Genomic DNA, 43,654 nt, shown 5'->3' with positions numbered 1-43,654 from the left:
CTCAGTCGGTAGAGCGACGGACTGTTAATCCGCAGGTCCCTGGTTCGAGCCCAGGTTGGAGAGCCAAATTCTAAAAAGCCCACTCATTACGAAGTGGGCTTTTTTTTATGCCTTAAAAATTTTCTCAATGTAAATTATGTCTTTAGCAATTACCCTCACCTTCTTTTATAAGGTCGTTTTAGCAGCTCATATAAATAAGGCTTTAAACAATCTGAATAATCGCTCCTTTAAGGCCACCCCTAAAAATACGCTTTAGATCAAACATGTTTATTTTTAATGCATTCAATGCAAATTTATGAGTTTTTTACAATTGTGACTTGACCTTACTGCATTTGCCCCATAGAATGCCACTCAGATTCTCCAATAGCTCAGTCGGTAGAGCGACGGACTGTTAATCCGCAGGTCCCTGGTTCGAGCCCAGGTTGGAGAGCCAAATACCTAAAAGCCCACGCATGATGACGTGGGCTTTTTTCATATATGTAGTTATTTCTGTGTTTGATCTAAATCAGTTTATTTTCTTTATTATTGGCTGTATGGCAACTTTAGCGCTTGCCTGCTTAGTTTTCCCTCGCCTCTTTCGTCGTAAACAGAAATTTTTCCCTCGTCGTGTCATCACTGCTTTTGAAAGTAAAATGTTTCATCGACTGAATGAAGCATTTCCTGATTATCATGTTTTGGCACAAGTGGCTTTTAGTGCATTAATTACCAATCAAAATTATAAAATTCGCAATCGGTTTAATCGCAAAGTGACCGACTTTGTCATCCTCGACCAAGCCTACAATGTCTTGGTGATTATTGAGCTGGATGATCCGAGTCATATCGGAAAGGAAATGGAAGATGCAGAGCGTGATGCAATGCTTGAGGAAGCGGGTTATCGCATATTACGCTACACCAATATCCCAAGCATTAGTACATTAAGACATGATGTAGATTAAAGAATTTTCATCTCATCTATAGCTGATTACTTAACTCTTCAGTACACCAAAGACCTTAAAGAATCGAATTTTACAGGTATTTTTACGTGCTGATATTTTTAGAATTTAGCTATACTTAATACGAAATTTAGACTCTGTGAAAATTATTCCGTACTTAAAATTAAAACCCTTGCGCTTTTTGTGTTGCCAATACCTCTGATACCGCCTGATCTGCTTCGGCAGCAATGTCTTCATCTGCTTTAGCTTTTTTGGCTGTTTCCTTTGCTTTAATTTTTTCAATCATTTCTGCTTGCTGTTGTTTATATTTTTCTTGGTTTTTCGCATCACTATTAACCGCTAGGAAAGCCATACTGACCAAGAAAACTGGAATGAGTAAACCTAATGACATCAGGATAATCATTTTTTTCGTATTCGGTTTTGACTTCACTTTAGACATAAATATTTTCAACCATTCACACAAAAACTCGCCGCCCAATATACGCAAGTCCCGCGCACTATTCCACTCCAATTCAAATCGACATAAATTCAACTCATACACACTTAAAAAACCTTAGAACAAGCTAAGGTTTTTTAAATAGATATGGTCATTTATTTAGTAGCAGGCATATGCTCTTTAATGAAATCTACAAGCATTTGATTACGCTGTACAATTGCTTGTGTATGCGTTGCACCTTCAACCAACTCAAAGGTCACATCTGTATTCAAATTCTTTTTTAAATTCTCAGCAAGCGCTTGTGTCACTTGGTATGGCACAGCTGCATCTAATTTCCCTTGAATAATTAAAACCGGTTTATCAAGATGTCTTGTTGCAGGCTGATTAACTGTTAAGAATTTAGAGATCGTTGGGTTCTCCAGAAAATTAGCCGTTAATCCTGGGTAGTCAGCCGCAGTTTTACCCGGATTACTGGCAATAAAGCTATTAATGTCATTTTCAAATTCAGCCATCAATGGCTCAAGACATAGGCCATTTTCTCCAGTACTCCCTTCTGCTCTTGCCACCCAAGGTTGAGAACGTTGTTCAAAAATTGCATTCGCATCAAATCTAGGCTCATAAGCTTTAATACCTACAGCAACATATGCTGCATAAGCTAACAACTCTGAATAAACTTTAGCAGCCGTTCCTTTTGCAACACCGCTATCGGGTATATTTTCAGCCGCTGCTAATTGCGCAATTGCCGGTGGTGCAATCTCAGAAATAATGTAACCTAAACTCGAAGCCGGTGCTCCTGCTACTGCACCTTTATAATGACGATCACCATTAGCAAATTCTGCTGTACCAAGTGAAGCATGCCCGCCTTGTGACTGACCGACAGACATCCAATCCCCTTGCATATTAACACCGAGGTGTTGCTGTAAAGCTTTCACTGCATATTGTGCAGACTTGGCTGCACTTTCAAGATTCAAGTAAGGATGGATACCCGCTGTACCTAAGCCCTCATAATCAGGTGCAACGATAACATAACCTTCTTTAAGCAAACTCTCCGCCATTGCTTTAAATCGCGGGTTAAGTGCATTTATACTTGGTGCACAGCTATCACCACTTCCCACCGTACCATGTTCCCAAACCACTACTCGCCATCCATCTGCCGGTTGAGGTACATTAGGGTAAAAAACCATTGCCGTTGCTTTTGCCGTTTTTCCCAATACGTTTGGCATGCGATAAGTCATAACACGCACTTTACTTGCATCAGAAATTGTATCTTTGTCATATGCAACATCCGAAACATAATGCTGCGTAAACCCGAATCCCGAGTGATCATCATTATCACCACAGGCTGATAAAAATAAAACTGATGAACATAAAACTGTAATCAAACTTTTCTTCAAATACTTTTGCATAATTGATTTCCTTTCTTGTTATTACGTTTTATCTCACACGAGATCTGTATAAATTAAGCACAAAAAAAAGCACCCGAATAGGATGCTTTGTTTCAAATTATATTTTTCAGATTAAAGGTTTAATGCCATAACAATACCGACAAATATCATGAGTCCGACCCAACGATTATGACGAAATGCCCAAAAGCAGCGCTGTGGATCACGATCATGAGTTTTACGCCATTGATAAATAAAATCTGCCGCAACACAAAGTAATGCGATCAATCCAAATGGAAAGAGTAAATTTTCTAAATACAGCGCCGTACCAATTAAAAGAATACTGCCCGCTTGTAATAAAGCGATAATCTCGATATCGAAACGACCAAATAGAATCGCTGTTGATTTCACCCCAATTTTTAAATCATATTCACGGTCGGTAATGGCATATTGCGTATCATAGGCAACCGTCCAGGCCAAATTACCAAAGTAAAGCAACCAGCACGTTAAATCCAACGGATGTCCAACCGCGGTATATGCCATTGGAATAGACCATGAAAATGCAGCACCCAAAAACACTTGTGGCAAGTGGGTATAGCGTTTCATAAACGGATAAATAAAGGCTAAAAATAAGGCGCCAAATGAACAATAAAAGGTTTCGATCGGCAGAAAAAACAGCATACTAGCACTGAGCGCGACCAAAAACAGAAATACATAAATTGCTTCTTTAGAACTGATAACCCCTGTTGCTAAAGGACGGTTTTTTGTTCTTTCTACAGCACCATCCACTTTACGATCAGCAAAATCATTAATTGCACAACCGGCAGCACGCATACAGATTGTTCCAATAATCATTGGAATTAAAATCCCCAACGCTGGCGCACCTTGATTCGCAATCCATAAGGCCCACATGGTCGGCCAAAACACCAACTCTGTACCAATAGGCTTATCAAAACGACATAAATAGTAATATGCTTCCAAGCGTTCACGCCAAGAAATTTGCTGCACCGTTGTCATGCCAATCCTTATCCCGAATCTGAGTTACGCTAGTTGTATAAACTGTTCAAAAGCAGGTAAAAACGTTTCCTGCACAATAAACTTACAACCATGCCAAGTATAGCAGCTCTGCCGTGTCCAACCATCTTCCAACCACAATACACGGCGCTCACACGCTGGGTTGGTACGTTGAAATAAGAACCAACCAATTGGTTTTTTACCAATATGCTTATAAATACGTGCGCGAGATTGCAAGCTCAAAATCGGAAATATACTTTTCGCCTTTACCCACGGCTCTGCCTCACAGCCAAATAAAAAGCTTTCTCGTACCCAAGAGGTATGATGATGGGGCATTTTCATCCACTTGGCATCGAGATATAAAAGGCGCTGAAAGTGTTCTTTTTGCGGTGTTACTTGAAATTCGCCACCGGCTAAATCTGTCAATTGCTGAGTTAAAGAACCTGACGCATACAGCCATTTTTTTAATTCTTCTGGAATGGTTTTTGGTTGACTGTGTGTGCTCTGCATGTCCCTCGCCTTATAAACTCAGCAATGATGTTGATGATCAGGTGTTAGGATTATACACATGGCAGATTAACTTTGACGGGCCAATTTGCATCAAGCCCATCATCAGATTCAGTTTTTTAGAATTATTCTGTTTATTTCAAAGCGACTTAATTCAACCAAAGCCTGAAAATTGCACATACTATAAAGTCATATCAACAAGCATCATATAATTGAATAGTTAAGCATTATCCGTTTTTGCAATCACTTCAAATTTACCTTGTGGTGTTTTAACCAGTACCAAACCTTCTGCACTGATATAAAAGCTTTGAGGATAATCAAAATCCAAAGCCAATTCTGGATTTTTCAATGCGACAAATTCAACTTGTTTATACCCCTCCACAGTACGTCCCACTTCAACATAAGTCACTTCAGAGAAGTTTAATTTAAATCCTTTGTTATGATCTTGGGGATCAATCCAAGGGAAAAAACCTGTATGTTTTTTTCGCTGCGCCATCTTAATTTACTGACCTATAAAATATGAGCTCAATCATACAAAAAAACCCGCACAAGGCGGTAATGCTGATCAGTTAAGGAATTTTAGGTTATTTTTTAACTCAAAATTCCTTATGTTTGAATTTAAATTGAGCTAAATTTACGTCTTATCGACCTTGTTTTTAACTTTTAAATCCTTAACTGACTGGCATTAGCACAAGGCGGGTCTTTTTTACAGTGTAATGCTGTTCAGAATTACAAGCTGTAGTACATATCAAATTCAACTGGGTGAGTCGTTGTATTTAAACGACGAACTTCTTCAGTTTTCACTTCGATATATGCATCAAGCATATCTTTAGTGAATACACCACCTTTAAGAAGGTAGTCATGATCCGCTTCAAGTGCTTCAAGCGCCATTTCTAGGCTATGAGCAACTGTTGGGATTTTTGCTTCTTCTTCAGGAGGAAGATCGTACAGGTTCTTGTCAGCAGCTTCACCTGGGTGAATTTTATTTTGAATACCGTCAAGACCGGCCATCAATAATGCTGCGAAACCTAAGTACGGGTTCATCATTGGATCAGGGAAACGTGCTTCGATACGTTTACCTTTAGGGCTAGAAACGTAAGGAATACGGATAGAAGCCGAACGGTTACGTGCTGAATAAGCAAGCATGATCGGTGCTTCGTAGTGTGGCACTAAACGTTTGTACGAGTTGGTAGATGGGTTTGTGATTGCGTTCAATGAACGAGCATGTTTGATGATACCACCGATGAAATACAATGCTGTTTCTGAAAGGCCTGCATACTCATCACCAGCGAACAAGTTCTTACCATCTTTAGAGATTGATACGTGAACGTGCATACCAGAACCATTATCACCTACCATTGGTTTTGGCATAAAAGTCGCAGTTTTAGCGTATTGGTGAGCGACGTTCCAAACTGCATATTTAAACTGTTGAACTTCGTCAGCTTTACGAACCATGGTATTAAAGCTTACACCGATTTCAAGCTGGCAAGATGCAACTTCGTGGTGATGAACTTCTACACGGCCTGGGCCCATGATGTCTTCGATTTTTGCACACATTTCTGCACGCATATCTTGTGAAGAATCAACTGGTGGTACTGGGAAATAACCGCCTTTAACACGTGGACGGTGACCAGAGTTACCTGCTTCGTAGTCTTTACCTGTAGACCAAGCAGCTTCCTCAGCGATTAATGTATGGCGCGCGCCAGACATATCGATGTCCCATTTCACTTCGTCAAATACAAAGAATTCTGGTTCCGGACCAAAGAAAGCAGTATCACCGATACCTGTTGATTTTAAGTACTCTTCTGCACGGCGAGCGATAGAGCGTGGGTCACGGTCATAACCTTGACCAGTTGATGGTTCAATTACGTCACAAGTTACAACAACTGTAGCTTCAGCAAAGAACGGGTCAAGGAAGCAAGTTTCAGCATCCGGGCGAAGGATCATGTCTGATGCTTCGATACCTTTCCAACCAGCAATTGACGAACCGTCAAACATTTTGCCGTCTTCAAATGTATCTTCGTCGATTGTATCTGCAGGGTAAGTTACGTGTTGCTCTTTACCCTTAGTATCCGTAAAACGAAAATCGACCCATTTTGCGCCACTTTCTTGGATGAGTTGAAGGACCTTGTTCGCCATGCTCATTTTGCTCCGATGATTTTTTTGTGCACACTGAAGTGCGTGTTAGTAGTTGGTAGTTATTAAGCAATTACCGTACCAACTTTTAAAAGCAAAGTTAAAATATTGAATTCCTTATCAGAATAGAAGATTTCAGCCCATTACTTTGTGACTATTATACTGCGTGTCACGGTAAATGCACCATATTCGAACACTGTTCATCATTTTTGTTTTAAAAGATTTTTCACAGGTGTACCAAAATGGTGCACTTAAATTTCATCTATAATGAGATACCCTAAATAAGAGGCTTTTTCTTTTACTGCCCAACTTCTACACTGTATTTTTTTAATATGAATGAATTTTTATAAAATATAATGATTTAGCTTTTTATCTCTTGGTCATATTCACCTTGATTATACATATAACACTCAAAACCATATTTTTATTATGGATTAACGACAGTATGTAACATAAGTAAAATTAACTTAAATGTCGATTATTTAGCCTTTAAACTCTCATTATCTATCTGCCCCATTTTGGTGATTTCGCTTCAAAATAGATCATTCTGTAAGATTAATCACAAAACTTACTTTTAAATAGCGACAAACATTGAGTAATTTTAATTTTTAAATGTTGCTATTTTCACCACTTAAACCACAAAGACTGTCATTGTTCAATTTAAATCCAGAATTTTAAAGCTAAAAATCTACATCTCTAAAAAATAACAGAATAAGCTTATGCAAAATTGTTCAGCAGAAAATGTTTATTGTTTGCTATGATTGCTTGAATTCTAAGTTTTCGGTATTTGCTGATGCAAATTTACGGAGCATTATTCAAATACTGAAAATTCATCAGAATTAATTCATTTTTTAAAAGCACAGTTAAGTGCAAAATTTCAAAGGTTAATACGCTCATGCTTTTGATGATCGACAACTATGACTCTTTTACCTACAACATCGTCCAGTATTTTGGCGAGTTAGATCAGGAAGTAAAAGTAGTACGTAATGATGCCGTGACATTGGAGGATATTGAGCGATGGCAACCGAAGTACTTAGTCATTGGTCCCGGCCCTTGTTCACCTTCTGAGGCAGGTATTTCAATCCCTGCCATTCAGCACTTCGCAGGTAAGATTCCATTACTTGGCGTATGTCTTGGGCATCAAGCGATTGGTCAAGCTTTTGGGGGCGATATTATTCGTGCCAAAAAAGTTATGCACGGTCGTTTATCGGACATGTATCACAGCGATACCGGCATATTTAGCAACCTTCCATCTCCATTCGCAGCGACGCGCTATCACTCTTTGGTGATTGATCAAGCGACATTGCCAGAATGCTTGGAAGTGACGTGCTGGACCAATGAAGAAGATGGTTCGATGGAAGAGATTATGGGGATTAAACATAAGACATTGCCGGTTGAAGGCGTGCAGTTCCACCCCGAATCAATTCTCAGTGAACATGGTCACCAAATCTTCAAGAACTTCTTAGAAATTTACGCTTAATCGAGTGCAAGAAAATTATGAATATTCAACAAGCTTTAAATAACATCACCAAAAATATTGAACTCACTCAACCTCAAATGGAAGAAGTGATGCGTACCATCATGAGTGGTGAAGCATCTGATGCCCAAATTGGCGCATTTATGATAGGCTTACGCTTAAAAGGTGAAAGTATTGATGAAATTACCGCTGCCGCGCGTGTCATGCGCGAGTTTGCGATTAAAATTGATGTCAGTGACCTCCCCCATTTAATTGATATTGTTGGTACAGGCGGTGACGGTCAAAACCTCTTTAACGTCTCAACCGCTTCAAGTTTTGTCATTGCTGCCGCTGGTGCAACCATTGCCAAACATGGTGGTCGTGGTGTGTCATCGAAATCAGGTTCTTCTGATTTACTTGAACAAGCCGGCATTAACCTTGATCTCAACATGGAACAAACTGAACGTTGTATCCGCGAAATGGGGGTTGGCTTCTTATTTGCACCTAATCACCACAAAGCCATGAAATATGCGGCTGGTCCACGTAAAGAACTAGGTTTTCGTAGTATTTTCAACTTACTTGGCCCGCTTACGAATCCGGCTGGGGTAAAACGTTTTGTGATTGGGGTATTTTCGACTGAACTTTGCCGCCCAATTGCTGAAGTATTAAAACAACTCGGTGCTGAACATGCCATGGTGGTGCACTCTAAAGATGGTTTAGATGAAATCAGCCTAGCATCTAGCACCCATGTTGCCGAACTTAAAGATGGTGAAGTGACTGAGTGGGAAATTCAGCCTGAGGCAGTCGATATCGAGTCGCAAACTTTAACAGGTCTAGCGATTGATAGCGCTGCTGAAAGTTTGGCCTTAATTAAAGATGCTTTAGGCAAGAAAAAATCTGCCAAAGGTGAAAAAGCCGCGAACATGATTGCACTGAATGCAGGCGCAGGTATTTATGTCTCTGGTTTAACCAGTAACTATAAACAAGGGGTTGCCCTTGCACACGACATTATCTATGGTGGTCAAGCACTGGAGAAAATGGGTGTATTGTCAGAATTCACCAAAACTTTAAAAGAATACGAAGCTTAAGATTAGGATTTAGATCATGGTAGATATCGCAAATACAATTTTAGGTAAAATTGTAGATCGTAAACAGGAAGAGTTTGCTATTCGCCTTAAGCAACGTAGCTATAAAGATGTGGAAGAACTTGCTCAGGCTGCAACACCCGTACGTGGTTTTGCTCAATCGGTACAAAGTAAACGACCGGGTGTAATTGCCGAAATTAAAAAAGCCTCTCCATCGAAAGGTGTGATTCGTGAAAACTTCAACCCTGCGGAAATTGCACAGCAATACCAAGACGCTGGCGCAGCATGTTTATCAGTTTTAACCGATGTGGATTTTTTCCAAGGTGCGGATGAAAACATCCAAATTGCACGTTCAAATTGTGACTTACCTGCCCTGCGTAAAGATTTTCTGATTGATCCTTATGGCGTGATTGAAGCACGTGCATTACATGCGGATTGTATTTTGCTGATTGTGGCATGTTTATCAGATCAACAATTGGAAGAAATGTCGAAAACAGCATTTGAGCATAATTTAGATGTTTTAGTTGAAGTGCATGACGAAGACGAACTTGAGCGTGCGTTACGTCTATCAGACCGCTGCTTATTGGGTGTAAATAACCGTAATTTAAAAACCTTTGATGTGGATTTAAATACATCATTACGTTTGAAAAAACTACTTGAACCTTCTCGCTTACTGATCACTGAAAGTGGGATTGCCACACCTGCCGATGTCGCGATGATGCAAGAACATGACATTCATGCCTTCTTGGTTGGCGAAAGTTTTATGAAGCAGCCACGTCCTGATCAAGCTTTTAAAGAATTGTTTGGTGTACCTCAAACTATTTAATCCTTTAAAAAGCCCAATTAAAATAATTGGGCTTTTTATAATCACGAGATAGATTTTAAAATCCACCCAAGACTTTAAATAAAAAAGTTAATTATTTCGAATACTTATATCTAGTTTAAAAAATACATCTAAGCGCAACGACACCAAGCTTGCAAATAGTTTTATAGCATTTGACATTAATCCAATTCAGTTCAAATCCTTATCATTTCAAGCTATAATTGTCCTAAATTTTTGCATCTTTTCCGTTTATTCATTATGAGCAAACACGATTCTTCGCTTTCAAAAGACCAGTACAACCTACTGAAATCTTTTAAAAAGCAAATTACGAATCCACATTCCTCAAATATTGCCAAACAGCCAGAGCCAAAACCAAAGACTGTTGAGCAAGAGCAGGAAGACGACTTCGCATTATTCCAAAAGCAAATGCAAGGTGTTCAAAAAATGGATACCGGCAATATCGCCAAAATGGATAAAGCGAGCCGTAAAAAGCCAGATGCGCAGACTCTAGCGAAACGTGCCGCAGCCATTGGACCAATGGAAACTGATGATGCCTTGTTGTCTGATACTCAAGCCATGCTCAACCCTGTGGCTAGTCAAGCGACCTTGAGTTATCGCATTGCGACCTTACAGCACAAAGTATTTGAAGATTTAAAAGCCGGAAATTTACGTTGGTTTGAAGCGGTCGATCTACATGGTTGTACCGTGGAAGAAGCACGCTCTGCGGTTTTACAAATCATTCAAATGGCAAAAGATGCTAATCAGAACGTACTTAAAATTGTCCATGGCAAAGGCCCTGAAGCAATTTTAAAAACTTATGTCAACAGCTGGCTGCGTCAACATCGTGACGTACTGGCTTTTGTCAGCGCCCCTGAAAAACAAGGGGGAACTGGTGCAGTGCTTGTACTTTTAAAACGTGCGGAAAAGAACCCAAAGTTTAATCAATAATCGGATTTTTCTCCAAAAGAAGGCATTGTAATAGTTTTCTGCTACAATGCCGTCCTTGTTCAATCTCTCAGTGTAAGTGAACACTTCTTATGTCTATGCAGCAATCCTACGCAAATATCCTAACTGCCGTTGGCGAAGATCTGAATCGCCCAGGTCTTCAAGATACGCCGATGCGTGCTGCTAAAGCTTTTTCATATCTCACTTCGGGTTATAGTCAAACCCTTGAAGAAGTCACCAACAGTGCAGTTTTCCCATCAGATAACCGTGAGATGGTTTTAGTTAAAAATATTGAATTTTATTCTTTATGTGAACATCATCTCTTGCCATTTCATGGCCGTGTGCATATCGCTTATTTGCCTGAAGGCAATGTATTGGGTTTATCTAAATTTGCCCGTATTACCGAAATGTTTGCACGCCGCTTGCAAATTCAAGAAAATTTAACCCAGCAAATTGCTGAGGCAGTTGCAGAAGTCACTAGTGCTCGCGGTGTTGCTGTGGTTATTGATTCAGCCCATATGTGTATGATGATGCGCGGTGTTGGAAAGCAAGAATCGACCACTCGTACAGTATCTTTTACCGGTGACTTTAAAACCAATAAAGAAGAGCGCCGTGAATTCCTAAGTGCTGTCCCTGAAAGTTATTAATTTAATTTTTAGAAAAAATGCCTCAACAGATTGAGGCATTTTTATTTGTGCTGCAATGTACAGCAAAATATTTATTCTATATTTTAACGCTTCAATTTTCAGGATGATATATGTCTCAGATATTTTTAGCGGGTCAAGGTCTTACTCAGGCTGAAGTAAGTATTGATTACCCTCGCCCTGATCGATTAGTTCAAGGCAATCCAAAACGCGAAACCCAAAGCCTGTACGCTCATCCCAATATGGACTGTGGTATTTGGCAATGTGAAGTGGGTGCTTGGAATATTCAGTTTGCAGCGAATAAACAGGAATTTTTTACTATCATTGAGGGTTTGGTACGAATTCACGACCAAGCTGGAGATTATATTGAAGTTACGGCAGGCAATGCAGGTGTCATTCCACCCGGTTTTACTGGAACATTTGAAGTGGTTGAAGCTGTTAAAAAATACTATGTGGTGGTCGAAGTCTAATTTTATACAGCGATAAAACAGATAAAAAACTCCCTGCTACGGGAGTTTTTTATTGCTGAACTAAATTAAACGCTGGATAAATGTTTAGTCACTTGGATGCAATTTCGTCCATTATTCTTCGCAGCATAGAGTGCATGATCTGCGGCATCGAGGAAGCGCTGATAATCTGGATGTCCATCATATAGTACACAGCCAACACTCACCGTGAAATTAAACTGCTGCCCTTGAGCAGTACGAATCAGCCCTTTTTCAATATAGCTACGTACATTCTCTGCAATACTCATGGCACGAACTAAATCGGTATCGACCAATAACAGTAAAAATTCCTCTCCACCAATCCGGAAAGCATAATCACTGCCCTTACTATAACGTTGCAACGCCTCTGCGATAAATTTAAGAGCTGAATCCCCTGCCGCATGACCAAACTTATCATTAATATTTTTAAAATAGTCTGCATCAAAGGCCAATAGAGATAATGGTGCTTGATTTTGGCGCGCAAAGTTAATCTCACGCGACACAATGGTATTTAAATAACGACGATTGAGGAGCTGCGTCAGTGAATCATTGCCCGATTCAATATATTCAGCAACTTGGAATAATTGATCGACCAAATGTTGAATCTCACGGTTTAACTCACGAATCTGTTGGATGAGATCCTGAAGGTAATCTTTGTCCGTAATTATCATGGTTTGTTCAGTTAACGCATCGACTTGGTAAATTCGATCAATCACCAACTGAACTTGATCTGAACCAGAGAATGCATAAGCTGCCTTATGAATAAACCACAGCCCAAATTCCGATTTGGAAAACATCGGATGATAAAACTCAGAATTACCTGAAAAGATTTTAAACATTAGTTCATTTTCCCAGTCGAGTAATGAACCACGTTGTTTATCTTTATGCACCGCAACATCTTGCATGGCAGAAAACAGGCGATAATTATGTTTTATTTCTTGGCTTTTTTCTGTATTGAACTCATAGGAACGGCACATAATTTCCGTACTCAAGCCCATAATCTGCACAATATAACTGCACACCAACAGACTACTTTGTGTCAAATCCTGCTGTAAAAGTTCAAACATTTTACGTTGAATTTCACGTACACCGCGCATAATGAACCAAGACGGAATGCCTACTCTTGCATGAACCAAGCCCACTTTTTGTTGACGTTTTACAGACTGCTCAAACTGTAAATTTAACGCAACTTCAAATGTTTCAAGCAACCATTTACGTAAGGTATCAATTAATCTTTTTTGAATGATATCGTCTTTAAAAAAATGCGCAGCCTCAGGCTCTTTCAGCATTTGTTCATAAAAAATAGTGACCAAGGTTTCAACATGCGCTTGTATAAAACGCAACGCTGCGAGATGCTCAGTTTCATCATATTGATCACAAATATTCTTCCAAGTCTGGGTCAGACCTGTAATACATTCTTGATTCATCGGAAAATTTTACCGCAGCGATACATAGCTAGAATGATAACTCTCTTTAATCAAATTAATATATTTATTTAATTGATATTTCCATTTTTCACCAACTTTAAAATCAATAGAAATAAATATAGCTGAATTTAAATTGATCCCAATTCTTGGCATCTTGCTGTTGATATTCATAGCCTAGACGTAGCGCATTTTGCTGATTCAGTACATATTGCAGCTGACCATCAAACTTTAAATTCCATTGATGTGAATCCTCCCAATAAGGCAATTCCACCTGTACCAAACTATTGATTCGATCTGACCAGATATTCTGACAGCCCAATGTCGGTCCCACGCCTACACGCCATCCTTTATTCAAAGCTTGTCCAGCTTGTACCTGCATTTGCGATTGCACATAACATAGATGGGTACGTTGTTGATTAGCCCAGCTATAACCCGTTTGTGCTTTTAATTCAGCAACACCATGCTGCTCAGTCTCACTAAACTGCCCATCATCGACAGATTCTTGTTGCCAACCAAAGTTAAAACCCCAAGTCAGAGGTGTTTTAAATGGCGTAATTGGGTTATATGAATTGACCGATAAAAAGTCAAAATGATTTAGCTTAAATTCATCATCACGATATTGAACCGATCCATTCCAAAACATCAGTTGAGTGCCAATTCGAAAGCCACCTTGTGGATCAATCAGATCATGATAGGCTTCTCGATGACCAAGTTCGATATATTTTTCGCCTTGTACTTCGCCCACGGTCGCAGAAAAAGTTCGGGCATGATGCCCTTGTATTGGGTCAAGTCTAGGCTGTGTTGGCGCTACACGCTGTTTAGGTAGCTCAGATTGACTACGTAATGCCAATATTTGACGTAGTTTAGGCTGTGCCTCTTCTGCTGAAACTTTTCGCCCAATCAGTTGTAAATACAAATGATCATAGGCCATTTCAAGAATTTTGGCACGATCCACGTCATTAAATGTCGCAACTTCATGCAACATTTGCGTTGCATCCATTTCAGTAATTCGGCGTGCTTCTTTCGCCAAGCGATAGCCATGCTGTTGTGCCTGTGAAAGTAGCTGCGTTTCCAATGCAGGACGATAGACCGCTTCTTTGATTAAACCTTGTTTCTCAACCTCTTTGATCGTTTCCACAGGAATCGATGCCACTGAAAATTGTTGTTTTAAATTGGATGAAGGACGAACTAAATCAATTAAACCCAAGAGGCGGTAAGCACAGTTATCACTGACGAAATAATAAGGAAAGCTTACATTTTGCATTTCCCAGATATGTTTGACGAGAAAACTGGTTTCTTGCTCAGTTAATGTTAATTCATACTCCCACAAGTCACGGCTCTCAAAATCACCATATTCTTTAACCTTGCGGTAATACGGCATAAGTGAATATTCCCCGGGATATTGCCCCGTGAGACCTTTCCACGCATAGGACCAATTGTCCTCACCTGCCACTGTTGCCGCATAGTTAATTGCATAAGAAACCAAATTTAGTTCTTTTTGATCTTTGGGATCGAGACGCAATAAAGTATGCCCAAACATCGAACTTGGATTGCCCATAAAGTCCGTGGCATAAATTAATGTTGCTTTATATGGCTTAATTTTACCAAACCATTCATCCAGTTCAGGACATTCAACTTTCGGAAGCTGTTGATTGGAAATATTGAGTTGCTGCATGAGCCACTGACTACGCGCAGGAAAACGGCAACGGAATGCCTGATTCGACTCGCCTCGCTGAAACAATGCCTGAATGTCAGCATCCATTTCTGCTTGTAAATCTTGTTGACCATTTTCTGCTAGAAAATAGCCGCGATACGCCACTTCACTTTGTCCTTTATTATCCGCGTACATCAAGCGTTGCCAACTGATATGTTGTGCCAAATTTTGTGCATGTGCACGATCGATATATGTTTTTACAACCGATGAAGTTGTCACCGCTGAATTTATATGAACCGTATCGAATTGTGCAAAAGCGGCACTCGGGATAATAAAGGTACAAAATAAAGCAAGGAATTTCATTTCGTTATATTCAGATCCATCTCTATACAATTTTAGATAATAAAAAACCCTGCCGACTGACAGGGTTCTTTTCACAGCACTTAAACGTATGCTTTAAGTACTTCATCTTTCGCCATTACATTTTGTAATGAAGCAAGAACTTGAAGTGAAGATTGGTTTTCAGCTGAATAGATTTCAGCAAAATTTGCTTTAGATACCGCAAAGAAACGTGCTTTATCTGTAGATTGGATATTTAAAAGTTCTGCAAGTACGTTCAGGCTTTCACCTTGACCCACCGCCATATCACGTGCAAGAGATTCAGCATTTTCATTGGTAAATGTTACTGCTTGCGCTGTTACAGTACCTGTACCGCTACAACCTAGCGTACCAAAGGTAATACCCAATAATTGGTTCGTGAAAATACCGTTCGTTGTTGCCGCTAAAATTTTAGGAATTTTACCAGACTGACCTGCCCACACCTGTGAACCAACACCACAACCCACATCACGGTCAGCAAAAGCTGCTGTAGAACCGAGTGCAACAACAGCAACCAAAGCTAATTTTTTCAACATAGCATTTCTCCAGGAAGTTTTATTCCATTGTTTTTAATTCTTAAAACATATGTAACTATTATTACACTTCCGTAGAGTAACTTGATCTTTCAAATAAGGCAAAACCTTTTGGTTAAAAAATAACGCGTATTTATGGGTTGTTTTTTAGTTGCCATTTCCCACTTTCATCCCGTTGTCCAAGGATCTTAAGTACTAGAACCAAGCTCAACAATAACAGTAAATACCATGAACCCAATTTACCCCACCCCACCATATGCCAAGCATCGACTTGACTTGGATACAGCCAAATTTTGTAAAAGGTACTGATATTTTCAGCAACCCAAATAATAAAAGCCAGAAGCAATAATACCGGCAACATTGGCAACTGAATCACATGATTTTGCAACTGAAAACGCAACTGAGTTTTCCAAAAAATCACCACACTCCATGCAAATAACAGCAGACGAATATCTGGTATAAAAAACTTCGTCATAAAGTTAAAGTAAGACAAAACTGCAAGCGCCAGCATATTGGCAAAGCTTGGAAGCCTTGAAAAAGAAACTTGATATAAGCGCAATGAGCGCGCAAAAAAACTACCAACGGCAGAATACATAAAGCCTGCAAATAAAGGCACCGTTAATATTTTAAATACCGCCGGCTGCGGGTACTGCCACGAAGCAATCGCCGGATGAGTGAGAAAAATTTCCATTCCCATAGCAAGAAGATGAAATAGTGCAATAACTTTAGCTTCTGCCCAAGATTCCAATTTCAAATATAGCAAACAGATTTGAATGATCAGTGCATAAAACAACAAATAGTCATAGCGAAAGAAGCCGAAATATTCATCACTTCCCATGGATGCGGTTACAGCAAAAGCAATCAGCAGTAATATCCCAAATAAGGCAGCCGAAGCTGCCTTATAAGAGAACTCAAAACATGATTTTAAAATCGTGATCACGGTTGAATCCTAAACCTATTTTCCTACAACGTTTTACAAATACTTGGCACTGTACTCATGTACCGTATCAATAAAGGCTTTCGGATTAGCAGGATCAACCCACTGAGTAATACCATGCCCGAGGTTGGCGATATAACCCGTTTTTTCACCATTGGCGTAGGCATCATCCAGCATTGCACGTGTGGCTTTGGCAATGGCATCAGGTGAACCATACAATGTTGCAGGGTCTAAGTTACCTTGCAATGCAGCACGGCCATTCACCGTTTGGCGTGCAACATTTAAAGATGTGGTCCAATCTAAACCAAAGGCATCGGCACCTGTTGCAATCATTGGTTCAAGCCATTGACCACCACCTTTGGTAAATAAAATAACCGGAATCTTACGGCCATCTTTTTCACGCTGTAAGCCTGCGACAATTTTTTGCATATAGTTGAGCGAGAACTCAATATATTCACGATGCGCTAATGCGCCGCCCCAACTATCAAAAATTTGAACGGCTTGAGCACCCGCATCAATTTGCGCATTTAGGTATTCGGTCACCGCCACAGCCAAACGGTCTAATAAGGCATGCAAAACTTCAGGCTGTGCATACATCATTTGTTTGGTAAAACGGAAATCCTTACTTGAACCACCTTCAACCATATAGGTTGCCAAGGTCCACGGACTGCCCGAGAAACCAATCAACGGAACCTGACCACCGAGCGCCGAACGAATCGTACTCACGGCATTCATCACATAATCCAAATCTGACTTGGCATTGAATTTTGGTAAATTCGCTACATCTTGTTCAGTTCGAATCGTTTTATGAAATTTTGGCCCTTCGCCGACTTCAAAATACAGACCTAAACCCAATGCATCTGGAATCGTCAAAATATCTGAAAATAAAATTGCGGCATCCAACTCATAACGACGCAAAGGTTGCACGGTAACTTCACATGCAAGTTCTGTATTTTTACACAGTGATAGAAAATCACCGGCTTTCGCACGAGTGTCACGATACTCAGGTAAATAACGGCCGGCCTGACGCATCATCCAAACCGGAGTCGTATCTACCGGTTCACGTAATAAGGCACGCAAGAAACGATCATTTTTTAAGGTCGTCATTCACTTTCCCAACTCTATTCGACATTGGCATCATCATATCAAAAAGGTTGTAAATATAATAACTTCTCAATGATTTAAAAACCGATCATGTTTAATAACAAAAATGATATTTACACAAAACAACTACTGCATCTCCACTTTTTTTCTGTAATACTTAGGTAGTTTTTAATACAGTAAATGAATAATTAGGTTGAATTACATGTTCGTTCGCACCATGCTCGCCCTGAGCCTAAGTTGCATATTTGCTGGTACAGCTATTGCCGCATCTACTGCTGAACAACCATTAACACCAACAAAAGTGACTAATGTTGCTATTCAGGATCCGATTGATCCTCTCGCAACAGAAGCATCCGCTGCAACAATCCAGATTAGTGCTCAAGAACAAGAAGATCTTAATCAAGCATCTCAAACTTTAGACACGCTGCAAAAAACTGAAGACGTGAAAGCGGATATTGGTGCTGCACCAACGACTCCAACTACGACCACTACAACAGCACCTACTGGTAAAGTGACTTGGCGTCTTAGTGATCTGAACAGTGTTCAATGGTATGACAATATTGGTAAAGGCCAGTTTCCAATTTATGCACGTGCGCACGTGATGCTCAATAATGCACACGCTTCACCAGGTGCAATTGACGGTACTAGTGGTAAAAACACCTTAAAGGCCATTGCATCATTCCAACAAATGAATGCACTGAAACCGACAGGTACATTAACCAAAGAAACTTGGGATGCTTTAATTGCAAAACAAGGTTCTAAACCGGCTTTTATTGAATATACAGTGACTGAAGCAGACCTAAAAGGTCCGTATGCTGCGTCAATTCCACGTGACTATGCCCTACAATCAAAAATGAAAGGCTTGTACTACACACGTGTCAGTGAAATGTTGGCTGAAAAGTTCCATATGGATGAAGACTTTATGAAAAAGTTAAATCCAAATGCAACATTCAAAAAAGCTGGGGAAAAAATTATCGTTGCCAATATTCGCAATGAAGTCCCTGAAGATATTCATCTTATTGTTGCACACAAAGGCGCGAAACAACTTTACTTGTTCAACAGTCGTAACCAAATGATTGCTTCATTCCCTGCGACGATTGGTAGTGCGGATACTCCATCTCCAACTGGGACTTATAAAGTGACAGGTGTAGCGCCAAACCCTTGGTACAGCTATTCACCGTCGAACTTTATTCAAGGCAACAACAAAAAACCATTGTCTTTACCACCAGGCCCGAACGGCCCTGTCGGAAATATCTGGATCGGTTTAAGTAAAAAATCATTCGGTATTCATGGTACTCCAAACCCATCTGCGATCTCTAAAACAGCGTCTCACGGTTGTATCCGTTTAACCAACTGGGATGCGAACGACTTGGGTAAAAAAGTAAAATCTGGTGTGACGGTTAAATTCTTAGAATGATGATTTAATCTCATCTTTCGGAGGTGTTTTAGCTGATTACTAAAGCACCTTTTTTTATATCCAAAATAATCCATAATCCACTGTTTTTATTATCTTAATTCACATAATTATCACTTCATAATTAAACATAATTCTTGAACTACGCTATATGCATCTTGTCCAAATACCAGAACCAAGCAGGTGCCTAGAAGATTATTGGGTTTTCCATGATAAAGCCGCTGCTAAGAATGTTCACTGGGGAAATCATTGGTTACAACAACCAAAACTGTATGCGACTTTTTTTTAAAAGTATATTCCGATGGAACATCTTATCAATGGCCAGATTTTCGAAAACGCTATTGTGATTTAAGCTGAGCTAGAATTTTCAATTGAATCATTGCAAAAATGGAACGTTCCATTGCTTATTTTTTATTTTTAATATCATTTTAAAACATTAAAATAACTTCAAGTTAAAAAATAATACAGGAGCAACGCCATGAATGCTTTTTTACATCCAAGTGAAAATCGTGGTCACGTGAACATGGGGTGGCTTGAATCGAAACACAGCTTTTCATTTGGCAATTGGTATGATCCCAACTATATGGGAGTGAGCGCATTACGTGTCATTAATGAGGACCGTGTTGCTGCACATGAAGGTTTTGGTCAGCACCCACATGACAACATGGAAATTTTGACTTGTGTACTCAAAGGCACAGTGACCCATAAAGATAGTATGGGCAACCATGGTGGTATTTCTGCGGGTGAATGGCAGCTCATGAGCGCAGGAACCGGTATTCGCCATAGTGAGATGAACGAAGGCGATGAAGATGTGCATTTCCTACAAATTTGGATTATCCCGAATGAACGGGATGCGGAGCCAACCTATCAACAAATTAAATGTGATCCACGTGAACAACCGGATCAATGGCATTTAATTGTTGGGCCAAATGACAATGCACTGATGCATCTTCGTCAACAAGCAGAAGTGAAAACTGCTTTCATCCACAAAGGTCAATCTTTAACGGTTGAAGCAACACAGCATATTAACTATGTGCATGTCATGTCAGGCTCAGTGCAAATTGCGGAGCATCAAATTGAAGCAGGTGGTGCGATTGCCTTTTTAGAAACGAGCCGAATCGAAGCATTGGAAGATGCACAAGTGATTTGGTTTGACTTACCCGAAGTAAAATAAACTGAACATCAAAGCCTCACAGATGTGGTAATGCCAGTCAGTTAAGGATTTAAAAGTTAAAAATAAGGTCGATAAGATGTAAATTTAGCTCAATTTAAATTCAAACATAAGGAGTTTTGGGTCAAAAAATAACCTAAACTTCCTTAACCGATCAGCATTACACAGATGTGAGGGCTTTTTTATAGCTATCTAATTGGTGACGATTGAAATTCGACTGAACATTTGCTTCTTTGAGATGTTTTCTTTTTTTATATAAAGCTATGCCCAAATACCGTGAACTATTATTTATGGGATATGAAATATTCAAATAAATGCGAGTGAGGAAAATAATTATCCAGTTATTAATAATGGTGCGCTCAGCGCGCACTAGAAACCATCAGTAGACTATTGATAGTATTTAACTTTTTATACTTAAAGATTTTATTTACCGTATTAAATACCGTAAAAACTCTAATCAGATGTATGACATCAAATGCTTAATGATTTTATTTCCCACATACATGATTTAGATCTATCTCATTATTCTATCATATTCAATCTCTCACATATGAGATGTTATATCATTACGTTTTTGGATGCTCCTTTTTTCATGTATCATTAGTTAATTAACATTCAGGGTTCAGGGCATGTTTGAAAGTATTGATGATTTAAAGAAAAAATTAGATCAGCATCGTCCTCTTTCTCCTGCAATTGTAAAAAATTTACAAGAAGATCTTATTGTCCGTTGGACATATCACTCGAATGCAATTGAAGGCAATACACTTACATTGCTTGAAACAAAAGTTGTTTTAGAAGGCATAACCGTTGGTGGCAAAGCCTTACGCGAGCACTTCGAAGCGATCAATCATAGAAATGCGATTTACTATGTTGAAGATATTATTCGGAAAGAGGAGTCTTTTTCTGAATGGCAAATTCGTAATATCCATCAGCTTATCTTAAAGAATATTGATGATGATAATGCTGGACGTTATCGTCAGCAAAATGTCCTGATATCAGGTGCTACGTCTACCCCGCCTGATTACACGTTATTAAATGACAAGATGGCTCAACTCGTAGACTGGTATAATAGTGAAGCACATAAACTACATCCAATTGAACGTGCAGCCAAAGTACATGCTGATTTTGTTGGCATTCATCCATTCATTGACGGCAATGGTCTCACATCACGTCTTTTGATGAATCTTGAACTATTAAAAGCAGGCTATCCGCCTTGTGTGATTACAGTAGAAAATCGTTTGGCTTACTATGAGGCTCTTGATCAATGGATGGCATATGAAAAGACTGAAGCTTTTATTCAATTGGTTTCGGATGCAGTAATAGAAGGATTTAAACCCTATCAAGTTGTTCTAGATCTCTAAAATAAAAATTAGCTTATACGATAATATCAGACATATGGACAAGGAAAAGCCCTTGCCCATATTCAATTTAATTAATCTTTTAGTTCATATCAATGTCTAAAAATCATATTTCGCCATCATTTCTAGACGGCTATCTTCGCCTTCTCGATCATTAACAGTATTACGCTTACCATAGACATATTCCACACCCAAAGTCAGCGGTTTATAAGGTTTGTACATCATATTGATCCAGCCTTGTTGTAGCTTTTTATTGGCAGTGTCATTGTTCTTCTCATAAATTAGAGCACCATAACCCAAAGTACTTCTCAGCTTTTCATTAAAATGGTAGGTTGTACCCACTTGAAATGCATTATAATCAATTAGTTCAATATCATTTCCCTCTTGGATATAACGTCGATTATCTGAAGTTGCCAACAATATTTTATTATCTCCGGATACATGTGAGTAATTGGTATTTAATAATAAGGATGGGGTAAATTTATAACGCAGGCCCAACGCAGCCCCCCAACCCAACTCTGTTTTATCATCAATATCACGTAGACGTACTTCCTGCAGCAGCCCCCGCGCAGTGATTAAACCATCTCCTTCGGCAAAGTCATACTTCACCTTGCCTGCAAGTAACGGCAGACGATTCTCATCATTGCCTTTTTCCAGACTTAAGAAATACATGGTCTCTGCATTAATCGGCTGAGAGTAACGTACCATCGGATTACGGGTAGTCCCACCGCCTAAAGCGGTATTAAAGTCCAGCATTTCTGGTGCTGTCTCGGTTGATAAGAAGGTTGACGTCGTCTGACCAATCAGCCAGCGGTCATAACTTAAATAAACATGACGGAGACGCACCGTATCCTTATTCTCGCCGCCACGAAAATCGACTTCAATTTTACCTTTCAGTGACTTTTCATCTAAAGGCGTACTAAAATCCAAACCAATGCGAGTCGTGGTTAGCGTGCTATCAAAACGGTCTTCAGTTGCTCTTTTATCAGCTGCGTCCTCTAATGCAACAGTATGCGGGCTATTAAAAATCCCCTTTGCACCTTCAAATTGATACGCCATGTCGGCACGGATAAAGCCGTATAAGTTGACAGTTGCCCCTGATTTCGATTGCCAGTTTTTAAACGATGTTGACGGTTGAGTTACAGGTGCTTGGCTTTCTGGTTGTACAGCATTTGTTTGTTTTAAAAGTGCTTTTAACTCGGCCACTTCTGATTTTAACTGCTGTATTTCTGCTCGTGTCACCTGTTCAGCGTGTGTGCCTGTAGCATATAAACTTGCGAATAAAATAGCGTAACTTAGATGTTTAATTTTCATGTCTGTCCTTTTTAATTGATATCCATATTGCATTTCAATGTTGTTTTTAAATCCCACCTCCATACATCCCAATAAATTGATTTTTTAGGTTTTCGTTCAAATATTTCTTATTAATAAAATGAATTGCGTGTTTTGATTTAGACAAGGCAAATAGACATAAGCTTTCTTTGGGCTGTTTCAATACAGCAATGGCTTCATAATCCAGTGAAATAGCAAGTTTGCATAAATATTCTGATGGATCTTGAATATATTTAATTGAGGTTGGATTCAGTTGGATAGCATAGGCCAAAAGATTTTCATTGGGATTTTTTAAGAATTTAATCACTGCTGTATTTAGATGAATCGCATATTTCCATAAGTTTTCGAGCTCGTCCCCAATGTATTGAATAACATAAGGTCTCTTTTTAATGGCATATTTGAGCATAGTAATACTGGGCTGATGAATATAGCGAATCGCTTCAGCATTAGATCGAATGGCTTGTTCACAAATTCGCTCTGTTTGATGATGAATGTACTGCAAGGTTTTGCCATCATTTTTCACAGCAATGAGACAGATTTCTTCTGTTTTATCTTGAACATAGCGTATTGCATACGGGTTATTTTTAACCGCCAATTTACAAAGCTGTTCAGTTTGCTGACGTATATACTTCAATGCAAAGCCATTTTGTTGCACTGCTGCCATACACATCTCTAAGGTTGGTGCCTCAATATATCGAATAGCTAAACCTTCATTTTTTAAGGCTTTTAGGCAGATTAACTCCGTGCGTTCATGAACATATTTGAGTAAATCACCACAATTCGAAACAGCGAGGAGGCACATTTCTTCATTTTGATACTGTGCATATTTTAATGCTCGTGGATTATTCTTAATGGCTTCAAAACATATTTCTTCATCTTGGTTCGAAATAAACTTTAAAAATAATCCGTCTTTTTTGATGTTATATAAACTGTCTGCATAAGAAATTCTCTCATAAACACTGCTATTCATGCATGGCTCCACTGATCTAATCCAAGCAACATCTAAAAAAATAATTTTTTACTTAATCTGTAAAAAATCCGTGTGGTGAGAATGACAAAAATGAGTCGAGATAATTGAAATGCCACGATAATCGGCACTGACAAACCTAAAACTTTGGCCATTAATGACATTTCCGCGATACCTCCCGGGGACAACCCTAACAGCAATACTTTTGCATCAACTGAAACGAACTGAACGAGTGAAATCACCAGAAAAATAGACAGTAAAAGGGCAATAAAATTAAAGAGGAGTGTAAAAAATAAGAACTTTTGATTGTTTTTTAAAAAACTAAACGGAAATTTACTGCCTAAGGACCAGCCAATACACAATTGCCCAAAAGCAATAAACCATGCGGGAAAGCTTTGGTTGAGTAGCTCAAAATAGGACAGCATTCCTACTAAAAACAGGGGGCCTAAAATCCAAGCATTGAGTACATTTAAAGCATCAGATAGCTTTGCCACCACCAATGCGATAATAAAGAGTAAAACTGTAGAGAAAACTGAAATATTGAGTACAGGTTGTGTTGGCACAGACCATGTCACATCAAAGTAAAGTCCCATAAATATCGGCACCAAAACCACCAGAATCACAATTCTCAGACTGTGTGAAGCAGCGACTTTATCGACTTGTGCCTGATGTTTTTCAGCAATATTCACCATTTCACTGGCGCTACCAATCGCAGAGGCAAACCACGCAGTAGCCCAATCTAATTGATTTACTTTGTATTGAAGTAATGCCAAAGCCAAACTCAACACCATTGACCACAAAATACCAAATACAATAAACATCCAATAGATGGATAAGGCATTCATTAATGCAGGACTGAAATACAGTCCCAATACCATTCCGATAATCACTTGCCCCGTCATACGCCAACGTGGATGACACGGATTTGAAATGCCGAAACTTCCTATCAGGAGGGTAATAAGCAAGGGGCCGAGTAGCCATGGCAAAGGGAGTTTTATCCAAACTGCAAGCCATGCACCGACAAAAGCTATTGCCAATCCTTTGGCATTTAACATTATATTTTTCATACTCTTCACCACTGATGGTCAACATGCAGTTGACCATCATGTTTGGATTAGATTGATTTTTGCTTCTTAATAAACATGTATTTACGCACAATCGGCAAGATCAGCAGTAATGCAGACATCACCCAAAGTCCCATACTGATATTACTACTCCACAAGATGCTTAATTCGCCTTGAGAAATAGACAGTGCACGACGTAAATTCGATTCCATCAACTCACCAAGTACAAAACCAAGAATTAATGGAGCCAGCGGGAAGTCAAATTTTCTTAATACATAACCCGCTACACCTAAGCCCATGCATAGTAATAGGTCGAAGATATTGGAGTGAATGGCATAAACACCAACGAAGCTCACTGTCGCAATAATCGGAATAAGAATGTAGCTTGGCACACTTAACATACGGGCAAAGAAGCCAACCAATGGAAGGTTTAAGACCAGCAGAATAATGTTACCGATCATTAGAGATGCGATCAGTGCCCACACCAATGTTGGCTGTTCACTAAATAATTGTGGGCCAGGAGTAATGTTATACATCATTAACGCCCCCATCATGACCGCAGTTGTTCCTGAACCAGGTACACCTAAAGTCAGCATTGGTACAAATGAACCACATGCAGCTGCATTGTTAGCACTTTCTGGCGCTGCCAGACCACGTAAGTCCCCTTTACCGAACTGACTGTTGTCACGTGCCATTTTACGTTCAGTGGTATAGGCCATCGCACTTGCTACAGTCGCACCTGCACCTGGTAAAATTCCAGAGAAGAATCCGATCAGAGAGCCACGAATGATGGTAGCCAATGCGCTCAAGAATTCTTTGACGTTAAATAATGAGCGTTTGCCTTGTTTCAGCACAACTTTGCCAATGGTAGTGCGTTCTAGCAGTAATAAAATTTCGCTCACACTAAATAAGCCGATCACCAAAGTAGTAAAGGCGATACCATCACTCAGGCCAACACTATCAAAAGTAAAGCGATATACACCGGTAATGGCATCCATCCCAACAGTCGATAGCGCTAAGCCCAGCAGTGCCATGATCAGGGTTTTAAATGGCTGCGTACTTACCAGACCGGTTAAGCAGACAATGGCAAATACCATCAATGCAAAGTATTCTGCTGGTCCAAAAGCAATCGCCCATTTCGCCAGTAATGGTGCAAACAATACGATTCCAATAAAAGCAATCGTACTCCCGATAAACGAACTGACTGATGACAGCGATAGTGCAATGCCTGCTTTACCTTGCTGTGCTAGCGGATAGCCATCCAGCGTGGTCATAATCGCGCCCGCATCACCCGGTACGTTGAGTAGAATTGCAGAAATACGGCCACCATATTCACAACCTAAATAAACTGCTGCCAAGAGAATTAAAGCACTGTCTACAGGTAAGCCGAGCGCATAAGCAAACGGTAACAGGATGGCTACACCATTGATTGGTCCTAAGCCTGGTAATAGACCGACAATCGTACCAATAAATGCACCGATAAAAGCAATGAGAAGATTTTGTGGTTGTAAGGCAACTTCAAATCCCATCATTAAAAAATTTAATATATCCATATCGTTGTCATCCTTAACCGAAGAATCCGAGTGGTAACGGCACATCTAGTACACGGTCAAACAGGTAGTAGGTACACGTACTGAGCACCAGACCTGTGATCGCCACTGGAATGGTTTTGCCATTGAAAAGCTTGCCCACTGCAATGGTCATGAGTAAGGTCGCAACGATAAAGCCGAACCCTTCAAAAATAACTGCATACACAGTCAAGGCCAGTACACACAGTACCAATTTGCCTAGCAAATGCTTGGTCCAGCCCAGTTCAACCGGTTCAAACATGATGGCTGGACGTACGGTCAGATAGACTGCACTTGCTGTAATTAAGCCCATGAGTAAAATTGGAAAGGCTTTGGGTCCTACTGGATCGTAGGAAATTGGAGCTTCAAAACTGCAAGCATAGATCAGTAAAAATAATCCACAGACCGCAATGATGCCCGTAAGAATACGTTCAGATTTCATCATCTACCCTCAAAACAAAAACTGAGCTGAAAATGATTTTCAACTCAGTCCTTTTGTTATTTTGACAATTTATATTCTTCAGATAACTGACGCATTTCCGCAGTCTGCTTATAGACATATGCAGTCAGTTCTTCACCGGTCAACTCGAATGGAAGCAGATCCTGATTTTCACGTACTGCATCGAACTTCTGGTTAGCCATCATTTGATCAAAAGCATTTTTCCACCAGTTAAAGGCTTCATCACTGACTTTTGGACCCATATAGAAGCCACGGATTACAGGCCATTCCAGATCATAGCCCTGCTCTTTTGCAGTTGGTAGCTGAGAGAATTTACCTTCTAAACGTTTGTCAGAGAAAACAGCCAGAATTCGGATATTTCCTGCTTCGAGGTGAGAGCCGACTTCACTGATATTCCCCACACCCACCTGAATATGTTGACCAAGCAGCGAAGTCAGGACTTCACCACCACCTTCAAGTGCCACAAAGCTCATATCAGCAGGGTTCACACCAGCTTTCTTCGCCAGAATGGCAGTTTGCATCCAGTCCTGGCCGCCTACACTACCTGCCCCCCCAAAGCTGATTGCTTTTGGATTTTTTTGCAGGGCTTTCATTAAGTCGTCCAGCGTTTTTAATGGTGAATCTTTATGTACAGAAACCAGACCATAATCTACGGCCACACCAGACAGCCATTTCACATCTTTTTCAGTAAAATTACCGAATTTCCCTTGTGCCAGGTTCAAAAGTGAACCAGTAGAAAATGCAATCACCGCGTTATTATTTGCCGGATCGTTATTCACAATCTTGTTATACGCGACTGCTCCGACACCGCCCGGCATATAAGTCACACGCATCGGGTCTTTTAGGGTTTCAGTCTGTTTAAAACCTGACTGAATAAGCTTACAGGTCATGTCAAATCCCCCACCCGGTTTAGCTGGTGCGATACATTCAGGGCGTTTTGGCTGACCAGGATCTTTAGATGCATTTCCTGTACCACAACCGACCAATACAGCGCCTGTACAAGCCAATGCTACCCATTTCAATTTTTTCATAGCAAACTATCCTTATTGCTGAATTATTTGTTGACGTATGTCCATTTTTACCTGATGCCAACCTAGACCAGAGAGGTCATCAGTTGGCTTGGGTATTTACTTTGCTTTTGCTCGATGCTTGGCAATGCGCTCTTCTACTGCAAATTTCAATAAGGCCGCACTGCGATAGAATCCATGCGCAAACTTGCCGAAAGGAATCGTTAAGAAGAAAGTCATTACAGTTGCAAGATGGATAATTAATAAGAGCGCCATTGCTGAGGTATCACGAAGAGCCATCAGAGCTAAACCGGTGATACTGATCAGTAACAATAGGAAGATAAAACCACGATCCATCGGTTTTTGATTGGCATCGCCATGTAAGGGATGACGCTTAATATTTAAGTAAAGCAAACCAATCGGACCAATAACCAAGCCGATACCGCCCAGAGTTCCGAAAATTACAGGTAAACTGGTATAAGCATATGGTGCTTGCCAGCCAAAGGCGTAGTGATAGAACGTTGCCACACTAGTTGCTAAAAAGCACAATAAAAAACCATACATAGTAAAATGATGAAATACACGACGGATTTGTGTATAACGATCATCTTCTTCATTGCACCCTTTTCCATGCCCTCCATCTAAATATTTTAGTGTCAGTACATTTTTAGAGGCTTGTAAAATATCAGGTTGAGCCACTCCTTCTGGAATAATATTTGATGTCTGATTCCAAAATTTCGCTACACCTAGTCCCAATAAGATAATGGCAGTAATAAATACTGAACCGAATAAAATAGCTAAAAAGTTATGAGGAAAAATCGCATAGAAATCCCCTTGATACTGTCCAAAGATATCTGTTCCATTCATCCATACTCCAGCAAGCATGAGTAAGAAAAAAACAGCAGACATTCCTGAAACTAAGGCAATTCCTGTCTTCTTATAAATTGCTCCAAAAGATGCAGGTACAGCAAATTGCTGATAGGTTTCTAAACGAACTTGTGCCATTGCTTGTGGTATGTTTACACCAAACTCATGAGGCGGCGCATACTGACACGCATGCAGACAAGCACCACAGTTATGACAAAGGTTCGCCATGTAATGAATATCGGCTTGAGTAAACTCAAGACGTTTAGTCATAGCAGGAAAAACAGCGCAGAAAGTTTCACAATAACGACATGCATTACAAATTTGTAAGGCGCGTTTTACTTCTGCTTCATTGTCACTTAATTGCACTACAGGAATAAATTTCTTCGGTTCTGCGTTCACGCCCATTCTCCTTGTGCAAGTGCAGCTTTGGCAGCATTTCTACCTGCAATACGACCAAATGTTGTTCCAATCGACAGCCCGACACCTGCTGTATAACCTTGACCCAATACATTTCCAGCCATCATTTCTCCTGCCACAAATAAATTAGGGCTGGCTTTCCCATCGAAGCGCACAGCGGCATCATCTTCAACTTTTAAGCCGAGATAGGTAAAGGTAATGCCGGGCTTTAAGGCATAGGCATAGAACGGTGGCTGATCTAAAGGAACTGCCCAATGGGTTTTAGCTGGACTTAAATTTTCAGTATGACAATCATCTAACACCGTATGGTTAAACTCACCCTTAACACAGGCCTTGTTATAGTTATCAACGGTTTGAATGAGCTGTTGTTCATCTAAATTTAATTTTTGTGCCAATTGCTTTATTGAATGAGCGATAGTTCCTTCAAATACTGGCGGCATGAAACGCCCCACAGATTTGGAATCAATAATAGAATAGGCAATTTGTCCAGGTTGCTTGGCTACAAGACGTCCCCAAATCGCATAACGTTTTGGCCAGAAGTCCTCGCCTTCGTCATAAAAACGTTCTGCATTTTTATTGACTACAATCCCTAAGGACACGCAGTCAATACGGGTACAAATCCCACCATCATATAAAGGTGCACGTGCATCGACAGCAACACAGTGTGATTGTGAAGGATCACCAATAATATCTACACCACGATCGATCATTAACTTCAGCAAGTTACCTTGGTTAAAGCGCGTACCACGAATAATGAAGTTATCTGCTGGCCATTCACCATTTTCATTTTGGCCCCATGCTTCTTTGAGCCACTCGCGGTTTGACTCAAAACCACCTGCAGCCAAGACACAAGATGTCCCTTCAAAACGCGTACCATCTTCAGCGATCGCGGCTTTAAAGATGCCATTTTCAATGTCTAAATCTACGATCTTGGTGTTATAGCGAATTTCAACACCCATGTTTTGAGCACTACGGAAATACGCATTGACTAGGGCTTTACCACCGCCCATAAAGAAGGCATTAGTTCGTGCAACATGCAATGCTCCAGACAAGGGAGGTTGGAAATTTACGCCATGTTTACGCATCCAATCGCGACATGTTGCCGTGCTACGAATCACCAAACGTGCCAAATGTTCATTGGTCTTACCCGCAGTGACTTTAAGCAAATCCTGCCAATACTCTTCCTCAGGATATGCATCCACTAAAACATCTTGTGGTGCGTCATGCATACAACGTAAGTTACGAGTGTGTTGCGAGTTTCCCCCACGCCATTCTTTGGGTGCAGCTTCCAATAGTAGAACAGATGCACCTTCCTCTCTCGCTGTCAGTGCAGCACACAAAGCGGCATTCCCACCGCCTATCACAATTACATCATGCATTCGATGTCTTCCCTCTCGAATTTGATGTAATTAAAGACTAAAACGATGAAGAGCCGTGATAGGCAGAATTTAAACAGGTGTTTAATAAAATTAAATAGGCTAAAAATCTAATAACTCTGCACTTGGCCATAGTCCATTATGAATTAAATGCTTAACAGTACTTTTAATTGCAACTTTGGTCGCTAAACTTGCTGGTGAAAGCTCGTCTTCGGCATGGCTGATTAAATAATTAATACGTTCAAGTTTTGGCTCTACGACTTGTAATAAACACATGTCAGTTTTTAAGTAGTCAAAATGTGCACTGACGGGTTGAATGGTTGCCATATTTAACTGACTAACACAGTTCATGAGTAAATGCAGACCATCGACTTCATGATTGACATCTAATAATTCCACTTTTTGATCTAAGAACTTACGTAAACCGTGTCGCTGGCTTGGCAATACGAGGGGTAATCGATTGACTTGGTCTAAATCAATTTGTCCCTCTTGAATACAATGCTCAAATCCATATTCCTGTAGTAAAGACCGGTTTGCCATTAAAAACATTTGTTCTTTTAATAACGGTTGAACAGCCCAATTGACATCGACATCTTGGGTAAAAATAATGGCGATATCGAGCTGTCTTGAGTTCACAAGATTGGTGAGATTACCTGAGAGACTTTCAACCAGATGAATTTTAATATCGGGATAGCGCTCTGACATCAATTGCATAAACGGTATACCCAAAACCGAAGCAATACTAGGTGAAAAACCCACGCTGACATGACCAGTTAAACGTGATGAATGCGCTGCTTCAACTGCATATTGTGCATGTCGAAGCACCAATTGGGCCTGTTTAAAAAATGCCAAACCTGAAGGTGTAGGTGTAACCCCTGTGGATGTTCTCTGCAATAAACGTGTCGATAATTCATCTTCGAGTTTAGCAATTTGCTGACTTAGGGCAGAAGTTCCAACATCAAGTTTTTGAGAGGCCTTCCCTAAACTTCCTGACTCAATAATTGAGACAAAATATTTTAACTGCTTTAACTCCATCTATTACCTCATTTACTTGCAGCAGCCATTCCTTAGTTTGTATATAAAAACACTAAAACCATGATAAATATATAAATATTTTCTAAGTAATCTTGTAAATGATCACCAAAGGATCCGAATTAAAGGCCGCATATTGAAAAAATTAGCTCTATAAATGTAATGAATAATATTATATTTATAGCTTGGATAAATCTTAACTGAATTGGTTAAGATGAGAATGATTACTTATACAACTTTAGAAAAACTCTGAGATGGTGACAGAATAACTCACTCTTAATTTCCTTATAAAACAAACTCTTAAAAAATTAAAAAACTTATATTTTACCCCTTATTACCCTCCAATATATTTTCTTCATGTGCCATTTAATTCTAATTGCATAATTTATTTAACTAAAAGGTGTCTACAAAATCGGTGGCTATTCACTTGCTTTGCACCATTTCGGACAATATCGGACAAAAAATATGATAACTTATTCACGATAATTTTTAATAATTTTAGAGGGATAGACATCAATGACTTTGAACCAAACACCAGAGCAAATTGCTAGGGACAACATTGATGCTCAACTTAAAGAAGCCGGTTGGGAAATACAAAATTTAGATACAATGAATTTTTCTGCAGGACTAGGCATTGCGATCAGAGAATATCCTACTTCTACTGGACCAGTTGACTATGCCCTCTTTGTCGATAATGAACCTGTTGGTGTAATTGAGGCAAAGCCTGAAGAATGGGGAGATAAAATCACGACTGTCGAAGAACAATCTTCTCGATATGCCAATTCAACACTTAAATATATTAATAATGACTATCCTTTAAGATTTGTATTTGAAAGTACTGGCGTTATTACTCGTTTTACAGATTTTAAAGATCCTAAACCGAAATCTCGTCGTATCTTTAGTTTTTTCCAACCAGAAACTATCTTAAAGCTTTCACAGGAATCAAAATCATTTCGTGGGCGTTTGCACGACTTACCTGAATTAGACCATACAGGTCTGCGTGATTGTCAGATTACTGCTGTTACAAATCTAGAGGCTTCTTTTAAGCTAGATAAACCACGTGCATTAGTTCAAATGGCTACAGGCTCTGGTAAAACATTTACTGCAATCACCTCTTCTTATCGTCTATTAAAACATGCCAAACCAAAAAGAATTCTATTTCTTGTTGATACTAAAAATTTAGGTGAACAGGCTGAACAAGAGTTCATGACCTATATCCCTCAAGATGATCATAGAAAATTCACAGAGCTATATACTGTAAGCAGATTAAGAAGCAGTTATGTTCCAACTGATGCTGAGGTTTATATCAGTACGATTCAGCGCATGTATTCGATTCTTAAAGATGAACCATTGGATGAGTCTGAGGAAGAAGAAAGCCTTGCTGAACAGATGACACAACCTAAAGAACCATTGCCTGTTGTCTACAATAAAAAAATTCCACCTGAGTTTTTTGACGTCATTATCATCGATGAATGTCACCGCTCTATTTATAATTTATGGCGTCAAGTGCTCGACTACTTTGATGCCTATTTAGTGGGTTTAACTGCAACGCCTGACAACCGTACTTATGGTTTTTTTAATGCCAATGTAGTCAGTGAATATGATCATGAGAAGGCTGTTGCAGATGGTGTAAACGTTGGTAACGATACCTTTATTATTCGGACTAAGACGACACAAGAAGGTGTCAAAGTTGAGGCTGAACGTTTGATCCAACTACGTGAAAGAAAAACACGTAAAACTAAATGGCAAACAACCGATGAAGATACTGAATATTCGAAAAAGCAATTAGATAAGGATATTGTCTTACCCGATCAGATTCGTAAAGTTGTACAAACCTACAAAAACAATTTACCAAACATTTTCCCTGGGCGAGCTGAAGTGCCTAAAACACTCATCTTTGCTAAAACGGATAGTCATGCTGATGACATCATTCAAATCGTTCGGGATGAGTTTGGTGAGGGCAATGACTTCTGTAAGAAGATCACTTATAAAATTGATGAAGATCCTAAAACAGTTTTAGCGCAATTCCGTAATAACTTTTATCCACGTATTGCAGTAACAGTAGATATGATCGCAACAGGTACAGATATTCGACCACTTGAATGTCTACTCTTCATGCGTGATGTGAAAAGTAAGAACTATTTTGAGCAAATGAAAGGTCGTGGTACACGTACCTTAGATGAAGAAAATCTGAAAAAAGTAACCCCTTCTGCTAAAGGTGCTAAGAGCCGTTATGTAATTGTAGATGCAATAGGTGTAACTGAGTCTTTAAAAACAGCTAGCCAACCATTGGATTCTAAGCCGACTGTACCGTTAAAGGATCTTGCACGAGGTTTAACTTTAGGGGCACATGACCCAGATACTGTTGTCTCTTTTGCCAACCGACTTTCTCGAATGGAACGTCAATTAGATGACTATCAGCTTGAGCTTTTTGAGAAGGAGTCAAAAGGTTTAAGCTTACGCTCTTTTGTCAAAAATCTATTTGATGCCGTTGATTCGGATAAGGTAAATCAAATCGCAATGGAACAGCACGGTTTAACATCTGATGAGGAAGTTACAGAAGAGCATGTTAAACCGATTCTTAAAGCGCGTGTCAAAGAAGCAGTTAAAATTCTTAATGGCAATATGATCGACTTACTTGATACCATCCGTAAGCAAACTGAGCAAGTTTATCTAGAAGATGAAATCGATGAAGTCGTCACTGCGGAATGGGCTGGTGACATTCAAACCAATAGTGAAGCCTTGAGAAAAGATTTCATTGAATACCTTCATGAAAATATTGATGAAATTTCTGCACTGAATATTTACTTCAATATTCCACAACAACGTGCTCAAGTCACTTATGCCATGATTAAAGAGTTATTGGTAAAGTTACAGCACGAGCGACCAAAACTCGCACCATTACGTGTGTGGGATGCATTTGCGTATTTGGAAAGTTACGACACAACCGCTTCTCGTCCAATCAATGACCTGACTGCCCTGATGTCTTTGTTACGTCGTGTTTGTGGTTTAGACGAAGCTTTGGTTCCTTATGATGCAACGGTACGTCAAAACTTTAAACGTTGGATTTTTAAATCCAACAATACTGAAGGTTCTAAGTTCTCTGATGTACAACTTGAGTGGTTACGAATGATGCGTGATCACATTGCAAACTCTTTCCATATTGAGCATGATGACTTCGAAATGGCACCTTTTGATAGCGAAGGTGGTTTAGGTCGTATGTATCAATTATTTGGAGATGAAATGGACGCTATTATTGAAGAAATGAATTTGGAGTTAGTAGCATAATGGCTCTTGGAATAACACCACTAGAAATCATTAAAAGTCTAAATTACCCTCTTTTGGTTAAAGCTCCCAATTGGGAAAGAGTGCCATTAGCTTCAATTGCTTCTGTTCAAAATGGTTATGCTTTTAAATCTGAATTTTTTAATAATTTCAGTCAAGGCATGCCTTTAATTCGCATTAGAGATATATTAAATCATTCAACTGAACAGTTTTACTCAGGTGAATATGAAAGTGATTTCATAGTTAAATACGAAGACATTCTAATAGGAATGGATGGAGATTTTAATATTTCTATATGGAAAGGAGATAATGGCTTATTAAATCAACGTGTATGTCGTATACAGAATATTAAATGTCACTTTTTCAATAAAGATTTTTTATTTATGTGTCTAGGCCCATATTTAGATGCTATCAATCAAGAGACATCAGCGGTTACAGTCAAACATCTTTCATCTAAAACTATTCAAGATATTTATTTACCCCTTCCCCCTCTAAATGAGCAAAAAAGAATTGTTCAAAGAGTTGAAGAATTATTTTCTGAAATTGATGATGGTGTTGAGTCACTAAAAATAGCAAAAAAACAGTTAGATGTTTATCGTCAAGCTATCCTTATTCAGGCATTTAACGGTAATCTAACGAAGCAATGGCGAACATTAAATTCACATAAACTACCTACCGAAGAATATTTCCTATCCGCAATCAATCGTGACCGTGAAGAGCGTTACGAAAAACAAGTCGCTGATTGGAATAAGGATCTTTCACACTGGGAAAAAGCAGGGAAAATAGGTAGCAAGCCCAAAAAACCAAAACCACTTCCACGCATTGAAGCAACTCAAATTAGCACTGAGGGTCTTCCTAAAGGTTGGATCAAAACCAACTTGGAATATGTATGTGACTTTATTACAAAAGGAACTACCCCTGCAAAAAATGAGCTATTTGCAAAACAAGGCGATATCCCTTTTATTAAAGTTTATAATTTAACACATAAAGGCTATTTAGATTTTTCAATCGATCCAACCTTTGTAACTAAACAAACGCATGAAGGATTTTTGAAACGTTCTAAAGTTTATCCAAATGATGTTTTAATGAATATTGTTGGTCCACCGCTTGGTAAAGTATCTATTGTTCCAGACAGCTATCCTGAATGGAATATAAATCAAGCCATAGCTATATATAGAAGTAATTTAATTGATTCAAAATACTTATCAGAATTTCTTTTAAATGAAAATACTGTTAGAGCAATGATGAGTCAATCAAAAGCCACAGCTGGACAATTCAATCTAACCTTGGAGATTTGTCGTAATTTTCCAATTCCTGTGTGTTCTAAACTTGAACAAGCTGAAATCGTAAAATCTCTTAGCGAAAATTTATCTAATGCTCAATATCTTCAAGAAACAATAGATCAACAACTTGAGCAACTAATGCTATTAAAGCAAACGGTACTTCAAAAAGCTTTCTCTGGTGAGCTTGTCCCTCAAGATCCTAACGATGAACCTGCTTCAGTTTTACTCGAACGTATTAAGGCTGAAAAAGAGGAAGAATTGGCAAAAGCAAAAGCCAATAAAACGCCGAAAAAGCCAACTAAGCGAAAAACCAAAGCTACAAAAGAAGATGAGCCTGCTCAACAGGAATTGATATGAGCACTTTTGAAACTAAACAACCTGAATTAGAAACCTTAATTCATCAAATTAAAACTGGTGAACTTCAACTACCCGACTTCCAACGTGGTTGGGTATGGGATGATGAACATATTCGCTCACTGTTAGTCAGTATTGCACGCTCCTTCCCTGTGGGTGCAGTCATGCTGTTAGAGACTGGTGGACCTGTCAACTTTAAAGTACGTGCTGTTGAAAATGTAGAATTTTCAGGTGAAACACCTTCTCCGAAATATTTGATTTTGGATGGTCAACAGCGATTGACATCTTTAACACAAGTCTTAGCTTTAAATAAACCTGTTAAAACTTTTACTGAAAAAGGTCAAGAAATTGAGCGTTATTACTATATCGATATCGAAGCTGCCCTAAATGGACAATTCGATGACGCTTTTATTTCGGTAGGTAAAGATAAAACGGTTAAAACGAATTTTGATCGCGATTTTAAACAAATCGAAAATGGTGCTGGTCAGCTTATTACTTTAGATTTCTCAACGACTGAGAAAGAATATGAAGCAATGTTTTTCCCTTGTAGCTTGATCTTTAATAGCCATTCTTGGGAAATGGGATTGCTGAAATACAATCAGGATAAATATATTCGTTTTGCTGACTTTAAAGATAAAGTCTTACAAGAATTCAAATCCTATAAAATTCCAGTGATTCAGCTCAACAAAAACACATCTAAAGATGCTGTATGCCTTGTTTTTGAAAAGGTAAATACTGGTGGTGTTCCCCTCTCTGTCTTTGAATTGGTCACTGCATCATTTGCAGCAGAAAATGATAAAGACAACAATCTACGAGAAGATTGGTACGGTGATCAAAAACAGGGTATTGAAGGACGTTATCAACGTATTGTTGAAAATCGAAAAATTCTCTCAAAACTTGAACCAACCGATTTCTTACAAGTCATTAGTCTATTAACTACTTATGACAAACGTCAAATTGACAGAAAGGCAGGCAAAACAGGGAAGTTACTTTCTGCGGTTTCAGCTAAGCGACAAGCTGTACTGACGTTGACCTTACAAGACTATAAGCAATGGGCGAATGCTGTTGAGACTGGCTTTACTGAAGTCGCAAGCTTCCTTACGAAACAATGCTTCTTCTCAGAACGCGAATTACCATACCGTGGTCAACTTATTCCTCTCGCAGCAATTATGACAAAATTAGCTGAAAGAAAAATGAATTGGCGTGAACCTAAAATTCTTCAAAAGTTAGAACAATGGTTCTGGTGTGGCGTCTTAGGTGAGCTCTATGGTGGTGCTGCTGAAACGAGAACTGCCAATGACCTAGAAGATTTCATCGCTTGGGTCGAGAATGATGAAACCATTATCAGAACGATTTTTGATGCTTCATTCCAACCTGAAAGACTTGAAACTTTAAGATCTCGTCAAAGTGCTGCTTATAAAGGTATCAACACCTTAGTACTCCGTGAAGGTGCAAAAGACTTCTTTTGGAATGAAACTATTCAGCAACTTGATTTAGATGGTAAGCCTTTGGATATTCACCATATTTTCCCTCAACAATGGTGTAAGGAAAAAGGTATAAAACCAGCGGTATATGATTCGATTATTAACAAAACCCCTCTATCAGCCTCTACAAATAGAGCGATTGGAGGTAAAGCACCATCTATTTATTTAAGTCGATTACAGAATTTTAATACGACTCAATACTCTGATGAACAAATGGATTCAATTCTAGAAGGTCATCTCATACCAACCGATGAGATCCGTAGTGATGATTTTGAATCTTTCATGCAATTACGAGCTGAACATCTTATCAATCTCATTTATCGAACTATGGGTAAAGCCTTAAGATCTAATCAATTTACTAACCAATCTACACAAGATAAGGCAGAGGCAACTTCATGAATGCATCATCTATAGTTTCAAAAGTATGGAGCTTTTGTACCACCCTTCGTGATGATGGTGTTGGTTATGGAGATTACCTCGAACAGATTACTTATCTCATTTTCTTAAAAATGGCGGATGAGTATTCCAAACCACCTTATCGTCGTAATGTCGGCATTCCTGAAAAATACAAATGGGATACGCTTTTAAATACAAAAGGTGCTGAGTTAGAGCTTCATTACATTAGTCTTTTGCGAGATCTTGCTAAAGAAAAAGGTATGTTGGGTCAAATTTTCACTAAGGCTCAAAATAAGATCCAAGATCCTGCAAAATTGTCACGTCTTATTGAGATGATCAACGATACCCAATGGGTTACTCTGAATACAGATGTGAAAGGTGATATTTACGAAGGTCTTTTAGAAAAAAATGCCGAAGATACTAAATCTGGTGCAGGTCAGTACTTCACTCCACGTTCTTTAATTAAAACGATTGTTGAATGTGTCCGCCCAGAGCCTAATAAAACAATTGCTGATCCAGCTTGTGGTACTGGTGGATTCTTCCTCTCAGCGTATGAGTTTTTAACAAAAAACCCTGATGCTCCTTTAGATAAAGATGCAAAAGCATTTTTAAAGAATAGTGCGTTCCATGGTAATGAGATTGTCGCAAATACTCGTCGCATGTGCCTGATGAACATGTTCTTGCACAACATTGGTGAAATTGACAAAGATAGTCTTATTTCACCAAATGATGCGTTGATTGCACCTAGTCCAATTACTGTGGACTATGTATTGGCAAACCCTCCATTTGGTAAGAAAAGCTCAATGAGTTTTACCAATGAAGATGGCGAACAGGAAAAAGAAGATTTGACGTATAACCGTCAGGACTTTTGGGCAACCACATCAAACAAACAACTTAACTTCCTACAGCATATTTGTTCAATGTTAAAAACAACTGGACAGGCTGCTGTTGTTGTTCCAGATAATGTTTTGTTTGAAGGTGGAGCTGGTGAAACGATCCGTAAAGAGTTAATGTCCAAAACTGAATTACATACTATTCTTCGTTTACCTACAGGTATTTTTTATGCCAATGGTGTAAAAGCAAATGTGCTTTTCTTTGATAATAAACCTGCTAGCAAAGATCCATGGACTAAAGAAGTTTGGTACTACGATTACAGAACGAATGTACACCACACTTTAAAGAAAAAACCAATGCGTTTTGAAGATCTACAAGACTTCATCAAATGCTATAACCCTTTAAATCGTTTTGAGCGTTCTGAAACTTGGCATGCTGAGAACAATCCCGAGGGTCGTTGGAAAAAGTTTAACTATGCTGAATTAGTCAAACGAGATAAAACGAGTCTTGACGTCTTCTGGCTTAAAGACAAGAGCCTGACAGATTTAGATAATCTTCCTGATCCAGACATTTTGGCTAATGAAATTATCGAAAATATCGAGTCAGCTCTAGAAAATTTCCGTAGCGTTCTAACGAAACTAGAAAACTAATAAAAAAGGCTCCCTAGATGGGAGCCCTTTTTATCATGCTGCTTTTGAAGCCCAATGCTTAATTTTATCTAACAATATTAACTCAGATGTTTCACATTCTATTTTGATGCCTTGTTGCTCTTGCTTTCGATTTAGGCTCTCGATTAGGCTATCTATTTTCTCTGCTTTATCACTATCTAGCTTATCTAACTCATCATCTGTTGGACTTAAAATAAAGAACGTCGGTTCTCTATTATTCAAGATTGCAGCCGTTTTCAAGTCATTAACATTCATTAAATAATTACTACTTATTCTATCCAAATTGGGTGTTACTGCTGAAACAATTCCTCCGTAACCTTTTGATCCTTGCAATGGAACTAGAAGACTATCATTATTGAAAGCAATATATTTTTGATTAGGAATGACTCCTGATAACAAAGGATCTCCCTTCACTTTATCTTTAAATTTCTTAGTAATTCGATTGATAAGCGCATCGCTTTGCACTGTCTTAAACTCTGACCTTACAGCTTTTTTACTACATTCTCTAGCAAGGGTAATAACGCGCTTATAAAGTCTATCTAGTATTTCTTCTTCCGAATTACCTTTTGCTATTCCCTTATCAATCCATTTAATTTGTTCGGAAAAATTCCTACAGTTATTTTCCAAAGCTGGTAATGAAAGCTCAATAATGTCCTGAACATGCTGAATAACAGAGTTATCAAAAAGGCATGATAATCTCTCGAACTGATCCAACATCTTAAAGTTTATACTTCCATTGACTTCAAGTGCCACGCCAATATTTAATAGTTCTTCAGTAGCAATATCAGGGCTCCACTGAATCAAAGACCATTCACCACGTACGATTTTAGAATTTTGTGTTTTAATCACATGTAGTTTACTCATGGTGCTACTGCTCCCAAACTACTATTGAAATAAGAAGATAATCCCTTAAACCTTGCAACACTTGCTTGCAGGCGATCTTTAAAATATTGCACTAAAATAGAAATAACTACTTTTGTAGTAGGTACATTTGGAATCAAATTTTTAAAGACCTCTTCAATATCAGTAGATATTTCATCAAAACATAGCGTATCAAACACCCTTACATAATTACCTGATGCATCAATAATTGGCTTCCATGCGATTGTAGATGGACTTCCAGCATGCTGATTTATAAAAAATTCTTCTAACCAATTATTAAAGTGATGAGCATTTACTAAACCACAATTTACCCAATCAACTCCACCAAAAATCAGACCATGATCAATAATAGCCAAATTATTTTTATTCAAGAAAATAATATTACCTGGATTTCTATCACGATTACCTATGCAGTCATCAAATGCAATTAATTTTTCAAAGTCATCCCATTGTATTAAAGCATCAAAATACTTTTCGAATTCATCAGCTGTACCAGTAGTAAATGGTGGTGAGAAATATAGCTTTTTCATATTGTTACTACCGATACTTCTACAAGCCCACGCATAATAAAACCCATATTGATGAGCAAATTTATCTGCCGGGTCTGCAGGAATATCATCCACAGATATTTTTATAAGGGCAACTCTTGGAGATTGCTTCAAAGAGGCCTTATTAGCCATCAAGTACCCAAAACTTTCGTTTATGATTTCACGATTCCGACTTGAAATTGGAAAAATTTTAATGAAAGTATCAGCCTCCTCCCCATCAGGCCAGCGAACCGTCGCTAGTCTTGTACTTGCCGAACATCCTCCGCTCGTATTACTCACAAGCTTAAGTGTTTCTAAGTACCCCTCTTCTTCAATAATTTCTATAGTCATATTTATAAATCATAAGTCATATATATATATTCACACACTTTATCAAAAAGAATAGATCAACTCTATATGAACATAAAAAGCCCAAGACAAATATTAAAAATATCTTATTAAATAAACACTTAATTCCAAAAAGTATAACTATTTTCTCTTGCCTGAGCATAAGCCCATTCCGCCACCTTATGCGAACGTTCTTTATCCGTTAGAAACCCCAACACAGAAATTCGATCCACAATAATCAAATCTTGATCTTCATTTCGATCTTTCCACTTATGCAAAAACTCATCAGATGCGAGTAGATTACTTTTCTTAGAATTACAGGTTAAATCAGCCAAAACAAAGTTATGCCCTGTGTCCGATGGATACATAGACCATGGAATGAAATGATCGACTGCATAATTACCCTTTTTCATTGGTTTATTACAGTAGAAGCATTTGCAGTCTTGTAGCTCGACTAAGACATTCGCTACAGCATTTAACTGATTTCGACTCGGCTCAAACATGAATTGTTCAAGATTTGGAAGCTTATTTAAAATAGGTGCATTAGTGCTGTTCTTACGAATGTAATCAATCCAACGTTTCTGACAAAGCTCTTCAATAATCTCGCTGAATTGGCGTAAGCAATACATGACTTGAGGCAAAAGAATGAGTTGCTTTCCACACTGATTAAGCTGATATAAAAACTCAAAATTTTGACCATTGATGTTTTGCAAATAACACACTGGCATGTCTTTGACCGTTCTTGCCACATCCTTTACTAGCTTCAACCACACTAGTGAATCTCGCCTTAGAAGCCCAAGAGATGAGTAGCTCTGCCGAAGTTTAATAATGCGATTCACAATAGCGGCTTGCTTACCATTGTTCTGATTTAAGATCAGTTGCCCTTCATCATTAAAGGTATATGGCACAGCCTGCTTCCAATACAGCTCAACAAACTTCTCCGCAATATCTATATACTCAAGTGTCAGACCGGTGCCTGTATCTTCACCTTTTTCAATCGCCAATCGACTCAGGCTAATCAGCAATGCAAATTTATAGGTACTGCTAAAACTACCCGACTGCAAAATCAGCTGAATATTTTTTAGGAATTTAAGCTGTTCCTGCGCCGTAGGAATAAAGTCAGACATGTTTTTTCCAAAGTAGATTGAGCCATTTTTCTTGTCGTTCAGGTCGCTGATCTATTGTGACCCACTGTTTGATCTGTTGAACATGATTAAACTGTTTTCGCAAAGCCTCTGCTTGTTCTTCATTCAAATCTGTAAACTGCCGACCATCCTTTTCTCGATCACTATCCCCATATTTGAAAGACATATAAAGCACACCATTTGGCTTGAGCGCACTCAGCAGTTTTCCAATCACCTCTTTTAAACGAGTACGCTCACAATGCAACAACGATGCGCAGGCCCAAATTCCATCATAAGTTTCATAGTCATCAACCTCATAAAAGCTCTTCCACTTAATAGGAATACCTGTAAGTAGAGATGCTTTTTTAACGAGTTCTTCGGAATAGTCTATTGCATCGACCTGATAGCCTTTATTTTTAAAAGCCAGAGTATCTCGTCCTGAGCCACAGCCAACGTCAAGAATCTTGGCACCTTCCTGCAGCTCAGCTAAAAATGGCTGATATAGGCTTTCCATATCAACTTCAAACGTTGAAGCTGTAAATTCTTCTGCATGCTTAT

38 protein-coding genes and 1 tRNA gene are annotated in these 43,654 nt (G+C 39.0%); 15 read left to right on the top strand and 24 right to left on the bottom strand.

The window, feature by feature from the left end; genetic code table 11:
• The first annotated feature begins 357 nt into the window (after positions 1–357).
• Together ACN6OV_RS05690 and ACN6OV_RS05685 are read left to right on the top strand one after the other, a co-directional pair.
• Positions 358–433: transfer RNA gene (locus ACN6OV_RS05690), tRNA-Asn, on the top strand.
• Positions 434–491: 58 nt separating this feature from the next.
• A complete protein-coding gene (locus ACN6OV_RS05685; RefSeq protein ID WP_427950574.1) occupies positions 492–935 on the top strand; it encodes a DUF2726 domain-containing protein in 444 nt (147 codons plus the stop codon).
• A 160-nt stretch (positions 936–1,095) separates the two neighbouring features.
• Here ACN6OV_RS05685 and ACN6OV_RS05680 read toward each other — a convergent pair whose 3' ends face one another.
• The 6 genes from ACN6OV_RS05680 to glnA all read right to left on the bottom strand — a co-directional run bounded on the left by ACN6OV_RS05680 (position 1,096) and on the right by glnA (position 6,416).
• Positions 1,096–1,371 carry a hypothetical protein gene (locus ACN6OV_RS05680; protein WP_427950582.1) on the bottom strand — a complete coding sequence of 92 codons (276 nt, stop codon included), beginning with the start codon at positions 1,369–1,371 and terminating at the stop codon, positions 1,096–1,098.
• Between the two features lie 152 nt (positions 1,372–1,523).
• Positions 1,524–2,774 (bottom strand): alpha/beta hydrolase family protein, encoded by a 1,251-nt coding sequence (locus ACN6OV_RS05675; protein ID WP_427950571.1) that lies wholly within the window; start codon positions 2,772–2,774, stop codon positions 1,524–1,526.
• Positions 2,775–2,885: 111 nt separating this feature from the next.
• On the bottom strand, positions 2,886–3,767 hold the full coding sequence (ubiA, locus tag ACN6OV_RS05670; protein WP_427950568.1) for a 4-hydroxybenzoate octaprenyltransferase: 882 nt from the start codon (positions 3,765–3,767) through the stop codon (positions 2,886–2,888).
• Positions 3,768–3,791: 24 nt separating this feature from the next.
• Complete coding sequence (locus ACN6OV_RS05665) at positions 3,792–4,274, bottom strand: chorismate--pyruvate lyase family protein (protein ID WP_427950565.1); 483 nt, start codon at positions 4,272–4,274, stop codon at positions 3,792–3,794.
• A gap of 217 nt (positions 4,275–4,491) precedes the next feature.
• Complete coding sequence (locus ACN6OV_RS05660) at positions 4,492–4,767, bottom strand: hypothetical protein (RefSeq protein WP_427950562.1); 276 nt, start codon at positions 4,765–4,767, stop codon at positions 4,492–4,494.
• A 233-nt stretch (positions 4,768–5,000) separates the two neighbouring features.
• Positions 5,001–6,416, bottom strand: a complete 1,416-nt coding sequence (gene glnA, locus ACN6OV_RS05655; protein ID WP_427950559.1) for a type I glutamate--ammonia ligase — start codon at positions 6,414–6,416, stop codon at positions 5,001–5,003.
• A gap of 886 nt (positions 6,417–7,302) precedes the next feature.
• Here glnA and ACN6OV_RS05650 point away from each other — a divergent pair.
• The 6 genes from ACN6OV_RS05650 to ACN6OV_RS05625 all read left to right on the top strand — a co-directional run bounded on the left by ACN6OV_RS05650 (position 7,303) and on the right by ACN6OV_RS05625 (position 11,830).
• On the top strand, positions 7,303–7,887 hold the full coding sequence (locus ACN6OV_RS05650; RefSeq protein WP_427950557.1) for an anthranilate synthase component II: 585 nt from the start codon (positions 7,303–7,305) through the stop codon (positions 7,885–7,887).
• Positions 7,888–7,904: 17 nt separating this feature from the next.
• A complete protein-coding gene (trpD, locus tag ACN6OV_RS05645; RefSeq protein WP_427950554.1) occupies positions 7,905–8,951 on the top strand; it encodes an anthranilate phosphoribosyltransferase in 1,047 nt (348 codons plus the stop codon).
• 16 nt (positions 8,952–8,967) lie between these two features.
• Positions 8,968–9,774, top strand: coding sequence for an indole-3-glycerol phosphate synthase TrpC (gene trpC, locus ACN6OV_RS05640; RefSeq protein ID WP_427950551.1), 807 nt, complete (start codon positions 8,968–8,970; stop codon positions 9,772–9,774).
• A gap of 255 nt (positions 9,775–10,029) precedes the next feature.
• Positions 10,030–10,719, top strand: a complete 690-nt coding sequence (locus ACN6OV_RS05635; RefSeq protein WP_427950549.1) for a Smr/MutS family protein — start codon at positions 10,030–10,032, stop codon at positions 10,717–10,719.
• Between the two features lie 95 nt (positions 10,720–10,814).
• Positions 10,815–11,363 carry a GTP cyclohydrolase I FolE gene (gene folE, locus ACN6OV_RS05630; RefSeq protein ID WP_427950579.1) on the top strand — a complete coding sequence of 183 codons (549 nt, stop codon included), beginning with the start codon at positions 10,815–10,817 and terminating at the stop codon, positions 11,361–11,363.
• A gap of 110 nt (positions 11,364–11,473) precedes the next feature.
• Complete coding sequence (locus tag ACN6OV_RS05625) at positions 11,474–11,830, top strand: cupin domain-containing protein (RefSeq protein WP_427950546.1); 357 nt, start codon at positions 11,474–11,476, stop codon at positions 11,828–11,830.
• A gap of 65 nt (positions 11,831–11,895) precedes the next feature.
• On the opposite strand, the gene ACN6OV_RS05620 is transcribed toward ACN6OV_RS05625, so the two are convergent.
• From ACN6OV_RS05620 to hemE, 5 genes are all read right to left on the bottom strand, one after another.
• On the bottom strand, positions 11,896–13,272 hold the full coding sequence (locus tag ACN6OV_RS05620; protein ID WP_427950543.1) for a diguanylate cyclase: 1,377 nt from the start codon (positions 13,270–13,272) through the stop codon (positions 11,896–11,898).
• A 103-nt stretch (positions 13,273–13,375) separates the two neighbouring features.
• Entirely contained in the window at positions 13,376–15,289 is a 1,914-nt protein-coding gene (locus tag ACN6OV_RS05615) for a DUF4105 domain-containing protein (protein ID WP_427950540.1), read from the bottom strand.
• 80 nt (positions 15,290–15,369) lie between these two features.
• Positions 15,370–15,840, bottom strand: coding sequence for a DUF3015 family protein (locus tag ACN6OV_RS05610; RefSeq protein ID WP_180003204.1), 471 nt, complete (start codon positions 15,838–15,840; stop codon positions 15,370–15,372).
• Between the two features lie 130 nt (positions 15,841–15,970).
• Positions 15,971–16,774: a DUF817 family protein gene (locus ACN6OV_RS05605; protein ID WP_427950576.1), complete on the bottom strand. Its 804-nt coding sequence runs from the start codon at positions 16,772–16,774 to the stop codon at positions 15,971–15,973.
• A gap of 36 nt (positions 16,775–16,810) precedes the next feature.
• The gene (gene hemE / locus ACN6OV_RS05600; RefSeq protein ID WP_427950537.1) at positions 16,811–17,881 is read right to left on the bottom strand and encodes a uroporphyrinogen decarboxylase; all 1,071 of its coding nucleotides are present in this window, start codon (positions 17,879–17,881) and stop codon (positions 16,811–16,813) included.
• Between the two features lie 199 nt (positions 17,882–18,080).
• Here hemE and ACN6OV_RS05595 point away from each other — a divergent pair, with 199 nt between their 5' ends.
• From ACN6OV_RS05595 to ACN6OV_RS05585, 3 genes are all read left to right on the top strand, one after another.
• Entirely contained in the window at positions 18,081–19,295 is a 1,215-nt protein-coding gene (locus ACN6OV_RS05595; RefSeq protein WP_427950535.1) for a L,D-transpeptidase family protein, read from the top strand.
• A gap of 475 nt (positions 19,296–19,770) precedes the next feature.
• Positions 19,771–20,466, top strand: coding sequence for a pirin family protein (locus tag ACN6OV_RS05590; RefSeq protein WP_427950532.1), 696 nt, complete (start codon positions 19,771–19,773; stop codon positions 20,464–20,466).
• A gap of 626 nt (positions 20,467–21,092) precedes the next feature.
• Complete coding sequence (locus tag ACN6OV_RS05585) at positions 21,093–21,824, top strand: Fic family protein (RefSeq protein ID WP_427950530.1); 732 nt, start codon at positions 21,093–21,095, stop codon at positions 21,822–21,824.
• A gap of 96 nt (positions 21,825–21,920) precedes the next feature.
• Here the strand turns inward: ACN6OV_RS05585 and ACN6OV_RS05580 are convergent, their stop codons facing one another.
• From ACN6OV_RS05580 to ACN6OV_RS05540, 9 genes are all read right to left on the bottom strand, one after another.
• Positions 21,921–23,135, bottom strand: a complete 1,215-nt coding sequence (locus ACN6OV_RS05580; protein ID WP_427950527.1) for a DcaP family trimeric outer membrane transporter — start codon at positions 23,133–23,135, stop codon at positions 21,921–21,923.
• A gap of 46 nt (positions 23,136–23,181) precedes the next feature.
• The gene (locus ACN6OV_RS05575) at positions 23,182–24,123 is read right to left on the bottom strand and encodes a DUF4116 domain-containing protein (RefSeq protein ID WP_427950525.1); all 942 of its coding nucleotides are present in this window, start codon (positions 24,121–24,123) and stop codon (positions 23,182–23,184) included.
• Between the two features lie 32 nt (positions 24,124–24,155).
• Positions 24,156–25,187 carry an AbrB family transcriptional regulator gene (locus ACN6OV_RS05570; protein ID WP_171501362.1) on the bottom strand — a complete coding sequence of 344 codons (1,032 nt, stop codon included), beginning with the start codon at positions 25,185–25,187 and terminating at the stop codon, positions 24,156–24,158.
• 47 nt (positions 25,188–25,234) lie between these two features.
• Positions 25,235–26,737 carry a tripartite tricarboxylate transporter permease gene (locus tag ACN6OV_RS05565; RefSeq protein ID WP_427950523.1) on the bottom strand — a complete coding sequence of 501 codons (1,503 nt, stop codon included), beginning with the start codon at positions 26,735–26,737 and terminating at the stop codon, positions 25,235–25,237.
• A gap of 13 nt (positions 26,738–26,750) precedes the next feature.
• Positions 26,751–27,197: a tripartite tricarboxylate transporter TctB family protein gene (locus tag ACN6OV_RS05560; protein ID WP_155757029.1), complete on the bottom strand. Its 447-nt coding sequence runs from the start codon at positions 27,195–27,197 to the stop codon at positions 26,751–26,753.
• Positions 27,198–27,250: 53 nt separating this feature from the next.
• Entirely contained in the window at positions 27,251–28,243 is a 993-nt protein-coding gene (locus ACN6OV_RS05555) for a Bug family tripartite tricarboxylate transporter substrate binding protein (RefSeq protein ID WP_427950521.1), read from the bottom strand.
• Positions 28,244–28,339: 96 nt separating this feature from the next.
• The gene (tcuB, locus tag ACN6OV_RS05550) at positions 28,340–29,485 is read right to left on the bottom strand and encodes a tricarballylate utilization 4Fe-4S protein TcuB (protein ID WP_427950518.1); all 1,146 of its coding nucleotides are present in this window, start codon (positions 29,483–29,485) and stop codon (positions 28,340–28,342) included.
• Positions 29,482–30,882 carry an FAD-dependent tricarballylate dehydrogenase TcuA gene (gene tcuA, locus ACN6OV_RS05545; protein ID WP_427950516.1) on the bottom strand — a complete coding sequence of 467 codons (1,401 nt, stop codon included), beginning with the start codon at positions 30,880–30,882 and terminating at the stop codon, positions 29,482–29,484. Before tcuA ends, tcuB begins: the two co-directional genes overlap by 4 nt.
• 99 nt (positions 30,883–30,981) lie before the next feature.
• Positions 30,982–31,914 carry a LysR family transcriptional regulator gene (locus ACN6OV_RS05540; RefSeq protein WP_427950514.1) on the bottom strand — a complete coding sequence of 311 codons (933 nt, stop codon included), beginning with the start codon at positions 31,912–31,914 and terminating at the stop codon, positions 30,982–30,984.
• A 513-nt stretch (positions 31,915–32,427) separates the two neighbouring features.
• Here ACN6OV_RS05540 and ACN6OV_RS05535 point away from each other — a divergent pair.
• The 4 genes from ACN6OV_RS05535 to ACN6OV_RS05520 are packed head-to-tail and all read left to right on the top strand — an operon-like array spanning position 32,428 to position 40,197.
• Positions 32,428–35,199 (top strand): DEAD/DEAH box helicase family protein, encoded by a 2,772-nt coding sequence (locus ACN6OV_RS05535; RefSeq protein WP_100328895.1) that lies wholly within the window; start codon positions 32,428–32,430, stop codon positions 35,197–35,199.
• Positions 35,199–36,836: a restriction endonuclease subunit S gene (locus tag ACN6OV_RS05530; RefSeq protein WP_100328896.1), complete on the top strand. Its 1,638-nt coding sequence runs from the start codon at positions 35,199–35,201 to the stop codon at positions 36,834–36,836. Before ACN6OV_RS05535 ends, ACN6OV_RS05530 begins: the two co-directional genes overlap by 1 nt.
• Positions 36,833–38,716 carry a GmrSD restriction endonuclease domain-containing protein gene (locus ACN6OV_RS05525; protein WP_100328897.1) on the top strand — a complete coding sequence of 628 codons (1,884 nt, stop codon included), beginning with the start codon at positions 36,833–36,835 and terminating at the stop codon, positions 38,714–38,716. The genes ACN6OV_RS05530 and ACN6OV_RS05525 overlap by 4 nt, the downstream gene beginning before the upstream one ends.
• A complete protein-coding gene (locus tag ACN6OV_RS05520; RefSeq protein WP_100328898.1) occupies positions 38,713–40,197 on the top strand; it encodes a type I restriction-modification system subunit M in 1,485 nt (494 codons plus the stop codon). The genes ACN6OV_RS05525 and ACN6OV_RS05520 overlap by 4 nt, the downstream gene beginning before the upstream one ends.
• Positions 40,198–40,230: 33 nt before the next feature.
• On the opposite strand, the gene ACN6OV_RS05515 is transcribed toward ACN6OV_RS05520, so the two are convergent.
• The 4 genes from ACN6OV_RS05515 to ACN6OV_RS05500 all read right to left on the bottom strand — a co-directional run.
• The gene (locus ACN6OV_RS05515) at positions 40,231–41,079 is read right to left on the bottom strand and encodes a DUF3037 domain-containing protein (RefSeq protein WP_100328899.1); all 849 of its coding nucleotides are present in this window, start codon (positions 41,077–41,079) and stop codon (positions 40,231–40,233) included.
• Positions 41,076–41,975, bottom strand: coding sequence for a hypothetical protein (locus ACN6OV_RS05510; protein ID WP_100328900.1), 900 nt, complete (start codon positions 41,973–41,975; stop codon positions 41,076–41,078). Before ACN6OV_RS05510 ends, ACN6OV_RS05515 begins: the two co-directional genes overlap by 4 nt.
• A gap of 119 nt (positions 41,976–42,094) precedes the next feature.
• The gene (locus ACN6OV_RS05505; RefSeq protein ID WP_100328901.1) at positions 42,095–43,099 is read right to left on the bottom strand and encodes an HNH endonuclease domain-containing protein; all 1,005 of its coding nucleotides are present in this window, start codon (positions 43,097–43,099) and stop codon (positions 42,095–42,097) included.
• The coding region (locus ACN6OV_RS05500) for a class I SAM-dependent methyltransferase (RefSeq protein WP_427950509.1) at positions 43,092–43,654 on the bottom strand (563 nt) is incomplete at its 5' end. The genes ACN6OV_RS05500 and ACN6OV_RS05505, both read right to left, overlap by 8 nt.

Source organism: Acinetobacter sp. (assembly GCF_050285345.1).
Lineage (GTDB): Bacteria > Pseudomonadota > Gammaproteobacteria > Pseudomonadales > Moraxellaceae > Acinetobacter.
This window is presented reverse-complemented; position numbering and strand designations above follow the sequence as displayed.

Coding starts and splice junctions, on each gene's coding strand:
- ACN6OV_RS05680 (WP_427950582.1), bottom strand. CDS start 1,371: ATGTCTAAAGTGAAGTCAAAACCGAATACGAAAAAAATGATTATCCTG.
- trpC (WP_427950551.1), top strand. CDS start 8,968: ATGGTAGATATCGCAAATACAATTTTAGGTAAAATTGTAGATCGTAAA.
- ACN6OV_RS05555 (WP_427950521.1), bottom strand. CDS start 28,243: ATGAAAAAATTGAAATGGGTAGCATTGGCTTGTACAGGCGCTGTATTG.
- ACN6OV_RS05530 (WP_100328896.1), top strand. CDS start 35,199: ATGGCTCTTGGAATAACACCACTAGAAATCATTAAAAGTCTAAATTAC.
- ACN6OV_RS05590 (WP_427950532.1), top strand. CDS start 19,771: ATGAATGCTTTTTTACATCCAAGTGAAAATCGTGGTCACGTGAACATG.
- ACN6OV_RS05675 (WP_427950571.1), bottom strand. CDS start 2,774: ATGCAAAAGTATTTGAAGAAAAGTTTGATTACAGTTTTATGTTCATCA.
- folE (WP_427950579.1), top strand. CDS start 10,815: ATGCAGCAATCCTACGCAAATATCCTAACTGCCGTTGGCGAAGATCTG.
- ACN6OV_RS05510 (WP_100328900.1), bottom strand. CDS start 41,975: ATGACTATAGAAATTATTGAAGAAGAGGGGTACTTAGAAACACTTAAG.
- ACN6OV_RS05525 (WP_100328897.1), top strand. CDS start 36,833: ATGAGCACTTTTGAAACTAAACAACCTGAATTAGAAACCTTAATTCAT.
- ACN6OV_RS05515 (WP_100328899.1), bottom strand. CDS start 41,079: ATGAGTAAACTACATGTGATTAAAACACAAAATTCTAAAATCGTACGT.
- ubiA (WP_427950568.1), bottom strand. CDS start 3,767: ATGACAACGGTGCAGCAAATTTCTTGGCGTGAACGCTTGGAAGCATAT.
- ACN6OV_RS05620 (WP_427950543.1), bottom strand. CDS start 13,272: ATGAATCAAGAATGTATTACAGGTCTGACCCAGACTTGGAAGAATATT.
- glnA (WP_427950559.1), bottom strand. CDS start 6,416: ATGAGCATGGCGAACAAGGTCCTTCAACTCATCCAAGAAAGTGGCGCA.
- ACN6OV_RS05520 (WP_100328898.1), top strand. CDS start 38,713: ATGAATGCATCATCTATAGTTTCAAAAGTATGGAGCTTTTGTACCACC.
- ACN6OV_RS05575 (WP_427950525.1), bottom strand. CDS start 24,123: ATGAATAGCAGTGTTTATGAGAGAATTTCTTATGCAGACAGTTTATAT.
- ACN6OV_RS05610 (WP_180003204.1), bottom strand. CDS start 15,840: ATGTTGAAAAAATTAGCTTTGGTTGCTGTTGTTGCACTCGGTTCTACA.
- ACN6OV_RS05665 (WP_427950565.1), bottom strand. CDS start 4,274: ATGCAGAGCACACACAGTCAACCAAAAACCATTCCAGAAGAATTAAAA.
- hemE (WP_427950537.1), bottom strand. CDS start 17,881: ATGACGACCTTAAAAAATGATCGTTTCTTGCGTGCCTTATTACGTGAA.
- ACN6OV_RS05565 (WP_427950523.1), bottom strand. CDS start 26,737: ATGGATATATTAAATTTTTTAATGATGGGATTTGAAGTTGCCTTACAA.
- ACN6OV_RS05625 (WP_427950546.1), top strand. CDS start 11,474: ATGTCTCAGATATTTTTAGCGGGTCAAGGTCTTACTCAGGCTGAAGTA.
- tcuA (WP_427950516.1), bottom strand. CDS start 30,882: ATGCATGATGTAATTGTGATAGGCGGTGGGAATGCCGCTTTGTGTGCT.
- ACN6OV_RS05615 (WP_427950540.1), bottom strand. CDS start 15,289: ATGAAATTCCTTGCTTTATTTTGTACCTTTATTATCCCGAGTGCCGCT.
- ACN6OV_RS05570 (WP_171501362.1), bottom strand. CDS start 25,187: ATGAAAAATATAATGTTAAATGCCAAAGGATTGGCAATAGCTTTTGTC.
- ACN6OV_RS05580 (WP_427950527.1), bottom strand. CDS start 23,135: ATGAAAATTAAACATCTAAGTTACGCTATTTTATTCGCAAGTTTATAT.
- trpD (WP_427950554.1), top strand. CDS start 7,905: ATGAATATTCAACAAGCTTTAAATAACATCACCAAAAATATTGAACTC.
- ACN6OV_RS05650 (WP_427950557.1), top strand. CDS start 7,303: ATGCTTTTGATGATCGACAACTATGACTCTTTTACCTACAACATCGTC.
- ACN6OV_RS05635 (WP_427950549.1), top strand. CDS start 10,030: ATGAGCAAACACGATTCTTCGCTTTCAAAAGACCAGTACAACCTACTG.
- ACN6OV_RS05560 (WP_155757029.1), bottom strand. CDS start 27,197: ATGATGAAATCTGAACGTATTCTTACGGGCATCATTGCGGTCTGTGGA.
- ACN6OV_RS05595 (WP_427950535.1), top strand. CDS start 18,081: ATGTTCGTTCGCACCATGCTCGCCCTGAGCCTAAGTTGCATATTTGCT.
- ACN6OV_RS05585 (WP_427950530.1), top strand. CDS start 21,093: ATGTTTGAAAGTATTGATGATTTAAAGAAAAAATTAGATCAGCATCGT.
- ACN6OV_RS05540 (WP_427950514.1), bottom strand. CDS start 31,914: ATGGAGTTAAAGCAGTTAAAATATTTTGTCTCAATTATTGAGTCAGGA.
- ACN6OV_RS05660 (WP_427950562.1), bottom strand. CDS start 4,767: ATGGCGCAGCGAAAAAAACATACAGGTTTTTTCCCTTGGATTGATCCC.
- ACN6OV_RS05535 (WP_100328895.1), top strand. CDS start 32,428: ATGACTTTGAACCAAACACCAGAGCAAATTGCTAGGGACAACATTGAT.
- ACN6OV_RS05505 (WP_100328901.1), bottom strand. CDS start 43,099: ATGTCTGACTTTATTCCTACGGCGCAGGAACAGCTTAAATTCCTAAAA.